Here is a 53,927-nt window from a genome sequence, read left to right as displayed (position 1 = left end):
CCGGCCCCCACCACGAGGCCTAACCTGGGGGGGGTTTGGATTGTTTCGGGGGGGGGGGGGGGGGGGGGGGTGGGGGGGGGGCGGGGCCCCGCCCCGCCCCCCCCCGGGCCCCGCCCACGGCCGTGGGCCCCGGGAGACGTGCTCCCGGGGCCCACGGTTCGAGGCGTGCGACTGCCGATACGTTTCGCCTGTGACGGCGACGGTGCCGGCGACGGCGCGGTCAGCTCCAGCTGGCGTGCAGCGGCTTGCCCTCCGCGTATCCGGCGGCCGACTGGACGCCGACGACGGCCCGCTCGGCGAACTCCTCCAGGTTGCTCGCACCGGCGTAGGTGCAGGACGAGCGGACACCGGCGATGATCGAGTCGATCAGGTCCTCGACACCCGGACGCTGCGGGTCGAGGTACATCCGCGAGGTGGAGATGCCCTCCTCGAACAGCGCCTTGCGGGCCCGGTCGTAGGCCGACTCCTCGCTCGTGCGGTTCTTGACCGCGCGGGCGGAGGCCATGCCGAAGGACTCCTTGTAGGCCCGGCCGTCGGCGTCCTGCTGGAGGTCGCCCGGCGACTCGTACGTACCGGCGAACCAGGAGCCGACCATGACGTTGGACGCGCCGGCGGCCAGCGCCATGGCGACATCGCGCGGGTGCCGGATGCCGCCGTCGGCCCACACGTGCTTGCCGTACTTGCGCGCCTCGGTGGCGCACTCCAGGACGGCGGAGAACTGCGGCCGGCCCACGCCGGTCATCATGCGGGTGGTGCACATGGCGCCGGGGCCGACACCGACCTTGATGATGTCCGCGCCCGCCTCGATGAGGTCCTTGACGCCCTCGGCGGCGACGATGTTGCCGGCCACGATCGGGACGTGCGGGTCGAGCCCCCGGACGATCCGGATCGCGTTGATCATCGATTCCTGGTGGCCGTGCGCGGTGTCGACGACGAGGGTGTCCACGCCCGCGTCGAGCAGCTGCTTGGCCTTGCCCGCCACGTCGCCGTTGATGCCGACGGCCGCGGCGATGCGCAGCTTGCCGTTCTTGTCGACGGCCGGCGTGTAGAGGGTCGCGCGCAGGGCGCCCTTACGGGTCAGGATGCCGACCAGCCGGCCGTCCTGGTCGACGGCCGGGACGTAGCGGCGGTTGGCGGCGTCGAGCGTGTGGAACGCGGCGCGCGGCTCGATGTCGGCGTCCAGCAGGAGCAGGTCCCGGGACATGACCTCGCTGAGCTGGGTGAAGCGGTCCACCCCGGTCAGGTCGGCGTCAGTGACGACACCGATCGGACGGCGGTCCCCGTCGACGACGACACCGGCGTCGTGCGCCCGCTTGGGCAGCAGGGACAGCGCGTCCGCGACGGTCTGGTGGGGCTCCAGGACGATCGGGGTGTCGAGGACCAGGTGCCGGGCCTTGACCCAGGAGACCACCTCGGTGACGACCTCGATCGGGATGTCCTGCGGGATGACGACCATGCCGCCGCGGCGGGCGACGGTCTCGGCCATCCGGCGGCCGGCGATGGCGGTCATGTTGGCTACGACCAGCGGGATCGTCGTTCCGGTGCCGTCCGGCGAGGAGAGGTCCACGGCCTGGCGGGACCCTACGGCCGAGCGGCTCGGCACCATGAACACATCGTCATACGTGAGGTCGTACGGCGGCTTGAGGTCGTTGAGAAAACGCACGTGCTGTCCCAGTCGTTCGGATCGGCCCCTAGGCATTTCAGCCAGGGGAAAAAGCACGTAATTCATTGTCCCACGACCCGACGGGTGTCAGCCCGGGACGAATCATCCGAGGTCGGAGGGGTTCCCTTCGTCGGATCCTCCGAGAAGGACCGGGACATCTCCAAGGGAGAGAAGCACGAAGAGCCGGCCGGGGCGCTCGTCGACGGAGGCGGCGAAGACCTCCTGGGCGGTCCGCCACTCGGCCGGCCGCGCCTCGGCGTACTCCTGCCAGCCGGTGACGACGAGGACGGTGCGGCCGGGCAGGTCGGTCAGGCTGTCGGCGAGGGCGTCCCAGTTGCGGCCGAACCACGAGGGCAACCTCAGGGCGGCAACACAGCGGTCCATGAACGCGGCCTTGTCGGCGACCCCGTGGAGGCCGAGGACGACGGGGCGGCCGAGGGCGGCGAGGCCGTGCGCCGCCGTGCCGGGGTCCCCCGGGGCGCCGGCCTCCTGGGCAGGGTGCTCCCCGGGCTCGTGGGGCCGGTGGGATGCCGGAGCCTCACGGGGCTCCCCGGCTTCGTGCGGCTCACGGGCCTCGCCGGAACTCATTTCGTGATCACCTCGCGGAAGCTCGCGTAGTGGTCGTCCGTGTAGAAGAACTCGTGTTCCTGGCCGGTGACGATCCGCCGGGCCCCACGGTCGCGCGAGCCGGGGGTCTTGACCGTGTACTCGTGGTAGTAGCCGCGCTTGTGCTGGGGCAGGACACGCTCGAAGTTCCCGAAGACGGTGCCGTCCTTGGTGTACGGATAGGGCCCGCCGGCCCGGATGAGCCCCATCGTGTCGCGCGCCTCGCGCGGCAGGTCCGCCTCGCGGACGGTGGGGAGCCCCGAGTGGGCCGTCGGCGCGGCGGTGGCCCGGGCGGACGGCGCGGCGGTGGCCCGGGCGGAGGGCGCGAACGGGAGCGGGGCGGCGGTCGCGGTCGTACGGGCGGGGGCGGGGCTGCCGTCGATCGTGCCGGAACCACCGGCACAGCCCGTCAGAAACAGCGCGAGCCCGGCCAGAAGGCCGAGCCCGAGCCGTGCGTTTCTCATGATCATGCCCTGATGCTGCCATGGCGTGGCCGGGGCCGCCGCCCGGTCCCGCGCGCCCGCCGACGCGCGATGACCGAAACTCCCGGGACGCGCCGGGTGTCCGTCCCCGGCGCGCCGGGTCTCAGTTGCCGTCCGGGTCCGCCCGGTCGAGCGCCGGGCGCGGGCCCGGGCTGAACTCGGTGAGCAGATAGTCGGCGGCCGAGCGGTCCGTCACCAGGCTGGTGACCAGGCCGGAACGGAGCACCGCGCCGATCGCCGCGGCCTTGCGCTGGCCGCCCGCGATGGCGACGACCTCGGGGATCCGGCGCAGCCGGTCCGCCTCGACGGTGATGCACCGCTCCCCCAGGTCGCGGCCGACCCGGCGCCCCTCCGTGTCGAAGAGGTGCGCCGACATCTCGGCGGCGACGCCGAGCGAGGCGTAGTGGGCGCGCTCCGCGTCGGAGAGCATGTCGTGAACGGTCGAGATGCCCGGCTCCCAGGAGCCGATGGACACACAGGCGACCGTCACCTTGTCGAAGTACTCGAAGGCCCGCGCGATACCGGTCTGGCCGCGCAGCGCCGCGGCGGTCGCCGGGTCGGGCAGCAGCATCGGCGCGTAGATGGGGTGCGCCTCGCCGCCGGAGACCTGGGCGGCACGCCGTACCGCCTCGACCGAGCCGCGCTCGGCCGTACCCGCGTCGTAGACGCCCGTGAGCTGGACGACGGTGCAGGGCGGCAGCCGGTCCAGGGCGGCGGCCATGTGGATGGTGGAGCGGCCCCAGGCCAGGCCGAGCACATCGCCCTCGGTGACCAGCTCGCCGAGCAGGTCGGCCGCGACCTCGCCGAGGTTCTCCGGGTCGGGCGATTCGTCCTCGCCCTCCGCCGGGGACTCGACGACGACCGCGTGCCGCAGTCCGTAGCGGGCGCGGAGCGCGTCGGAGCGCTCGGCGTCCAGCTCGGCCGGCACCCGGATCTCGATGCGTACGAGGTCGCGTTCCAGGGCGGTCTCCAGGACCCGGGCCACCTTGAAGCGGCTCACGCCGAACTCCTCGGCGATCTGGATCTTGGACTTGCCCTCCAGGTAGAAGCGGCGGGCCATGGCCGCCGCCTGTACGAGCTCCGCGGGGCCCATCCGCAGGGCTGACCGTCCCGCCGGCATTCCCGCCACCGCGATCTCCTCACTGCCGTTCACGTACCGCTGCCGCGCTTCAGTTGCTGCTGTGGTGCTGGTGTGTGCTGTCTGTCTGTGTCTACTGCTGTGGTGCTGGTGTGCTTCCGTGCGCCGGGGTGCTGCCGGGTCCCGCCGCGGGTGCGGCCCGCCGGCCGGCGTCCGCTCGTCCGCGGGTGCCGCCGGAGGGTGCCCGCCGTCCGTCCCCGATGACGGGGGCGCCAGTGGTGACGGGGCCGGCCCGGCCACCGGTCACCGCGGACCCTGTGTTCATCCTGTCAGATCCGGCAGGCCCGGAACGGACGTGTCGGTGGTCCGACCTTCCCCGTTCACGTGCCCGTGGCGTACGGGGAGCTCAGTGGCCACACGCCCAGCCCGCCGCGGCGGTGGCGTCCTCGGCCCTGGCCCGCAGCGAACGGATCGCGGCGGCCGGGTCGGCTGCCCCATAGACGGCGGAACCGGCCACGAAGACGTCCGCGCCCGCCTCGGCGCAGCGCTCGATGGTGGACTCGGAGACGCCACCGTCGACCTGGAGCCAGAGTTCCAGGCCGTGCTTGGAGATCAGCTCACGGGTGCGGCGGATCTTCGGCAGCATGATGTCCAGGAACGCCTGGCCGCCGAAGCCGGGCTCGACCGTCATGATCAGGAGCATGTCCAGCTCCGGCAGCAGGTCCTCGTACGGCTCGATGGGCGTGGCCGGCTTGAGCGCCATGGAGGCGCGGGCGCCCTGGGCGCGGATCTCCCGGGCCAGCCGTACGGGCGCGGCGGCGGCCTCCACGTGGAAGGTGACGGAGCCCGCCCCGGCCTCCACGTACCGCGGCGCCCAGCGGTCCGGGTCCTCGATCATGAGGTGCAGATCGAGGGGGGTGTCGGTGGCCCGGCTGAGCGACTCGACGACCGGCACGCCCAGCGTGAGGTTGGGCACGAAGTGGTTGTCCATCACGTCGACATGCAGCCAGTCGGCACCGTCGACCGCCCTCGCCTCTTCGGCGAGCCGGGCGAAGTCCGCGGAGAGAATGCTGGGATTGATCTGCGCCATGGGCCAAGCCTGCCATGTTCTCGGGGACTTCTTGGCCGCGCGGTCCAGTGCGGCCAAGTGAGAAGGGGACCCAGAGGGGACTTATTGGTACAGACCAGTCCGAAATTCCGCCCCCGATGTCAGACGGATGTCAGGCGGTACGGCGAATCAGCGCCAGGTACATGGCATCCGTACCGTGCAGATGCGGCCACAGCTGTACGTCCGGGCCCTCGCCGAGCTCCGGGACACCGGGCAGCAGCGGGCGGGCGTCGATCAGCTCGGCGCCGCCCACCTTCTTCAGGACGTCGTCGACGACCACCCGGGTCTCGGCCAGATGCGGCGAGCAGGTCGCGTAGCCGACCACGCCGCCCACCCGGACCGCCCGCAGCGCCTCGGTGAGCAGCCCGCGCTGGAGCGGGGCGAAGCCGTCGAGGTCGGAGGGGCGGCGGCGCCAGCGGGCCTCGGGGCGGCGGCGCAGGGCACCGAGCCCGGAACACGGCACGTCCATGAGGACCCGGTCGAAGACCCCCTCGCCCCACGGCGGGCGGGTGCCGTCGGCGGCGATGACCTGGTACGGGCCGGGGTTGCCGGCCAGGGCACGCTCGACCAGGCGGGCGCGGTGCGGCTGCTTCTCGGAGGCGAGCAGGGCGGCGCCGCGGCCGGCGGCGAGGGCGCCGAGAAGGGCCGCCTTGCCGCCGGGGCCGGCGCAGCCGTCGAGCCAGCGGCGGTCGGGGCCGTCCAGGGGCGCGTTGGCCAGCGCGATCGCGACGAGCTGGCTGCCCTCGTCCTGGACGCCGGCCCGGCCCTCGCGCACGGCCTCGAGGGCACCGGGCTCGCCGCCCTCGGCGAGCCGGACGGCGTAAGGCGACCAGCGGCCCGGCTCGGTCTCGGCGGCCTCGGCCAGCTCCGCGACGGTGGCCCGGCCGGGGCGGGCGACGAGGGTGACCTCGGGCCGCGCGTTGTCGGCCGCCAGCAGCTCCTCGATGCCGGCCCGGCCGCCGCCGAGCGCGTCCCACAGCGCGGAGACGACCCAGCGGGGGTGTGAGTGGACGACCGCGAGGTGGTCCTCGGCGTCGTCCTCGTAGGGCGGCGCGACCCGCTCCACCCAGGTGTCGAGGTCGTCCCGGGCGATCTTGCGCAGAACGGCGTTCACGAACTTGGCCCGCCCGTCGCCGAGCACCACCCGGGCCAGTTCGACGGTCGCGGAGACGGCGGCGTGGCTCGGGATCCGGGTCCCGAGGAGCTGGTGGGCGCCGAGCGACAGCACGTCGAGCACCGGCGGGTCGACCTCGCGCAGCGGGCGGTCGACACAGGCGGAGATGATCGCGTCGTACGTCCCCTGGCGGCGCAGCGTCCCGTAGACGAGCTCGGTCGCGAGCGCGGCGTCCCGCCCGTCGAAGCCCTCGTTCTTCTCCCGGGCCTTCTTCAGCAGGGGCGGCAGGACGAGGTTGGCGTAAGCGTCGCGCTCGTCCACGGCCCGCAGCGCCTCGAAGGCGAGGATCCGCACCGGGTCCTTCTGGGGCCGGCGGTGCGGCCGGGGGGCCTTGCCGCTCCGGGGGGACGAGGTCGTGGGCGTGGCGCGACGTGCCTGCTCGCTCAAAGGTGCTCCGCGTGAGAAATGAGGTTCGTGAGAGGGCCGGACACAAGGCGCCCGGCCCTCTCAGCCTAGCTCCACGGCGCCCGTGACCGGCAGCTCAGGGGTGGGCCGTCCACCCTGCGGCGTCCCTCCGGCAGCCGGCCGGCGCGAGCGGGGCGAGGCCGGGCGTGGGTCGGGCGCCGGGGGTCGGGCCCTGCGGGGTCAGGCCCTGCGGGGCCGGGCCGAGCGGGGCCGGGCCGAGCGGGGCCGGGCCGAGCGGGGCGCGGTACCGTCCGTGCGGGCCGCGCCGCGTCTCAGCGCGGGACGTGCCCCTGCCGTACCGCCCACGCCCCGGCGGCCAGCAGACAGGAGACCGGCTCCGTACCGCCGCCGTCCGCCTCGAAGGCGACGAGCACGGGCGGCTCCAGGCCGGTGAGCCGGACGGCCTCCGCCCGCTCTGTGGCGGTCGGCTGCCGGAAGACGGGATCGGAGAAGGCCGTCGGGCAGCGGACGTAGGAGGTGTCCGTGAGGATCACTTCCAGGCCGTGGTGGTACGTCAGGTCGTGGCCGGCGACCAGAGTGAGGCGGCTGCCGTCGTAGTGCCGTATCTCCCAGTCCCACCAGGACCCTTCGGGCAGGACAAGGGCCGGTCCGGACCCTGCGGACCCCGGTCCGGCCGCCGCCCCGTCCGAAAGGCCTTCGGCCGTCAGGCCCCCACCCGCTCGCCGGGCGCGATCCGGACGCCGCGCGCCCAGTCCGCCGCCTTCATCGGCTTCTTGCCCTGGGGCTGGACCCACAGCAGCTCGACGGCGTGCGAGCCGGTGCCCGCGTACACGTTGTTCTTGCCGACGGCCAGCTCGCCCGGGGCGAGGTCGGTGCGGTCGGCGACCGGGGCGACCTGGACGAGCTTCAGCCGCTCGCCGCGGAAGACGGTCCACGCGCCCGGCGCGGGGGTGCAGCCCCGGACGACCCGGTCGACCCGCAGGGCCGGGGCCGCGAAGTCCACCTGCGCGTCCTCGACCTGGATCTTCGGGGCGAGCGTGATGCCGTCGGCGGGCTGCGGCACGGCCTTGAGGGAGCCGTCCTCGATGCCGTCCATGGTCGCGGCGAGCAGTCCGGCACCCGCGAACGCGAGCCGGGTGAGCAGGTCGCCGCTGGTGTCGGTGGGGCGGACGTCCTCGGTGACGACCCCGTACACCGGGCCGGAGTCCAGCCCCTCCTCGATCTGGAAGGTGGAGGCGCCGGTCACCTCGTCACCGGCCATCAGCGCGTGCTGCACGGGCGCGGCACCGCGCCACGCGGGCAGCAGCGAGAAGTGCAGGTTGACCCAGCCGTGGGTGGGGATGTCGAGGGCGACGCGCGGCAGCAGCGCGCCGTACGCGACGACCGGGCAGCAGTCCGGCGCGATCTCGCGCAGCCGCGCGAGGAAGTCCTCGTCGCGCGGCCGGTGCGGCTTCAGGACCTCGATACCGGCTTCCTCGGCCCGCTCGGCGACGGGGCTGGCGACGAGCCGGCGCCCGCGCCCGGCCGGGGCGTCGGGGCGGGTGATCACAGCGGCCACCTCGTGCCGCCCGGAGGCGAGCAGGGCGTCCAGGGCGGGTACGGCGACCTCGGGGGTGCCGGCGAAGACGAGCTTCACGCGGGAAAACCTCGCATCTTGGGGCGTGAACGGGCAGCGCACCAGTCTATGTCCCTTCCGGTCCGCATGGCCTGGCCGGGAGCGATCGGGGGGCGTACGCGCAGACGAGCGCTCCGCGCATGTGTCTGCACGCCCCCGCAGCGTGACCCAACTCCGGGCGGCGCGTTGGTCAAGAGAGATTGACCACAACGGGTCGCCTCTCCTCCAGCGGCCCGTCCCCATTTCCACGCCGGTTCGAGAGGCTCATCCATGGCCGACCACGCAACCCATGACGCCCAGGCCCGGGCAAGTCTGCACCTGCTCGTGCGGGACATCGAGCGCGTCCGGCGGCAGGTGGACGCATTGCGCACGCTCACGGCCCAGTTGGGCAATGTCTACCGCCCTCGCCGCTCCGCCCCGTCGACGGGCTTCGTCGTCTACGGGCGCGCGCCCGCCCCGACCGTACGTCTCGCGCAGGAGCTGCGCGACAGCGTCGAGACCCTGGTGACCGCGGCGGTGGACTTCGACCGCTCGCTCGGATTCTCGTGGGACGCGGTGGGCTCCGCGCTCGGCGTCACCAAGCAGGCGGTGCACCGCCGTTACGGGTCGCGGCGCACCCCGCAGCCGGGGGCCCCGCTGGACCAGACCCGGCCGCCGGAGCCGGGGGTGGTGCCCGCCCGTCCGCTGCCGGTGGTGCCGTCGGCGCGCCCCATGCCGCCGCAGCCGGCGCCGGGCGGCCACCTCCTGCGCGAGGAGCAGCGCCCGCCGGCCTTCCCGTCCCCGCGCAACGGCTGACGTTCTTTCACGAAGCGCCGGAGGCCGCCCGGGTGGGTGGGCGGCCCGGGGCGCGCGGGCACGGCGCGACCGGGCGCGACCGGGCGCGAGCGTGCGGACCCCGACGGGGCGCGCGGCAGACACGGCGGGCACCGAACCGCGCCGACCGAAGCGGGCGGATGCCGGGTACACGTACGACGCGCGAGCGCCGGGGCACACGCCGGGCGCCGCCCCGCCACAGGACCACACCTCCGCCTTCTCCCGGACGGACGACCCGCTACCCGATGTCGGGCGGGTCGACCCGCACCCGTACCGGTTCCCCGCCGCCCCGCGCGAGGCGGGACGCCTGAGCCCGTTTCAGCGCGGTGGCCAGCGCGGCACCGCTGCCCGGCGGGACGCGGACGAGCGCGCGGTCCCACTGTTCGCCCGGTGGGGTGTCGCCGGGCCGGCGCGGGCCGCCGGGCCGGGTGACGGGCAGCGGGACGGGGCCCAGGATCTCGGCGTCGGGCGGCAGTTCCGCGCCGTCGAGAAAGGCCGTGAGCGCCTCGGGCGGCCCGGCCACGGACGCCATCCGGGACACGGGCGGGAAGCCCAGCTCGGCGCGTTCGGCGAGTTCGCGCTGGGCGTGGCCGACGGGGTCCCAGCGGACCAGCGCCTGGACGGGCCGCAGCGTCGGTTCGGCGACGACCACCACGGTGCCACCGTCCGCCTGTCCCCGGACCAGCGAGGCCGCGTCGATCCAGCGGCGCAGCGCCTCCTCGCCGGCCCGCAGGTCGGGACGGCCGAGCATGGCCCAGCCGTCGAGGAGCAGGGCCGCCGCGTAGCCGCCGTCGGCGACGGGCTCGGCGCCGGGCGTGCTCACCACCAGCGCGGGACGGCCCGGCACCCGGTCCAGCACATGGTCGCGGCCGGAGGTCCGTACGGGCACGGCGGGGAAGGCCCGCCCCAGCTCCTCGGCGGTCCGCCGGGCGCCCACGACCTGGGCGCGCAGCCGGGTCGCCCCGCAGGCCTCGCAATGCCAGTGCGGGGCGCCCCGGCCGCACCACCCGCAGCGCAGCTCCTGCTGCTCCGGCGCCTCCAGCGGACCGGAGCAGTGCCGGCAGCGGGCGGGCGTCCGGCAGCGCTCGCAGGCCAGCCTCGGCACGTATCCCCGGCGCGGCACCTGGACGAGCACCGGCCCCGTCTTCAGTCCTTCCCGGACCACCTGCCAGGCCACGGTGGGCAGCCGCGCGGCGCGGGCCGCCTCGTCGCGCGCGAGGTCGGTGTCGCCGACGGTACGGACGAGGGGCGCGGCGGCGCGGACCTGGTCGCGGCCGGGCAGCAGGGGCCGTGCCCAGCCGGACTCGACGAGCTGGGCGGCCTCGACGGTGCAGCCGGTGGCGCCGAGCAGGAAGGCGCAGTGGTCGTGGGCGGCGCGCAGCAGCAGCACCTCGCGGGCGTGCGGCTGGGGGGCGTGCGGTTCGCTGTGGCTGGAGTCGCCGTCGTCCCACACGACGACGAGGCCGAGGTCCCGTACGGGCGCGAACATGGCGGCACGGGTGCCGACGACGGCCCGAACGGCGCCCCGGCTCACGGCGAGCCACTGCGCGTACCGCTTCTCGGGGCCCGCCTCGGCGGTCAGCAGGGCGTGCCGTCCCTCGCCGAGCAGCGTGGTCAGGGCCGCGTCGACGCGGGTGGCGGCACGGCCGTCGGGGACGACGACGAGGGCGCCGCGTCCGGAGGCGAGGGTGGCCGCGACGGCGCGGGCGGTCTCCTCGGCCCAGTACGGTCCGGGCAGCGCGTTCCACACGGCCCGGGGCGCGCCGCCGTGCGCCAGCGACTCCAGGAACGCGGGCCCCTGCTCGTACCGCGCCCAGCTGCCCGGCTCGGGCGCGGGGGGCGGTGGCAGCGGCGCGGGCGAGGGCCGGCGCTCGGCGCTCGCGTTGCGGGGCGGGACGGCGAGCTGGAGTACGTCGGCGAGGCTGCCCGCGTAGCGGTCGGCGACCGCCCGGGCGAGGCCGAGCAGCTCGGGCCCGAGCACCGGCTCCGGCGAGACGACGCCGGCGAGCGCGGCGAGCGGCCCGGAGTAGTCGGACTCGGCGCGCCGCTCGATCAGGAACCCGTCGATGAGCCGGCCGCCCTCACGCCGCCCGCCCCGCACCTGGCGCGACCCGGCCCCGAACCGCACCCGCACCCGCACACCGGGCTGCGCGGCCTCGTCCAGTTCCTCGGGCACGGCGTAGTCGAAGAACTGGTCGAGGTGGAGCACCCCCTTGTTCACGACGACGCGGGCGACCGGAAGCTCCTTCGCGAGCGCGGCATCGCGCCAGGTGCGCGGCTTGGCGCGGGGCGGCTTCGTCTTGCGGACGGTCTCGCGGATGAGCGCGAGCTGCTCGGGGCCCGCCGACGGCTCCCCGGGGTCTCGCTCGTTCTCGCTGCTCACACGGGAAGTATTACCAGACGGCACCGACAGCGGTCGCGGGCCGGTGAACGGCCCGCGACCGCCGGACGGACGGCTGCCTTCCCGTCGGCGGCCCGCTCAGACGCCCGGCGCGGTGCAGACCGTTTTGGTGCCGTCGGTCACACAGGCGCGGACCGCGGGACTCGGCACACCGGCCATGCCGGTGGCGCCGCTGGTGGTGCGCTCGGCGATGGTGCGGTAGACGCCGTCGGCGCCCTTGTCCTCGATCCAGATCCGTGCCCCGGCGGCGGCGGGCACGGTGCCGTCGGCCCAGGCGTAGACACCGGTGCGGGACCAGCGCGGATCACCGGTCTTCAGGGCGACCGAGGCGCCGCCGCTCAAAGTGACGCGCTGCCCCTCGGTGGGGTCGTGCAACCAGGTGGTGATCGTGGCCGGGTCGAGCCCGGTGCAGGGCTCGGCGCAGGGGCCGTCGGGGCCCTGGAGGTAGCTCGGCCGGAAGCCGCCTTCGCAACCCCATTGCTTGCCGTCGTCGAAGCAGGCCCGGATCCGCCGCCTGCTGTCCCCGTTCTGGACGAACATCCCGGTGTGGCCGGTGGTGACGCGGGAGGCCGCGGGGTGGCCGAGCGGGGTGAACGTGTTGCGTTCCTCGGTTCCCGACTGGTCCTGGTACTCGAGCCAGGCGCGCGCCTTGGTGCTGTTCGGCGGCAGCTCGGCCTCGGCCCAGCGGTACTCGTGCTCGGGGTCCCAGGCGGGCCTGCCCGCGTAGACGGTGACCTTGCCGCCCTGGTAGGCCGAGACCACGGCGACCTGGTCCGGTTCGTGGCCCTCCAGCCAGGCGCCGACGGTCGAGGGGTCGACGCCCTCGCACGGCACCTCGACGCAGGGCGCCTGGGTGGGCACGACGCCCGCGGTGCCGTCCTCGCTGGTGCAGTGCGTCTCGGTGCCGTCGGTGACGCAGGCCCGCACCTCGGCGGCGGTCGCGAAGGCAGAGGTACGGCCGGAGCCGGTGCGGCGGCCGCCGTCCCCGCCGAACGGGCCCCATACGTTGCCCCAGCGGCCCATGCCCCGGTACTGCTCCAGCCACATACGGGAGCCGGGGGTGGGCAGGCCGGTCTCGGCCCAGGTGTACCGGTAGGGATACGAGCCGTAGGGGTACATGCCGTAGGCGCCCTGCCCGGTGACGATCTGGACCCAGGCACCACTGGCCAGCTGGACCTTCTTGGCCGGGTCGCGCACCGGGCCGGTCGACCACGCGGTGATGATGTCCGGGTCGACTTCTCGGCAGTGGTCCCCGCACGGGGGAACCAGGGCGATCACCCGGCTGTTGCTGGTGGTGGCGACGCCGTAGCCGCCGGTGCAGCCCTGCTGGACGCCGTCGTCGATACAGGCCCGGACGAAATCGCCCTTGTCGAACATGGCCGTGATGCCCGAGACGGTGCGGAACGCCGCCGGGTGCTCGATCAGAGCGGGTTCCACGCTCATGCCGTTGTCGACCATGTCGAACAGCCACGCCTTGACGCCCGGCTTCGCGGGCAGGACCACCTCCGCCCAGGCGTAGGTGTCGGAGGCGGCCCAGCCCGGCTTGCCCCGGTAGAGCTTCAGGCTCGCGCCGCCGGCCAGGGTGAACTGGTCGAGGACGGCCGGGGCCGTCCCCCAGGAGGTCACGGCCTTCGGGTCGGCGCCGTCACAGCCACCGGACGCGCACGGTCTGGGCTGCGCCGGCGCTTTTGCGGCCGGCGCCGCGGTGGCCGGCACCGCCACGAGCCCGGACAGTGCGATACCGAACACGGCCGTGGCGGCCGTCAGGAACCGTCGTAACTTTCCCTGCGCTCTTCTCATGTGTTCTCGGATCTCCGCATGGTGGGCTCTGGATGGTGACGATCACCATCAACCCGCACAGACCTCTCGCCCCCCTCTCGGGGGCCTCCCTTCCGCCTCCACCAGGGCATACGCGTTGACCTGCGTACGGGCACGCACGCACGAGGGCCCCGGACCGTCATGCGGTCCGGGGCCCTCGCGGGGGTGCTGGTGCCGATTACAGGCCCGCGGCCTGCTTCAGGGCGTCCACGCGGTCCGTGCGCTCCCAGGTGAAGTCCGGCAGCTCGCGGCCGAAGTGGCCGTAGGCGGCGGTCTGGGCGTAGATCGGGCGGAGCAGGTCGAGGTCGCGGATGATCGCGGCCGGGCGGAGGTCGAAGACCTCGCCGATGGCGTGCTCGATCTTCTCGGTGTCGATGGTGTTCGTGCCGAAGGTCTCGACGAACAGACCCACCGGCTCGGCCTTGCCGATCGCGTACGCGACCTGGACCTCGCAGCGCGAGGCGAGGCCCGCGGCGACGACGTTCTTGGCGACCCAGCGCATGGCGTAGGCGGCCGAGCGGTCGACCTTCGACGGGTCCTTGCCGGAGAAGGCGCCGCCACCGTGGCGGGCCATGCCGCCGTAGGTGTCGATGATGATCTTGCGGCCGGTGAGGCCGGCGTCGCCCATCGGGCCGCCGATCTCGAAGCGGCCGGTCGGGTTGACCAGCAGGCGGTAGCCGTCGGTGTCGAGCTTGATGCCGTCCTCGACGAGCTGCTTCAGCACGTGCTCGACGACGAACTCGCGGATGTCGGGCGCGAGCAGCGACTCGAGGTCGATGTCGGAGGCGTGCTGCGAGGAGACGACGACCGTGTCGAGACGGACGGCCTTGTCACCGTCGTACTCGATGGTGACCTGGGTCTTGCCGTCGGGACGCAGGTACGGGATGGTGCCGTTCTTGCGGACCTCGGTCAGGCGGCGCGACAGACGGTGCGCCAGGTGGATCGGGAGCGGCATCAGCTCGGGGGTCTCGTCCGACGCGTAGCCGAACATCAGGCCCTGGTCGCCGGCGCCCTGCTTGTCGAGCTCGTCCTCGTCACCCTCGACGCGGGACTCGTAGGCGGTGTCGACGCCCTGCGCGATGTCCGCGGACTGCGAGCCGATGGAGACCGAGACGCCGCAGGAAGCGCCGTCGAAGCCCTTCTTCGAGGAGTCGTACCCGATCTCGAGGATCTTGCCGCGCACGAGGGTGGGGATGTCCGCCCAGGCCTTCGTGGTGACCTCGCCGGCGACGTGGACCAGGCCGGTGGTGATCAGCGTCTCGACGGCGACACGGGAGGTGGGGTCCTCCTTGAGCAGCGCGTCGAGAATGGTGTCGCTGATCTGGTCAGCGATCTTGTCGGGGTGACCCTCGGTCACGGACTCCGAGGTGAACAGACGACGGGACACAACGCTCCCTGGGGTTGCAGCGGCTGCTGGCTACTCGATTCGCGGACCGGCAGGGGGCTGCGCCCCGCGACGTTCCGAGAACAGTCTATCGGGCAGCCTCCGCCAAGTGGCCAGGTCTGGGACGTGCCTCGGCGTGATCTATGCGGTATTCACCGGTGATCCATCCGGTTTTCAGTCCGGAAACCTCAACTTTTGTCCAGGTTTGTTGATTTTTGTTCCGAGGAGCCCTGAGGGGTGAGGTGGCGCTTTTCGTCTCACCCCTCGGACAGAATTCACCCGGACGCGCCACGCAGACGCGGCACCACGAGGTCCCAGACCGTCTCCGCGAGAGCTTCCTTCGGCCCGTACGGCACGGGGGTCTCGGTGCCGTCGGCGGCGAGGACCACGGCCTCGTTCTCCTCCGAGCCGAAGGTCTTGCGCTCCCCCACCTCATTGACGACGAGCAGATCGCAGCCCTTGCGCCGGAGCTTGACGCGCCCGTTGGCGAGCACGTCGTCCGTCTCGGCGGCGAAGCCCACAACGACCTGGCCCGGCAGGGCGCGCTCCGCGGAGATCTCCGCGAGGATGTCGGGGTTGCGGACCAGCTCGACGGTGGGTGCGCCGCCGTCGTCGGTCTTCTTGATCTTGCCGGTGGCGTACGCGGCCGGGCGGAAGTCGGCCACGGCCGCGGCCATCACCACCGCGTCGGCGTCGGCGGCCGCCTTGACCACGGCCTCGCGCAGCTGGACGGCGGTGCCGACGCGGACGATGTCCACGCCCGCCGGGTCGGGCAGTCCGGTGTTGGCCTCGATCAGGGTGACCCGGGCGCCCCGGGCGGCGGCGGCCCTGGCGAGGGCGTAGCCCTGCTTGCCGGAGGAGCGGTTGCCCAGGTAGCGGACCGGGTCCAGGGGCTCGCGGGTGCCGCCGGCGCTGACCACGACATGGCGGCCGGCCAGGTCGGGAGTGGCGACCCCGCGCGCGAGCACCCGTCGGCAGACCTCGAAGATCTCGGTGGGGTCGGGCAGCCGGCCCTTGCCGGTGTCGACGCCGGTCAGCCGGCCGACGGCGGGCTCGATGACGACGGCGCCGCGGCGGCGCAGGGTGGCCACGTTCTCCTGGGTGGCCGGGTGCTCCCACATCTCGGTGTGCATGGCCGGGGCGAAGACGACCGGACAGCGGGCGGTGAGCAGGGTGTTGGTGAGCAGGTCGCCGGCGAGCCCGTGGGCCGCCTTGGCCAGCAGGTCGGCGGTGGCGGGGGCGACCACGACGAGGTCCGCCTCCTGGCCGATGCGGACGTGCGGGACCTCGTGGACGGACTCCCAGACCTCGGTGGAGACGGGGTGGCCGGAGAGCGCGGACCAGGTGGCGGCGCCCACGAAGTGCAGAGCGGAATCGGTCGGTACGACCCGGACGTCGTGTCCGGACTCGGTGAGACGGCGCAGCAGTTCGCACGCCTTGTAGGCGGCGATGCCGCCGCTCACGCCCAGGACCACCTTCGGCTTTGCCACGATGTGCCACTCCCCGCACTCGGATACGTACGCGGACGCGTACGTACGTCTTCATGAGACACCACAGGCCCGGCGGTTGTTCCGCCGGGCCTGTGGTGACAGATTTCTCTGGTTTTCCGTGTTACGTCGCTCTACTGAGCCGGGCCCTCGATGGCCTCGGAGGTCAGCAGACCCGCGTTGATCTCGCGCAGGGCGATCGAGAGCGGCTTCTCGTGGACGTGGGTGTCGACGAGCGGACCGACGTACTCGAGCAGACCCTCGCCGAGCTGCGAGTAGTACGCGTTGATCTGACGCGCGCGCTTGGCGGCGTAGATCACGAGGCTGTACTTGGAGTCCGTCGCCTCGAGCAGCTCGTCGATCGGCGGGTTGATGATGCCCTCGGGCGCGGTGATGGAAGAGGACACGCTCTACCTTCCGAAGATGGGGTATCGATATCCGGTGACGGATGGAAATCCGATGACGGACAAAAGATCAGACAACGTTCATCAACGTTAGCAGCTCACGCGCGACGTCCTCGACCGAGGTGTTGACGAGCGTGGTGTCGAACTCCGCCTCCGCGGCCAGTTCGATCTTGGCCGCCGCCAGACGGCGCTCGATCACCTCGGGCGACTCGGTGCCGCGGCCGGTGAGCCGGCGGACCAGCTCGTCCCAGTCCGGCGGGGCCAGGAAGACCAGCTGGGCGTCGTCCATGGACTCCTTGACCTGCCGGGCGCCCTGGAGGTCGATCTCCAGGAGTACCGGCTCGCCGGCCTCCAGCCGGTCGAGGACCGCGCGGCGCGGCGTGCCGTAGCGGTTGCCCGCGAACTCGGCCCACTCCAGCAGCTCGCCGTTGGCGATCAGCTTGTCGAACTCGTCGTCCGTGACGAAGAAGTACTGGACACCGTGCTGCTCGCCGGGCCGGGGCTTCCGTGTCGTGGCCGACACCGAGAGCCAGACCTCGGGGTGGACCTTGCGCATATGCGCGACGACCGTGCTCTTCCCTACCCCAGAGGGCCCGGAGAGCACGGTCAGCCGCGGACGTACTTCTGCTGCCATGCAGCGATTATTCCAGGGCTTCACCCCCACTTGCGCCGGGGTGGAGACCATATGTCGGATATGACCGAAAGGTCAGGCTCCGGTGCTGCCGAACTCGCGCTCCAGGGAGGCGATCTGGTTGGAGCCGAGACCGCGGACACGGCGGCTCTCGGAGATGCCGAGACGCTCCATGATCTGCTTGGCGCGGACCTTGCCCACGCCCGGCAGCGACTCGAGCAGCGCGGAGACCTTCATCTTGCCGATGACGTCGTTCTCCCGGCCCTGCTTGATGACCTCGTGCAGGGAGGCGCCGGAGTGCTTGAGTCGATTCTTGACCTCGGCCCGCTCCCGGCGAGCCGCGGCGGCCTTTTCGAGCGCGGCTGCGCGCTGTTCAGGGGTAAGGGGCGGAAGAGCCACGCCTACGTCACCTCGGATGTCGAACTGTCGGATACGGACCGGTGAGAAGCAGGGTGCCCCACACCAGTGGAGCAGCGAACGACACAGGGAGTGCCGATCGCCGACTCTGCCCCGGAGACTAGCGGCCGAGGCCGCTCCAGTCAGCGAGAACAGACGAAAAGTCCTGGTCAGCATCGACCGACCAGGACTTTCCGGGCATATCACCCCAGTTTTGGGGCAACCTTTGTCAAGTGCCGGGACGGCCGAGGACACACCGCCCCACCTGCGGATTGGCGCAAGAGGACCAAAAACGGCCGACCGGGCGGATCAGCCGCCGACGGCCGCGCGGATCTCGTTCGCGTAACGTTCCGCGGCGTCGCGCAGCGCTCCCGCGTCCGGACCGGCCTTGAGGACGCCCCGGCTGACGTTCGGGACGACGTTGCCCACCGCCGCGCCGAAGACCTTCGGCAGATCGGCAGGGGTCGCGCCCTGGGCGCCGATGCCGGGGGCGAGCAGCGGGCCGTTGATCCCGAGGTCGAAGGCGGACAGATCGCCGAGCGTCGCGCCCACGACCGCGCCGAAGGAGCCCATCGGGGTCTCCCCCGCGTTCTCCTCGGCCAGGTGCGCCAGCATCGTCGCGCCGATGGTCCGCCGCTCCGGGCCGTCGCCGCGCACGGCGCGCTGTACCTCGGCGCCCTCCGGGTTGGAGGTGAGGGCCAGCACGAACAGTCCGGCGCCAAAGGCGCGGGCCAGGTCGACGGCCGGCTTCAGCGAGCCGTAGCCCAGGTACGGGGAGACGGTCAGCGCGTCGGAGAAGAGCGGGGCGCCGGGGCGCAGGAAGGCCTCCGCGTAGGCGGCCATGGTGGAGCCGATGTCGCCGCGCTTGGCGTCCATGACGACCAGACCGCCGGCTGCCCGCAGATCGGCGGTGGCGCGCTCCAGCACGGCGACGCCGCGCGAGCCGAAGCGCTCGAAGAAGGCGGCCTGCGGTTTGAAGACGGCGACCGTGCCGGCCAGCGCCTCGACGACCGTGTACGTGAAGCGCTCCAGGCCCGCGATGTCGTCGGCCAGGCCCCAGGACTCCAGGAGGGCGGCGTGCGGGTCGATGCCGACGCACAGCGGACCGCGCTCGTCCATGGCGCGGCGCAGCCGGGCGCCGAAGGGCTCCGGCGCGGCGTCCTTCGCCATGGCGTTCGTCACGTCGTTCGTGTCGTTCGTCGGGGCGTCCATCGGTGCGTTCTTCGCTTCGTTCGTCACTTCGCGGCCTCTCGGGCTCGGGTGTCGGCGCCGACGGCCTCGGCGAGGGTGGCGTACGGGGAGGCGGCGAGCCGGGCAGCGAGCCCCTGGTGGATCGCGCGGGCGTAGAACGGCCCCTCGTAGATGAAGGCGCTGTAGCCCTGGATCAGGGTGGCGCCGGCGAGGATCCGCTGCCAGGCGTCCTCGGCGTTCTCGATGCCGCCGACGCCGACGAGGACGATCCGGTCGCCCACGCGCGCGTAGAGGCGGCGCAGCACCTCCAGGGAGCGCTGCTTGACGGGCGCGCCGGACAGTCCGCCGGTCTCCCGGACCAGGGCGGGGTCGGACTTCAGGCCGAGGCCGTCGCGGGCGATCGTCGTGTTGGTGGCGATGATGCCGTCCAGGCCCAGCTCCAGGGCGAGGTCGGCGACCGCGTCCACGTCCTCGTCGGCGAGGTCGGGGGCGATCTTCACCAGGAGCGGCACGCGGCGGCCCTCGACCGAGCGGTCCGCGGCCTCGCGCACGGCGGTGAGCAGCGGGCGCAGCGACTCGGTGGCCTGGAGGTTGCGCAGGCCGGGGGTGTTCGGCGAGGAGACGTTGACGACCAGGTAGTCCGCGTGCCGGGCGAGCCGCTCGGTGGACTTCACGTAGTCGGCGGCGGCGTCGGCCTCGGGCACGACCTTGGTCTTGCCGATATTGACGCCGACGACCGTCTTGAAGACGGGCTCGCGGGCGGCCAGCCGGGCGGCGACGGCGGCGGAGCCGTCGTTGTTGAAGCCCATGCGGTTGATCAGGGCGCGGTCCGGGACCAGCCGGAAGAGCCGCTTCTTGGGGTTGCCGGGCTGGGCCTCGCCCGTCACCGTGCCGATCTCGACGTGGTCGAAGCCGAGCATGCTCATGCCGTCGATGGCGACGGCGTTCTTGTCGAAGCCGGCGGCGAGCCCGAAGGGGCCGTGCATCCGCAGGCCCAGGGCCTCGGTGCGCAGCGCCCGGTGGCGGGGGGCGAGAACGGCGGCGGCGAAGGTGCGCAGGACCGGGACGCGGGCGGCGAGCCGGATCCAGCGGAAGGCCAGGTGGTGGGCCTGCTCCGGGTCCATGCGCTTGAAGACCAGGTTGAAGAAGAGTTTGTACATCGTCCGGGGTGTCCCTCGTGCGGAGTGGGTGCTCGTGCGGAGTGCGCCCGGGCACGGTGGGCGCTCATGACGAGGGGGACACCGCGGGTCGTTCCGGTGTCCCCCTCGTTTCGCGAACCGCTAGTCGCGGGCCGCGGTCAGCTTCTCCGCGTGCTCCTGGAGCGAGCTGACGCTCACGTCGCCCCGGCCGAGGGCGTCGATGCCCTGGACGGCCGCCGCGAGGGCCTGGACCGTGGTCAGGCACGGGACGGAGCGGGCCACCGCCGCCGTACGGATGTCGTAGCCGTCGAGGCGGCCACCGGTGCCGTACGGGGTGTTGACGATCAGGTCGACCTGGCCGTCGTGGATGAGCTGGACGATGGTCTTCTCGCCGTCCGGGCCCTCGCCCTCGGAGTGCTTGCGCACGACCGTGGCGTTGATGCCGTTGCGCTTGAGCACCTCGGCGGTGCCGGAGGTGGCCAGCAGCTCGAAGCCGTGGGCGACCAGCTCGCGGGCCGGGAAGATCATCGAGCGCTTGTCGCGGTTGGCGACCGAGATGAACGCGCGGCCCTTGGTGGGCAGCGGGCCGTAGGCGCCGGCCTGCGACTTGGCGTAGGCCGTGCCGAAGACCGAGTCGATGCCCATGACCTCGCCGGTGGAGCGCATCTCCGGGCCGAGGATGGTGTCGACGCCGCGGCCGTGGATGTCGCGGAAGCGGCTCCAGGGCAGCACGGCCTCCTTGACGGAGATCGGCGCGTCGAGCGGCAGGGTGCCGCCGTCGCCGTTCTTCGGCAGCAGGCCCTCGGCGCGCAGCTCGGCGATGGTGGCGCCGAGCGAGATGCGCGCGGCGGCCTTGGCGAGGGGTACCGCGGTCGCCTTCGAGGTGAAGGGGACGGTGCGCGAGGCGCGCGGGTTGGCTTCGAGGACGTAGAGGATGTCCCCGGCCATCGCGAACTGGATGTTGATCAGACCGCGTACGCCGACGCCCTTGGCGATGGCCTCGGTGGAGGCGCGCAGCCGCTTGATGTCGAAGCCGCCGAGGGTGATCGGGGGCAGCGCGCAGGCCGAGTCGCCGGAGTGGATGCCGGCTTCCTCGATGTGCTCCATGACACCGCCGAGGTAGAGCTCGTGGCCGTCGTAGAGCGCGTCGACGTCGATCTCGATGGCGTCGTCGAGGAAGCGGTCGACGAGGACCGGGCGGGTCGGGGAGATCTCGGTCGACTCGGCGATGTACGACTCGAGGCGGGTCTCGTCGTAGACGATCTCCATGCCCCGGCCGCCGAGCACGTACGACGGGCGGACGAGGACCGGGTAGCCGATCTCGTCGGCGATGGCCTTGGCCTCGGCGAAGGTGGTGGCGGTGCCGTGCTTGGGGGCGGGCAGGCCCGCCTCGGCGAGCACGCGGCCGAAGGCGCCGCGGTCCTCGGCGGCGTGGATGGCCTCCGGCGGGGTGCCGACGACCGGCACGCCGTTGTCCTTGAGGGCCTGGGCGAGACCGAGCGGGGTCTGGCCGCCGAGCTGGACGACGACACCGGCGATCGGGCCGGCCTGGGCCTCGGCGTGGACGATCTCCAGGACGTCCTCCAGGGTGAGCGGCTCGAAGTAGAGCCGGTCGGAGGTGTCGTAGTCGGTGGAGACGGTCTCCGGGTTGCAGTTGACCATCACGGTCTCGAAGCCCGCGTCGCTGAGCGCGAAGGAGGCGTGGACACAGGAGTAGTCGAACTCGATGCCCTGGCCGATGCGGTTCGGGCCGGAGCCCAGGATGATCACCGCGGGCTTCTCGCGGGGCGCGACCTCGGTCTCCTCGTCGTAGGACGAGTAGAAGTACGGGGTCTTCGCGGCGAACTCGGCGGCGCAGGTGTCGACGGTCTTGTAGACCGGGCGGACGCCGAGCGCGTGGCGGACCTCGCGGACGACGTCCTCGCGCAGGCCGCGGATGCCGGCGATCTGGGCGTCGGAGAAGCCGTGCCGCTTGGCCTCGGCGAGCAGCTCGGGGTCGAGCTTCTCGGCCGCGGCGAGCTCGTCGGCGATCTCCTTGATCAGGAAGAGCTGGTCGACGAACCAGGGGTCGATCCGGGTGGCCTCGAAGACCTCCTCGGGCGTGGCGCCCGCGCGGATGGCCCGCATGACGGTGTTGATCCGGCCGTCGGTCGGGCGGACCGCCTCGCGCAGCAGCTCGTCCTTGGCGCCGAGGTCGCCGGGCTCGCCGGTGAAGTCGAACTGGCTGCCCTTCTTCTCCAGGGAGCGCAGGGCCTTTTGGAGCGCCTCGGTGAAGTTGCGGCCGATGGCCATGGCCTCGCCGACCGACTTCATCGTGGTGGTCAGCGAGGAGTCGGCGGACGGGAACTTCTCGAAGGCGAAACGCGGGGCCTTGACGACGACGTAGTCGAGGGTCGGCTCGAAGGAGGCCGGGGTCTTCTCGGTGATGTCGTTCGGGATCTCGTCCAGCGTGTAGCCGACGGCGAGCCGGGCGGCGATCTTGGCGATCGGGAAGCCGGTGGCCTTGGAGGCGAGCGCGGAGGAGCGGGAGACGCGCGGGTTCATCTCGATGACGATGATGCGGCCGTCGTCCGGGTTCACGGCGAACTGGATGTTGCAGCCGCCGGTGTCGACGCCGACCTCGCGGATGATCGCGATGCCGATGTCGCGCAGCCGCTGGTACTCGCGGTCGGTCAGGGTCATCGCCGGGGCGACGGTGATCGAGTCGCCGGTGTGGACGCCCATCGGGTCGAAGTTCTCGATGGAGCAGACGACCACGACGTTGTCGTTCTTGTCGCGCATCAGCTCCAGCTCGTACTCCTTCCAGCCGAGGATGGACTCCTCCAGGAGCACCTCGGTGGTCGGGGAGAGCGTGAGGCCCTGGCCGGCGATGCGGCGCAGCTCCTCCTCGTCGTGGGCGAAGCCGGAGCCGGCGCCGCCCATGGTGAAGGAGGGGCGGACGACGACGGGGTAGCCGCCGAGGGTGTCGACGCCCGCGAGGACCTCGTCCATGGTGTGGCAGATGACCGAGCGGGCGGACTCGCCGTATCCGATCTTCGCCTTGACGGCCTCGACGACGCCCTTGAACAGGTCGCGGTCCTCGCCCTTGTGGATGGCCTCGACGTTGGCGCCGATCAGCTCGACGCCGTACTTCTCGAGGACGCCCTGCTCGTGCATGGAGATCGCGGTGTTGAGCGCGGTCTGGCCGCCGAGGGTGGGCAGCAGCGCGTCGGGGCGCTCCTTGGCGATGATCTTCTCGACGAACTCGGGGGTGATCGGCTCGACGTAGGTGGCGTCGGCGATCTCCGGGTCGGTCATGATCGTGGCCGGGTTGGAGTTGACCAGGATGACGCGCAGACCCTCGGACTTGAGGACGCGGCAGGCCTGGGTGCCGGAGTAGTCGAACTCGGCGGCCTGTCCGATGACGATCGGGCCGGAGCCGATGACGAGGACGGACTGGATGTCGGTGCGCTTAGGCACGCTCGGCCTCCATGAGGGTCACGAAGCGGTCGAAGAGGTACGCGGCGTCGTGCGGGCCCGCGGCCGCCTCGGGGTGGTACTGGACGGAGAAGGCCGGCTGGTCGAGCAGCTGGAGGCCTTCCACGACGTTGTCGTTCAGGCACACGTGGGAGACCTCGGCGCGCCCGAAGGGGGTGTCGGAGACCTTGTCGAGGGGCGCGTCGACGGCGAAGCCGTGGTTGTGCGCGGTGACCTCGACCTTGCCGGTGGTGCGGTCCTGGACGGGCTGGTTGATGCCCCGGTGGCCGTACTTCAGCTTGTAGGTGCCGAAGCCGAGGGCGCGGCCGAGGATCTGGTTGCCGAAGCAGATGCCGAAGAGCGGGGTCTTGCGGCTCAGGACCTCGCGCATGACGGCGACGGGGCCGTCGGCGGTGGCCGGGTCGCCCGGGCCGTTGGAGAAGAAGACGCCGTCGGGGGCGACGGCGTAGACGTCCTCGGCGGTGGCGGTGGCGGGCAGCACGTGGACCTCGATGCCGCGCTCGGCCATCCGGTGCGGGGTCATGCCCTTGATGCCGAGGTCGACGGCGGCGACGGTGAACTTCTTCTCACCGATCGCGGGGACGACGTACGACTCCTTGGTGGCGACCTCGGCGGAGAGGTCGGCGCCCGTCATCTCGGGCTGCTGGCGGACCTCGGCCAGCAGGGTGCCCTCGTCGGGCAGCGCGCTGCCGGAGAAGATGCCGACGCGCATGGCGCCGCGCTCGCGCAGGTGGCGGGTGAGGGCACGGGTGTCGATGCCCTGGATGCCGACGACGCCCTGGGTGCGCAGCTCCTCGTCGAGGGAGCGCTTGGCGCGCCAGTTGGAGGAGACGCGGGCGGGGTCGCGGACGACGTAGCCGGCCACCCAGATGCGGGAGGACTCGGGGTCCTCGTCGTTCACGCCGGTGTTGCCGACGTGCGGGGCGGTCATGACGACGACCTGGCGGTGGTACGACGGGTCGGTGAGGGTCTCCTGGTAGCCGGTCATGCCGGTGGAGAACACGGCCTCGCCGAAGGTCTCCCCCACGGCCCCGTAGGCACGGCCGCGGAAGATGCGGCCGTCCTCCAGGACGAGTACGGCGGGAACCCTGTCGGTTCCCCGGGTGGAGGTCGTCATCGTGCGGTGCCTTCCGTCGTGCTTGCGTGGTGGTTCGGATTCTGCGTGCTCATGGTGGTGATCGCCTCGACCCAGGCGGCGTGCTCGGCCGCGCGGTCGGAGCGGAAGCCGGAGTCGAGCTCCTTGCCGCCGTGCTCCCAGGTCACGATCAGCAGGCCGCCCTCGGTGAGGACCTTGCCCGCGATGCCCTTGTCGAGGCGGGCTCCGCGCAAGGCGGCGGCCGGGATGAAGAAGTCGTTCGCCCCGGGGCGTACGACGGCGATCCCGGTGTCGTCGAGGGTCAGCTCGGCGCGGCTGCGCAGGCCCAGGCCGTGGGCGACGATGCGGTCGAGCCACTGCCTGGCGGTGGTGGAGCCGTGGTAGCGGCCGTGCAGCGTGAGCCGTGTCGTACCGCCGTCACCGTCACCGGCCGCGCCGACCGTCCGGTCCGGGACCTGGGGCAGAGGCGGGAGGTCGGACTGGAGGCTGCCGCGCCACTTCCATCCCTGGCGCATCAGCCAGTAGACGAAAGTGATGAAGAGCAGCAGTCCGACGACCCAGCCGAGCCGTCCGGCCCAGTCGGTGACCTCGGCCGATTTCGGTTCGGCGGCCGCCATGATGGCGGCTGCCGGGAGTACGTGTGTCACGCCAGCTTCCCGTCGACGAGCGTTGCGCGGCCCCGCAGGAACGTGTGGGTGACGCGTCCCGGCAGCTCACGGCCCTCGTAGGGGGTGTTGCGGCTGCGCGAGGCGAAGTCGGCGGGGTCCACTTCACCACGGTATGCCGGATCGATCAGAGTCAGGTTGGCGGGCTCACCCACCGAGATGGGCCGACCGTGGCCGGCGGCCCGGCCGATGCGGGCGGGCGCGAAGGACATCCGGTCGGCGACGCCGGCCCAGTCGAGCAGTCCGGTCTCGACCATCGTCTGCTGGACCACGGACAGGGCGGTCTCCAGGCCCACCATGCCCATGGCGGCGGCGGCCCACTCGCAGTCCTTGTCCTCGTGCGGGTGCGGGGCGTGGTCGGTGGCGACGATGTCGATCGTGCCGTCGGCCAGGGCCTCGCGCAGCGCCGTGACGTCGCGCTCGGTGCGCAGCGGCGGGTTGACCTTGTAGACCGGGTCGTAGGTGCGGACCAGCTCGTCGGTGAGGAGGAGGTGGTGCGGGGTGACCTCGGCGGTGACGTCGATGCCGCGGGACTTGGCCCAGCGGACGATCTCGACGGAGCCGGCGGTCGACAGGTGGCAGATGTGGACGCGGGAGCCGACGTGCTCGGCGAGCAGCACGTCGCGGGCGATGATCGACTCCTCGGCGACGGCCGGCCAGCCGCCGAGACCCAGCTCGGCGGAGACGACGCCCTCGTTCATCTGGGCGCCCTCGGTGAGGCGGGGCTCCTGGGCGTGCTGGGCGACGACACCGCCGAAGGCCTTCACGTACTCCAGGGCGCGGCGCATGATCACGGCGTCGTGGACGCACTTGCCGTCGTCGGAGAAGACGGTGACGCCGGCGGCGGAGTCGTGCATGGCGCCCAGCTCGGCGAGCTTCTCGCCCTCCAGGCCGACCGTGACGGCGCCGATGGGCTGCACGTCGCAGTAGCCGGCTTCCTTGCCGAGGCGGTAGACCTGCTCGACGACGCCCGCGCTGTCGGCCACCGGGTGGGTGTTCGCCATGGCGAAGACGGCCGTGTAGCCGCCGGAGGCGGCGGCGCGGGTGCCGGTGAGGACGGTCTCGGAGTCCTCGCGGCCGGGCTCGCGCAGATGGGTGTGCAGGTCGACCAGGCCGGGCAGCAGGATCCGGCCCTCGGCCTCCACCACCTGGGCACCGCCGACCGGAAGGTCCGTACCGATCTCGGCGATGACCTCGCCGTCGATCAGGACGTCCCGCACCTCGCCGCCGAGCACCTTCGCACCACGGATCAGGATCTTGCTCATGGGGGGTCTCAGCTCTCTTCGGTGGTACGGGGGGAGGCGGGGGTGGCGGGGGCGGCCGGGGCCGCGAACTCGGCGCCGCCGAGCAGCAGGTAGAGGACGGCCATCCGGGTGGAGACACCGTTGGCGACCTGCTCGACGACCGTGCAGCGGTCGGAGTCGGCGACCTCGGCGGTGATCTCCATGCCGCGGACCATGGGGCCGGGGTGCATGACGATGGCGTGCTCGGGCATCATCGCCATCCGCCGGCCGTCGAGGCCGTAGCGGCGCGAGTACTCCCGCTCGGTGGGGAAGAAGGCCGCGTTCATCCGTTCGCGCTGCACCCGCAGCATCATCACCGCGTCGGACTTCGCCAGCACCCGGTCGAGGTCGTAGGAGATCTCGCAGGGCCAGGTCTCGACGCCGACGGGGAGCAGGGTGGGCGGGGCCACCAGGGTGACCTCGGCGCCGAGGGTGTGCAGCAGGTCGACGTTGGAGCGGGCGACCCGGCTGTGCAGGACGTCGCCGACCAGGGTGATCCGCTTGCCTTCGAGGTCCCGGCCGAGTCCGGTGTCGCGGCCGACCAGGCGGCGGCGCATGGTGAAGGCGTCGAGCAGGGCCTGGGTGGGGTGCTGGTGGGTGCCGTCGCCGGCGTTGATGACGGGGGCGTCGATCCAGCCGGAGGTGGCCAGGCGGTACGGGGCGCCGGAGGCGCCGTGCCGGATGACGACGGCGTCGACGCCCATCGCCTCCAGGGTCTGGGCGGTGTCCTTGAGGGATTCGCCCTTGGAGACGCTGGAGCCCTTCGCGGCGAAGTTGATCACGTCCGCGGACAGCCGCTTCTCGGCGGCCTCGAAGGAGATCCGGGTCCGGGTGGAGTCCTCGAAGAACAGGTTGCAGACGGTGCGTCCGCGCAGGGTCGGGAGCTTCTTGATGGGCCGGTCGGCGACCCGGGCCATCTCCTCGGCGGTGTCGAGGATCAGGACGGCGTCGTCGCGGGTGAGGTCGGCGGCCGAGATGAGGTGACGCATCATCGGGGTGTGACTCCGTGGTGGGGAGAGTGCGGGCGTACGGGCGCAGGGCTGTGCCCCGGACCCGTCGGGGGGAGGGCCGGTCCTTGGGTCAGGAAGCGGGGCGGCTGCCGAGCAGGACGGTGTCGCGACCGTCTTCCTCGGCGAGCAGGACCTTGACCGTCTCCCGCAGCGACGTGGGGAGGTTCTTGCCGACGTAGTCGGCGCGGATGGGCAGCTCGCGGTGGCCCCGGTCGACGAGGACGGCGAGCTGCACGGCGCGGGGGCGGCCGATGTCGCCGAGTGCGTCGAGGGCGGCGCGGATGGTGCGGCCGGAGAAGAGGACGTCGTCGACGAGGACGACGAGGCGGCCGTCGATGCCGTCGCCGGGGATCTCGGTGCGGCCGATGGCGCGGGCCGGCTTCAGGCGCAGGTCGTCCCGGTACATGGTGATGTCGAGGGAGCCGACCGGGATCTTGGTGCCGGTGATGGTTTCGAGCTTGTCGGCGAGCCGGCGGGCGAGATGGACGCCGCGGGTCGGGATGCCGAGGAGGACCACGTCGTCGGCGCCCTTGGCGCGCTCGACGATCTCGTGGGCGATACGGGTCGTGACCCGTGCGATGTCGGGGGCCTCGAGAACGGGCCGCGCCGCATCGGTGTACTGCTGCTGGGTGTCCATGGGAAACGGACCTCCTTCTCCGCCTCACGGGACGGACCTTAAAGGACGTCGGATTTGCGCCATTCACTCTACCAGGGGCGGACAGCACCCCTTCGCACCACCCGTCCGGCGCTCCGGGCGCCGTCCCTCGGAAGGGGCCGGTATGGACCATTCGGCTTGACGGAAGAGCGTCACGCTGCGTAACCTCACAGTGAGTTACCAGCCGCGAGCGGCACTGCCGCCCGTCGTCTCAGCGTCCGGGAGCGTTATGTCAAGCGAGTACGCAAAGCAGCTCGGGGCCAAACTGCGTGCGATCCGCACCCAGCAGGGCCTTTCCCTCCACGGCGTGGAGGAGAAGTCCCAGGGCCGCTGGAAGGCGGTCGTGGTCGGTTCCTACGAGCGCGGCGACCGCGCCGTGACCGTGCAGCGTCTGGCCGAGCTGGCCGACTTCTACGGGGTTCCGGTGCAGGAGCTGCTGCCGGGCACCACGCCCGGCGGGGCCGCCGAGCCGCCGCCGAAGCTGGTCCTGGACCTGGAGCGGCTCGCCCACGTCCCCGCGGAGAAGGCCGGCCCCCTCCAGCGCTACGCCGCGACCATCCAGTCGCAGCGCGGCGACTACAACGGCAAGGTGCTGTCGATCCGCCAGGACGACCTGCGCACCCTCGCCGTGATCTACGACCAGTCCCCCTCGGTCCTCACCGAGCAGCTGATCAGCTGGGGCGTCCTGGACGCGGAAGCGCGTCGCGCGGTCGCCCACGAGGAGAACTGACCCGTACGGTCGGCCTTTCGGGGCCACCTCGCGCAGAAACGTGCCGCCGGGCCGCGGGAGTCACTCGACTCCGGTGGCCCGGCGTTTCGTTTTTCCGGCGCCTTTCGCCGTTCCCGGGCCTGGTTCCCGGGCCTGCCAGGCCTGCCCGGGGACGGCGCCGAGCCCCTCCCTGGGCACCGATCCGGCTCTGAAGGCCCTGGGCGCCCCGAAGCTCCCCCGGGCGCTCCTGAAGCCCTCCCCAAGGCTTTCTGAGCCGCCAGGGGCCTCTTGGGGCTCCTGGGACTCATGAGGTCTCTCAAGGCAGCTCCCGGGGCCGCTCTGTCCGTCTCCGGAAACACTGAAAGGGGCCCGCAGCACCCTGGAAGTGCTGCGGGCCCCTTTCGGCTGCCCCGACGGACGTACGACGCCTAGGCGTCCGCGTCCCGGCGCAGCCGCGGCTTCAGGTCCTTGAAGCGTGCGAGCAGGCCGTTGACGAAGGCCGGGGAGTCGTCCGTGGAGAACTCCTTGGCGAGCTGCACCGCCTCGTCGATCGCCACGGCGTCCGGCGTGCCGTCCTCCCAGATCAGCTCGTACGCGGCGAGGCGCACGATGTTCCGGTCGGTGGCCGGCATCCGGTCGAGGTCCCAGTCCACCGCGTAGGTCGCGATCAGCTCGTCGATCCGGGCCACGTGGTTCGCGTAGCCCTCGACCAGCTGCATGGTGAAGTCGCTGACCGCCGGCTGGCGCTCGTCCGACCGGTGCAGCCGGACCTGGTCCGCGAGCACCTCATGGACCGAGGTATCGCGCTGGTCGGCCTCGAACACGATCTGGAAGGCTCGTTTGCGGGCCTTGCTCCGGGCAGCCACGGTTAGCTGTTCACCCGGCCGAGGTAGTCGCTGGTGCGGGTGTCGACCTTGACCTTCTCGCCGGTGGTGACGAAGAGCGGGACCTGGATCTCGTGGCCGGTCTCCAGCGTGGCGGGCTTGGTGCCACCGGTGGAGCGGTCGCCCTGGACGCCCGGGTCGGTGTGCTTGATCTCCAGCACGACGGCGGCGGGCAGCTCGACGTAGAGCACCTCGCCCTCGTGCCGCGCGACCGTGGCCGTGAAGCCCTCGATCAGGAAGTTGGCGGCGTCGCCGACGGCCTTGCGGTCGACGTGCAGCTGGTCGTACGTCTCCTCGTCCATGAAGACGAAGTAGTCGCCGTCCATGTAGGAGAACTGCATGTCGCGGCGGTCGATGGTGGCCGTGTCGACCTTCACGCCCGCGTTGAAGGTCTTGTCGACGACCTTGCCCGACATGACGTTCTTGAGCTTGGTACGCACGAAGGCCGGGCCCTTGCCGGGCTTGACGTGCTGGAACTCGACGACGGACCAGAGCTGGCCGCCTTCGAGCTTGAGCACCATGCCGTTCTTGAGGTCGTTCGTGGAAGCCACGGTTGCGGAATCTCCTGGACTGACGTGGACCAAAAGGCGTGGCCCGCGCCTACAGCGCGAGCAGCTCCTTGGTCGTGATGGTGAGTAGCTCGGGTCCGCCGTCCGCCTCCTGGCGTACGACGAGCGTGTCATCGATCCGGACTCCGCCCCGGCCCGGGAGGTGGACCCCCGGTTCGACGGTGACCGGCACACAAGCGTCCAGTTTACCCATGGCCGCGGGTGCGAGCTGCGGGTCCTCGTCGATTTCCAGGCCCACCCCGTGCCCGGTGGGGGCTGCGGGGACGTCCTGGTGGCCCGCCGCGACGAGCACCTGCCGGGCCGCCCGGTCCACGTCCCGGTACGCGGCGCCGGGGGCGAGGGCCTGCCGGCCGGCCCGCTGAGCGGCGAAGACGAGCTCGTACAGTTCGATTTGCCAGTCGGCCGGGGAGGTCCCGATGACGAAGGTCCGGCCGATCTCGCAACGATAACCGTGGTAGCTGGCGCCCAGGCAGACGGAGAGAAAATCGCCTTCCTCGACACGGCGGTCGGTGGGCTTGTGACCGGCCAGACCGGAATTCGGGCCGGTGGCGACGGAGGTGGGGAACGCGGGGCCGTCGGCGCCGTGGTCGACCAGCCGGCGTTCCAGCTCCAGGGCGAGATGCCGTTCGGTCCGGCCGACCAGGATCGACTCCAGGAGTTCACCGAGGGCCTGGTCGGCGATCTCGGCGGCGATCCGCAGGGAGCCGATCTCCTCCTCGTCCTTGACGATCCGGAGCTGTTCGACCGCCGAGGAGAGGTCCGCGAGGCGCAGTCCGGGCGCGGCGGCGCCCATGGCCCGGTGCCGGGCCACGGTCAGATGGTGTTCCTCGACGGCGAGGGCGTCTGCGCCGGCCGTCCGGGCGAGGCCGACGGCGACGACCGCCGGATCGGCGCCGTCGGTGGGTGGCAGGCGGTACAGGGCCTCGTCGAGACGCCCGTCGGCCGGATCGGGGCCCGGCGCGGCCGGACAGAGCAGCACGTCCTCGCCGGGGCCGATCAGCAGGACGGAGCCGGCGGGCGACCCGCCCGCGAGATAGCGGACGTTGGCGGGGCGGGAGACCAGGGCGGCCGGGCTGCCCGCGGCCACGCAGCGGTCGCGCAGCCGGGTCCGGCGTTCCGCATACACCTCTGACATGGTCCGAGCGTACGAGCGGCACGGCGCCCCGGCCTGTTGGGCGCCGCCGACCGGGCCGCGCGCGGGACCCTCACGGGCCGGAGCCGGGTGCCGCGCCCGGGGTACGGGCGACCGGACCCCGCGGCCCCGCGCGGGTCACGCCGTCGGATGCTGCCCGGAAATCGCGCGGGCGAGGACGTCGTCGAGGACGCGGGCGGTGGTCTCCACGTCGTACGTCGAGTTGTCGATGATCGGCAGCCCGGAGCCGTACCAGCCGGCCATACGGCCGTGGATCGCGGCGACCTCCTCGTCGGAGAGCCGCCGGTTGCCGCTGCGTTCGGCGTTGCGCTCCAGGACGACGTCGAGGCCGGGCAGCAGGACCACGGGCAGCAGACCGGGGCCGACATGGCGCTTCCAGCCGCCGAGGCCGACGACCGGCCAGTCCGGGAAGACGGCGTCGTCGAGGATGCAGGAGATCCCGTTGGCAAGGAAGTTGCGGGCGGCGAAGCCGCAGGTGCGGCGGGCGAGCCGGTACTGGGCCTCGGAGTGCTCGTTCCAGCCCGACTGGGGGTCGGCGAAACCGGAGCAGACCCATTCGCGGACGTCGTCGAGGCTGATGTGGGCGGTCGGGACGCGCCGGCGGGTGGCCCAGTGGCGGGCCACGGTGGTCTTTCCGGCGCCGGCCGGGCCGATGAGCAAAACGGCGATGGTTGCGGTTCCGGTGCCGGTGCCGCCCGTCGCCGGGGGCGGCAGGGTGAGGTGTCCGGTGGCCTGGCCGCTCGCGGCCCACGCACCGGGCGCAACCGCGGGGGCGGGCGCCGCCGAGGGAGCCGGGGGCACGGGCGGTGCGGGCGGGTGCGGCGCGGCCGGCGGGCCCTGCGGGGCCGGGGCGGGGCCCGCGGCAGGCATCGGGGCGGGGCCGGGGCCCGGGTAGGGCCGGTGGCCGGGCGCGGGCGGCACCGGGGGCGCGGCGGGCGCCGCCGGTACGGGCGGGTGCGCCCCGCCCTGAACCGGTGCGCCGGGTGCGCCGGGTACCCCCGCCGGTCCCGCGGGTGCCTGCGGCCGGCCCGGCGGTTCGTGCGGAGGCAACGGAGCCCTCATCGCGTACTGCATCCGGTGCCCCACTCCGTCCCGTCGCGCCGAAACTTCCGCTGTTGCCGGAACGTTACCGCCCCCGGCTCCCTCTGGGGAAACGGCCGGGGGCACTCCGACGTGCCCGGATGCGCGGCCGACGGGGCGGCCGCGCGTCCCGGTCAGCCGTCGAGTTCCTCGGCGAGCGCGCGCAGCGCGAGCCGGTAGGAACCGATGCCGAAGCCCGCGACCGTCCCGGTGGCCACCCCGGCGACGACCGAGGTGTGCCGGAACTCCTCGCGGGTGTACGGGTTGGAGATGTGCACCTCGATCAGCGGCGCGGTGCGCTGGGCGGCCGCGTCGCGCATCCCGTACGAGTAGTGGGTGAAGGCGCCCGGGTTGAGGACGACCGGGAGGTGGCCGTCGGCGGCCTCGTGCAGCCAGCGGATCAGTTCGCCCTCGTCGTTGGTCTCGCGGACCTCGACGTCGAAGCCCAACTGCTCGCCGAGGTCCCGGCAGGCGGCGACGAGGCCCTCGTAGGAGGTGGCGCCGTAGACGTCGGGCTCGCGCGAGCCGAGCCGGCCCAGGTTCGGGCCGTTCAGTACGAGCACCCGGCGGGGCCCGCTCACGCGGACACCTCGCCGTACGCCGCGACGAGGACGGCCGGGTCGGGGCCCTCCAGGACGGTCGGCTTGCCGAGCCCGTCGAGGACGATGAAGCGCAGGAGGTCGCCGCGCGACTTCTTGTCGACCTTCATGGTCTCCAGGAGCTTCGGCCACTGGTCGCCGCGGTAGGTGAGCGGCAGGCCGACGGACTCCAGGACGGTGCGGTGCCGGTCGGCGGTGGCGTCGTCGAGGCGGCCGGCGAGCCGGCCGAGTTCGGCGGCGAAGACCATGCCGACGGAGACGGCGGCGCCGTGCCGCCACTTGTACCGCTCGTTCTTCTCGATGGCGTGCGCGAGGGTGTGGCCGTAGTTGAGGATCTCGCGCCGGCCGGCCTCCTTGAGGTCGCCGGAGACGACATCGGCCTTGACCCGGATCGACCGCTCCAGGAGTTCGGCGGTGTGCGGGCCGTCCGGGGTGCGGGCGGCGGCCGGGTCGGCCTCGATCAGGTCGAGGATGACCGGGTCGGCGATGAAACCGGCCTTGATGATCTCGGCGAGACCGCTGACGTAGTCGTGCACCGGCAGCGAGTCCAGCGCGGCCAGGTCGCACAGCACCCCGGCGGGCGGGTGGAAGGCGCCGACGAGGTTCTTGCCCTCGGCGGTGTTGATGCCGGTCTTGCCGCCGACGGCGGCGTCGACCATGCCGAGCACGGTGGTCGGCACGGCGATCCAGCGCACCCCGCGCAGCCAGGTCGCGGCGACGAAGCCGGCCAGGTCGGTGGTGGCCCCGCCGCCGACGCCGACGATCACGTCGCTGCGGGTGAAGCCGGTCTGGCCGAGCGCCTTCCAGCAGTAGGCGGCGACCTCGACGGTCTTCGCCTCCTCGGCGTTCGGCACCTGGATGGCGACCGCCTCGCAACCCTGGTCGGCGAGGTCGGCGCGCAGCGCCTCGCCGGTCTCCGCCAGCGCCTCGGGGTGGATCACGGCCACCCGCTTGGCGCCGGAACCGATCAGGCCGCCGAGTTCGCCGAGCAGCTGCCGGCCGACCAGCACCTCGTACGGGTCGGTGCCCGCGGAACCCGCGATGGTGATCCGGGTGATGTCCTGGTCCGTCATACGTCCTTCAGCTCCAGTGCGTCGAGGACCGCTTGGGCGACCTCTTCGGGCGTGCGGTCGTCGGTGGCGACGACGGCGCTCGCGACTTCTTCGTACAGATGGCGGCGTGCGTCCATCAGTTCGCGCCACTGGCGGCGCGGGTTGACGGCGAGCAGGGGCCGGGCGGCGCCGAGGCCGGAGCGGCGGACCGCGGCCTCGACGTCCATGGAGAGATAGGCGACCGGCAGCGACGCGAGCAGGGCACGGGTGCCCGCGTCGAGCACGGCGCCACCGCCGAGCGCGAGCACACCCCGGTGCCCGGCGACGGCCGCGCGCACGGCGGCGCGCTCCAGGTCGCGGAAGTGGTCCTCGCCGTCCTCGACGAAGATGTCCGCGATCTCGCGTCCCTCGGCGGCGACGATGTCCGCGTCGGTGTCCCGGAAGGGGACGCCGAGCCGTTCGGCGAGCAGGGCGCCCACCGTCGACTTGCCGGAGCCCATGGGCCCGACCAGGACGACGACCGGCCGGCCCGGGCCGCCGCTGTCCGGGGCCGTCACCGGATGCGGAGGTTGTCGAGGTAGGAACGCACGTTGCGGCGGGTCTCGGGGACGCTGTCGCCGCCGAACTTCTCCACGACGGCGTCCGCGAGGACGAGCGCGACCATGGCCTCGGCCACGATGCCGGCGGCCGGGACGGCGCAGACGTCGGAGCGCTGGTGGTGGGCGGCGGCGGCCTCGCCGGTGGCGACGTCGACGGTGGCCAGAGCGCGCGGGACGGTCGCGATCGGCTTCATCGCGGCGCGGACGCGCAGCAGTTCGCCAGTGGAAAGACCGCCCTCGGTGCCGCCGGCCCGGCCGGTGGACCGGGTGATGCCGTCGGGGCCCTGGACGATCTCGTCGTGGGCCTGGGAACCCGGCACCCGGGCGAGGTCGAAGCCGTCGCCGACCTCGACGCCCTTGATGGCCTGGATGCCCATGAGCGCGGCGGCGAGCCTGGCGTCGAGCCGGCGGTCCCAGTGCACATGCGAACCGAGACCGACGGGAACGCCGTACGCGAGGACCTCGACGACACCGCCGAGGGTGTCGCCGTCCTTGTGGGCCTGGTCGATCTCGGCGACCATCGCCTTCGACGCCTCGGCGTCGAGGCAGCGCACCGGGTCGGCGTCGAGCTTCTCGACGTCGGCGGGGGTCGGGAGGACCCCGTAGGGGGCCTTCGCGGCGGCCAGCTCGACCACGTGCGACACGATCTCGATGCCGGCCGCCTCCTTCAGGAAGGAGCGGGCCACGGCGCCGAGGGCGACCCGGGCCGCGGTCTCCCGGGCGCTGGCGCGCTCCAGGATCGGCCGGGCCTCGTCGAAGCCGTACTTCTGCATGCCCGCCAGGTCGGCGTGGCCGGGGCGCGGACGGGTCAGCGGCGCGTTGCGCGCGGACCCCGCCAGCTCGTCCGGGTCGACCGGGTCGGCCGACATGACCTTCTCCCACTTGGGCCACTCGGTGTTGCCGACCATGACCGCGATCGGAGAGCCGAGCGAGAGACCGTGGCGGACACCGCCGAGGAAGGTGACCTCGTCCCGCTCGAACTTCATCCGCGCGCCGCGCCCGTAGCCGAGCCGGCGCCGGGCGAGATGGTCCGCCACCAGTCCGGTGGTGACCGGAACGGCTGCCGGAAGTCCTTCAAGAGTCGCGACCAGCGCGGGGCCGTGCGACTCCCCCGCCGTCAGCCAACGCAACCTGCTCAACGATGCTCCTCATGCTCGCGCCTGGCACTGGGGCGCGACCTGGGTGCGCGGTCCCGGTCCGCCAGGGACGATCCTCCCATGCCCGGCCGACCGGTCGATCTCCGGTCCACAGGACGGGACGGCCGTCTCAGGTGTCGAGTGAGGTCTCGGCTCCCTCGCGAACGGTCTCCGGCGGCTTGCGTTCCTCGCCCCGGTCGCGCCGTTCCCGCCGCTCGCGCAGCCTGTCCCGACAGGTGGTCGCGCCGATCCAGGCGGCCCCGGCGACGATCAGCACGAGCAGCGGATAGCGGGCCCAGTCCGGCAGATGCCCGAACGCGACCCGCAGGCCGCTCACCAGCAGGCGCAGCAGGTCCACCGCCGGCTCCCACCGGGACGCGAGCAGCACATCTCCCCCCCATGTCTCCCCCTTGTTCCCCGGTTGCCGTTCCCCCGTTGCCGCGGTTTCCCGCCGGTCCCCGGCTTCCCCGGTTCCCCGCTGTGCCCCTCGGCTCTCGGCTCCCGGCCCCCGCGTCAGCGCTGGGCGAGCGCGCTCTCCCCCGCCGCCCGCATCGCCGCGAGCGGCCCGGGCGCCCGCCCGGTCATCTGCTCGACCTGGAGGACGGCCTGGTGGACGAGCAGGTCGAGCCCCCCCACCACCTTGCCGCCGCGCGCCGACCAGGCGGCGGCGACCCGGGTGGGCCAGGGGTCGTACAGGACATCGAAGAGTGTGCCCGGGGCGTCGGGGACCGCCGCCGCGAGCGCGTCGGTGGTCCCGGCCGGCGTGGTGGCCACGACCAGCGGCGCGGCGAACGCCTCCGCCGCGTCGTCCCAGGCCGAGGTGCGGACGTCGACGCCGAGGCGCTCGCCCCAGCCGCGCATCTCCGCGGCGCGCGCCTCGCCGCGGACGTACGCGGTGACGGGGCCCGAGCAGATCCGGGCGAGGGCGGCCAGCGCCGAGGACGCGGTGGCGCCCGCGCCGAGGACCGCCGCCGCCTCCACCTTCTCGACACCCCGCTCGCGCAGGGCGGCGACCATGCCGGGGATGTCGGTGTTGTCGCCGGTCAGACGGCCGTCCTCGGTACGGACGAGGGTGTTGACCGCCTCGACGGCGGCGGCGGTGTCCGTGATCTCGTCGAGCAGCGGGATGACCGCCCGCTTGAGCGGCATCGTGAGCGAGAGCCCCGCCCACGACGCGTCGAGCCCGCCCACGAAACCGGGCAGCGCGAGCTCGTCGACGTCGAAGCGGTCGTACGACCAGGTGTCGAGCCCGAGCTCCCGGTACGCGGCCCGGTGCAGGACCGGGGAGAGCGAGTGGGCGATGGGCGAGCCGAGGACGGCCGCCCGCCGCCGCTCAGTTGCCGGCATTGAACTTGTCCTTCAGTGTCAGGAACTCGTCGTGCGTCTTGGCGAACTCGGTCTTGTTCTTGCCGTCCGTCGCGACGAAGTACTTCCAGCCGTCGTGGGTCGGGTCGAGCATGGCGGCCAGGGCCTTGTCGCCCGGGTTGCCGATCGGGCCCGGCGGCAGCCCCGGGTGCTTGTACGTGTTGTACGGGTCCTGCTCGTTCTTGACCTCCTGCTCGGAGATCTTGATCTCGCTCTGGCCCTTCAGATAGTTGTACGTCGAGTCGAACTGGAGGAAGTAGTACGTCTCCTTGGGGTCGGAGAGACGGTTGTAGAGGACCTCCGCCATCTTGCGGAAGTCGTCGTCCGTCTTGCCCTCCGCCTGGACCATGCTCGCGATCGTCAGGAGCTCCCAGGGACCCTTGACGCCCAGCGCGGTCGCCTTGTGGTCGAGGTCGAGCTTGGTGTACTCGCCGTTCGCGTGCCCGACCATCCTGCGCAGCACGTCCTCCGGCTTGGCGTCCTTGGCCACCGGATAGCTCGACGGGAAGAGGAAGCCCTCCAGCGGGTCCTTGGTCTTGGGACGGTTCTTGGCCCAGTCGGGCAGACCGAGCTTGTTCGCGTCCTTGAAGGCGATGTTCTTGGTGGTGCCGGGTTCGAGGTCGAGGCGCTTGTCGATCTGGGCGTACACCCAGGAGTTGCGCTTGCCCTCGGGGATGATGAAGTTGCTCTGGCTCGCCGGGTCGAGCATGAGCGCGACCGCGCTCTGCGCCGACATCTCCTTCTTCATCGTGTAGACGCCGGCCTGGATCGAGATGCCCCGGGGGTTCTTCGTCTGGGCGGCGACGAAGGCGTCGACGCTCTTGACGACACCGGCCTTCTTGAGGATGTTGCCGATCTGGGAGCCGCTCGCCTGGCCCGGGATCTCGACCTGGACGGTGCCGCTGCCCTCGCCCACGTAGTCGGGCGCCGCGGCGAACCGGCCCTGGTAGAACTTGTAGCCGAAGTAGCCGATGCCTCCGACGCCGCCGAGAATCACCACGGCGACGACCATGCAGGCCATTCCGTTTTTGGCCTTGCGGTTCTTGCCGCCCTTGCCGCCGCGCCCCGAACGGGAGCCCCGGCCTCGGCCCGGCTCCTCGTCGAGGTCCTCGTCCTCGTCGTACTCGTCCTCGGATCCGCCCTGGTCGTCCCGGTCGGCCCGGCCGTCCCCGCGGCCTCGGCGGTCGCCGCGCCGCGCGCGGCCGTCCCGGCCGTCCTCGCCGTCGCCGTCCTCCCCGCCGGTGAAGAAAGGATGCTTCTCGTCCTCGGGGTCGGATTCCGCTTCCCACTCGGCGGCCTGCTCCTGGGGAGCCCGGCGCCGGCCGGGGGGCTCGGGCGGGGGGTACGCCTCGGGCGTCCCGTAGAGGTCGGGCTGCCCGCCGCCGTACGGATCGGCGGGAGCGGCGTTGTACGGCATCGCCGCCTGGCCCGTCTCCCAGTGACCGTCGTACTGCTGTGCGGGATACCCGTTCGCGTCGTAGCCGCTCTGCTCCCCGTAGCCCTGCTGCCCGCCGTAGGTCTGCGCCTGCGGATACTGCTGCTGCGGGTGCTGTCCCTGCTGCGGGTGCTGTCCCTGCTGTGGATGCTGAGGCTGCCCCGGGTGCTGGGGCTGCTGTCCCTGCTGCCCGTGCTGTGCCTGCTGCGGGTACTGCTGCTCCGGCTGATGCTGCGGATACTGCTGCTGTTGCGCGTACTGCTGATGCTGCTGGTCCTGCTGCGGGTACTGCTGATGCTGCGGGTGCTGATACCCGCCGCCCGCGTACGGATCCGTCTGGCCGTACGTCGCCTGCTGCGGGTACTGCTGCTGTTGCTGGCCCTCCCACCCCTGGTCCCCGTACAGGGGATCCTCGGGGTGCCACGGTTCGGAGCCGGGGCTCCGGCCATACTCAGTCATCGTTCCCCAAACAGCCGCGAGGCTTCCGGACGTTCAGCCTCTACGTCGTGCGGCGGTGTTCGAACACCGCCGCAACGCGCGGAACGTTACCGTATCGCGATCAGAGCACCGCCTCGACGCCCTCGCCGGGAGGATTACCTGATACCCGTTCGGACTCAAGAGCGTTCTGAAGGATGATCACAGCGGCGGCCTGATCGATGACGGAGCGGCCCTTCTTGGCCTTGACGCCCGAGGCCCGCAGCCCGTGGGTGGCCGACACCGTCGTCATCCGTTCGTCGACGAGCCGCACCGGAATCGGGGCGATGCCCTTGGCCAGCTCCCGGGCGAAGGCCCGGACCTTGGTCGCGGCCGGACCCTCCCGCCCGCTGAGCGAGCGGGGCAGACCCACGACGACCTCGATGGGCTCGTATTCCTCGACGATCCCGCGCAGCCGCCGGTGGGCGGCCGGGACGTCACGTCCCGGCACGGTCTCCACCGGCGTGGCCAGGACCCCGTCGGGGTCGCACGAGGCGACCCCGATCCGGGCGTCCCCGACGTCGACGGCGATCCGACGTCCTCGGCGCATCGTCACGCCGTCTCCGTCACCAGGTGCTCGACGGCGGCCATGGCCTCGCCGATCGCCTGCGGGTTCTGGCCGCCGCCCTGGGCGACGTCCGGCTTGCCGCCGCCACCGCCGCCAAGGGTCTTGGCGGCGGTACGGACCAGCTCACCGGCCTTGAAGCCGCGCTCACGGGCGGCCTCGTTGGTGGCGATGACCGTCAGCGGCTTGCCGCCGACGGTGGTGAACAGGGCGACGACGGCCGGACGGTCCGAAGGAATGCGGCCGCGGACGTCGAGGACGAGGCGGCGCAGGTCGTCGGCACCCGTGCCGTCCGGCACCTGGCCGGTGACCAGGGCGACGCCCCGGATGTCCCGGGCGGAGTCGACCAGACCGGCGGCGGCCTGGAGGACCTTCTCCGCGCGGAACTTCTCGATCTCCTTCTCGGCGTCCTTCAGCTTGCCGAGCATCGAGGAGATCTTCTCCGGCAGCTCCTCCGGACGGCCCTTGACCAGCTCCTGGAGCTGGGCGACGACCGTGTGCTCACGGGCCAGGAAGTTGTACGCGTCGACGCCGACGAGGGCCTCGATACGGCGCACGCCCGAGCCGATGGAGGACTCGCCGAGCAGCTTCACCAGACCCAGCTGGGCGGTGTTGTGCACGTGCGTACCGCCGCACAGCTCCTTGGAGAAGTCGCCGATGGTGACGACCCGGACCTGCTCGCCGTACTTCTCGCCGAACTCGGCGATGGCGCCCTGACGCTTGGCCTCGTCGATCGGCATGACCTCGGCGTGCACGTCCAGCTCGCGCGAGAGCACCTCGTTGATCTTCTGCTCGACGTCCGTGAGGACGGTGCCGGGGACGGCGTTCGGCGAGCCGAAGTCGAAGCGGAAGCGGCCCGGGGAGTTCTCCGAACCGGCCTGGGCGGCGGTCGGGCCGAGGGCGTCGCGCAGCGCCTGGTGGGTCAGGTGGGTGGCGCTGTGGGCGCGGGCGATGGCCCGGCGGCGGCGCACGTCGATGGCGGCGTAGGCGGAGGCGCCCACGGTCACCTCGCCGACCTGCACCGATCCCTTGTGCACATAGACGCCGGGGACCGGCTGCTGGACGTCGCGGATCTCGATGACCGCGCCGGAGTGCAGCTTGATCCGGCCCTGGTCGGCGAGCTGGCCGCCGCCCTCGGCGTAGAACGGGGTGCGGTCGAGGACGACCTCGACCTCGTCGCCCTCGGAGGCGGCCGGGGACGGGGCGCCGTTGGCGATGAGGCCGACGACCGTGGTCTCGCCCTCGGTGTTGGTGTAGCCGGTGAACCGCGTGGCGCCGGAGGCGTCGGCGATCTCGCGGTACGAGCTGAGGTCGGCGTGGCCGGTCTTCTTGGCCATGGCGTCGGCCTTGGCCCGGTCCCGCTGCTCCTTCATCAGGCGGCGGAAGCCGGCCTCGTCCACGGACAGGCCCTGCTCGGCGGCCATCTCCAGGGTGAGGTCGATCGGGAAGCCCCAGGTGTCGTGGAGCAGGAACGCCTTCTCGCCGGCGAGGACCGTGCCGCCGGCGGCCTTGGTCTCGGTGACGGCGGTGTCGAGGATGTTGGTGCCGCCCTTGATGGCCTTGAGGAACGCGGCCTCCTCGGCGAGGGCGACCGTCTCGATGCGCTTGCGGTCGGTCTCCAGCTCCGGGTACTGCTCGCCCATGGTCTTGATGACCGTGTCGACCAGCTCACCGACGACCGGGCCGGTGGCACCGAGCAGGCGCATGTTGCGGACGGCGCGGCGCATGATGCGGCGCAGCACGTAGCCGCGGCCCTCGTTGCCGGGGGTGACGCCGTCGCCGATGAGCATGACGGAGGTACGCATGTGGTCGGCGACCACGCGCAGCGAGACGTCGCTGTCGTGGGTCTTGCCGTAGGCGACGCCGGTGAGCTCGGTGGCCTTGTCGATGACGACCTTGAGGGTGTCCGTCTCGTACATGTTCTGGACGCCCTGGAGGATCATCGCCAGGCGCTCCAGTCCGAGGCCCGTGTCGATGTTCTTCGACGGCAGGTCGCCCAGGATCTCGAAGTCGTCCTTGCCGGTGCCCTCGCCCCGCTCGTACTGCATGAAGACGAGGTTCCAGATCTCGACGTACCGCTCGTCGTTGACGGCGGGGCCGCCCTCGACGCCGAACTCGGGGCCGCGGTCGTAGTTGATCTCGGAGCAGGGGCCGCAGGGGCCGGGGACGCCCATCGACCAGAAGTTGTCCTTCTTGCCGAGGCGCTGGATGCGCTCGGCGGGGACGCCTACGACGTCGCGCCAGATGGCCTCGGCCTCGTCGTCGTCCTGGTAGACGGTGATCCAGAGCTTCTCCGGCTCCAGCCCGTAGCCGCCGTGCTCCACCGGGGTGGTCAGCAGCTCCCAGGCGAGCTTGATGGCGCCTTCCTTGAAGTAGTCGCCGAAGGAGAAGTTGCCGCACATCTGGAAGAACGTGCCGTGGCGGGTGGTCTTGCCGACCTCTTCGATGTCGGGCGTGCGCACGCACTTCTGCACGCTGGAAGCGCGCGAGAACGGCGGCTTGACCTCACCCAGGAAGTAGGGCTTGAACGGCACCATGCCGGCCGGGACGAGCAGCAGAGTCGGGTCGTCCGCGATGAGCGACGCCGAAGGGACGACGGTGTGCCCGCGCTCCTCGAAGAAGCTCAGCCAGCGGCGGCGGATTTCAGCCGACTCCATCAGTGGTCCTCATTCCGGTTGTACGAGATCGAATACGGGGTGGTACGGGGGGTGGCGGAGCGCGGTCCGGGCTCCGCCGGGGAGTGCGTGGCCGGCAGCTCGCGGGCGGAGTCCGGGGGCGCCGGCGCGTCCAGGCCGAGTGCCTCGCCGAGTTCGGCCTCCCGCTGCCGCATGTTCGCCCGCACGTCGAGGGCGAAGTCCTTCAGCCGGTGGCCCGCCTCGACGGCCTTGTCGGCCGCCTGCGCGGCCAGGCTCTCCGGGGTCAGCTGCTTGAGCTTGCGGTTGACCTTGGTGGTGGCCCAGACGCCGGCGGCCGCGCCGGCGGTGAACCAGAACGTACGGCGGAACATCTGTTCAGCCCTTCTGCTTCCGGCGCCGTGCGGTCGGCACGGTGCGGCCGACGAGTACGGTGCGCCGCGCGGGCCCGGGCGCCGGATCGGACCGGTCGCGGCCCAGCGCCCGGCGCACTCCGTAACCGAAGGCGGCGACCTTGACGAGCGGGCCGCCGAAGGTGGAGGCGACGGTGGAGGACAGCGCGGAGGCGTTGGAGGTGACTTCCTGGACGTCCGTGGCGATGGCGTCGACCCGGTCGAGCTGGGTCTGCGCCGAGCGCACGGCCGTGGAGGCGTCCGCGAGCAGCGGGACGGCCTGCTCGGTCACGTCCGCCACGAGCCGGGTGGTCGCCTTGAGCGTCTGCGCCAGCCTCACCAGCACCACGGCGAGGAAGGAGACGAGAATCGCCCAGAACACGGCCACCAGGATCCCGGCAACCTCACCACCGGTCACTGTGCACCGCTCTCTGCTGTCGTCGGGCGTGTGGACTGGCGTCCTCGCCCGGGTGGATAAGCGTGTTCCGACCCTATCGCGCCGGAGGTCCCCGCCCGTACCGGATTCCGGCCCGTCGCGGGGTGTACGGACACCCGGTGCCGGGAGCGGGTGAACGAGACAGACCAGGTGGACCGGGCGGACCGGCGGAGCGATCGCGCCGGCCGGACCGGCCGGGCCCGGGGGTGCCGCAGACGCGGAAGCCCGCCGCTCCCCCGCCACGATGGGCGGGGAAGCGGCGGGCTGTGCACCGCGGAGGTGAGTACGGCGGCCGGCTGGATCAGCGGGCGTAGTACTCGACGACCAGCTGCTCGTCGCAGATGACCGGGATTTCCTTGCGGTTCGGGTCGCGGTCCAGGCGGAAGGCCAGGGCCTTCAGGTTCACCTGGAGGTAGCGCGGGGTCTCGCCGTCGGGGGCGAAGCCACCCTCACGGGAGACCTGGAAGAGGGTCTTGTTGCGCGACTTCTCGCGGACCATCACGACGTCGTCGGGACGGACGCGGAAGGACGGCTTGTCGACCTTCTGACCGTTGACCTGGATGTGGCCGTGGACGACCATCTGGCGGGCCTGGTAGATGGTGCGGGCGATGCCCGAACGCAGGACCAGGGCGTCGAGGCGACGCTCGAGCTCGACGACCAGCGCCTCGCCCGTCTTGCCCTCGGCCTTCTTCGCGCGGTCGTAGGCGCGGGCCATCTGGCGCTCGCTGATGTCGTACTGGGCGCGCAGACGCTGCTTCTCGAGCAGACGGACCTTGTAGTCCGAGTTCTGCTTGCGGCCACGACCGTGCTCACCCGGCGGGTACGGGCGGGCCTCGAAGTACTTGACGGCCTTCGGGGTCAGCGCGATGCCGAGGGCACGCGACTTCTTGACCTTGGGACGGGACTGGTTCGGCATGAACCAACCTCTCTATCTCTTTCGAATACGGCTTCACCAGGGTTTAGGGAGGTCGCAATCCGCAGCCGGGAAGACCCGTCGGGTCCGATTGAGGACCCGTTGGGCAGCCGCTCCCTGGTCTGGGCACATACGTGCAGCACGCGAACGACCCACCGCCGCTCCGGGGAATCCCGGTGGTGGTGGGTTGCCCGCGACACCTTCGAAGGTGCGCGACGCTCCTGGAGACCTGGCCCGAGGGCCGGTGCTCCGGCTGCCTGTCCCGTTCTGGTGATGCCGGCCGAAGCCGGACACGGGACGCAGCACTGTCGGTCAGTGTACCGGGTCCGCGGGACGCTCCGTGCACCGAGACCCCGTGCACCGAGACTCCGGGGCCCGCGCGCGTACGTCCCCGGAAGCGTCCGGGGTCAGGACTCGCCCCGCAGCCGCTCGCGCACCATGTCCACCACGTCCGCGTACCGCGCCTCGGCGCCGTAGCGGGTCGGCTCGTAGTACCGCCGGCCGTGCACCGGGTCCGGGGCGTACTGCTGGGCGGCGATGGCGCCCGGCACATCGTGCGGGTAGACGTACCCCTGGGCGTGGCCCAGCTTGGCGGCGCCCTTGTAGTGGCCGTCGCGCAGATGGGCCGGAACCGGGCCGGCGAGACCGTTCCGTACATCCGCGCGGGCCGCGAAGATCGCGTTCGTCGCCGCGTTCGACTTCGGGGCGAGTGCCAGGGCGATGGTGGCGTGGCTCAGGGTGAGCGCCGCCTCCGGGAAGCCGATCAGGGCGACGGCCTGGGCGGCGGCCACGGCCAGCGGCAGCGCGTTCGGGTCGGCGAGGCCGATGTCCTCGCTCGCGGAGATCATCAGCCGCCGGGCGATGAACCGGGGGTCCTCCCCCGCCTCGATCATCCGCGCCAGATAGTGCAGCGCCGCGTCGACGTCCGAGCCGCGGATGGACTTGATGAGGGCGCTGGCCACGTCGTAGTGCTGGTCGCCGTCGCGGTCGTACTTCACGGCGGCCCGGTCGACGGTCTCCTCGACCGTCTCCAGGGTGATCTCCGGCTCCTTCTTGGCGAGGGCCGCGCCGGCCGCCGCCTCCAGGGCCGTCAGGGCGCGCCGGGCGTCGCCGCCGGCGATCCGCAGCAGATGCGTCTCGGCGTCCTCGGCGAGGGTCACCGCGCCGCCGAGCCCGCGTTCCTCCTCCAGCGCCCGGCGCAGCAGTCCGCGCAGGTCGTCGTCGGTGAGCGGCTCCAGGGTGAGCAGCAGCGAGCGGGACAGCAGCGGGGAGATCACCGAGAAGTACGGGTTCTCGGTGGTGGCGGCGATCAGCGTGACCCAGCGGTTCTCCACGGCGGGCAGCAGCGAGTCCTGCTGGGCCTTGGAGAAGCGGTGGATCTCGTCGAGGAAGAGGACGGTCTCCTTGCCGTAGCCGCCGACGGCCCGGCGGGCCCCGTCGATGACGGCGCGGACCTCCTTGACGCCCGCGGTGATCGCGGACAGCTCCACGAAGCGCTTGTTGGTGGCCTTGGAGACCACGTACGCGAGGGTCGTCTTGCCGATGCCGGGCGGGCCCCAGAGGATCACCGAGGAGGCGCCGGCCGGGCCGCCCGCGCCGTCGCCGACCAGCCGGCGCAGCGGCGAGCCCGGCTTGAGGAGATGGCGCTGGCCCACGACCTCGTCGAGGGTGCGCGGACGCATCCGGACGGCCAGCGGACTGCCGGCCGGGTCCTTCTCCTGGCGTTCTTCGGCTGCTGCGGTGAAAAGGTCGGGCTCCACGGTCATGAAGCCTAAGGCAGGTCACCGACAACGCGGTAAGGCCGGTCCGAGGTGCCTCGGACCGGCCTTACCGGTGTCCATGTGACCGAATACCCCCGGTCAGCTGGTCCAGAAGTCCCACCAGCGGGTCAGGATCAGCATGCCGATGACCCCGATGTGCAGGGCCGGCAGCAGCCAGGTGAACTCGTCGAAGAAGGTGCGCAGGGCGCCGGGTGCCGGGATCGTGCCGTTGCGGACGTTGAACGAGGTCGTGTACCAGAACATGATGATCGTGGCGATCCAGGCCAGGACGCACCACAGGCACAGGGCGTTGATCTCGTACAGCGCCTGGATCATGAGCCAGGTGCAGAAGGCGACGCCGAGGAGCATGCCGGCGTTGAGGCCGAGCCAGTACCAGCGGCGGTAGCGGGCGCCCGCGAGGACGCCGACGCCGATGGCGATCACCACGGAGTACGCCGCGAGGCCCGCCATCGGGTTCGGGAAGCCGAACACCGAGGCCTGCGCGCTCTGCATCACGCTGCCGCAGGACACCACCGGGTTGAGGCTGCACCCGGGGACGAAGTCCGGGTCCTCCAGCAGCTTGAACTTGTCGATCGTGATCACCCAGGACGCCAGCAGCCCCGCGGCTCCGGTGATCACCAGAAGCCAGGCGAAGCCCCGGCCGGCCCCGAGCGTGCGGGAGTCCCCCCGCTCCGTGCTGTCGTGCGCGGCCGCTGTGTTCGTCATGTCGCCACCAGCTCTTCCTCGGTCTGCTGACCGAGCCCGGCGGTACCGGACCGGTCGTCTCTCCCCCCGGACAGGGTGACATGGACCACGTCCGGAGATGCGGGCAGGGGCCCGGCCCGCGCTCTTGGCGGTCCGGGCCCCTGTCTTCCGTGCGTACGCCGGCTCGGCTCAGCCGAGCTTGGCGCGCACCGCGTCGACCAGCTCGTCCAGGGCGACGGCCTGCTGCTCGCCGGACTCCATGTCCTTGAGCTGGACCAGGCCCTCGGCGAGGTCGCGCTCGCCGGCGACCAGCGCGAGGCGGGCGCCGGAACGGTTGGCGTCCTTCATGGCGCCCTTCAGGCCCTTGCCGCCGAAGGAGAAGTCCGCGGCGACACCGGCCTTGCGCAGCTCGGTGATCTTGCCGAACAGCACCCTGCGGGCCTCCTCGCCGAGCGCGACGGCGAAGACGCTGGTGGCGGCCGGGAGGTCGAGGGTGATGCCCTCGGCCTCCAGGGCCAGGACCGTGCGGTCCACGCCGAGCGCCCAGCCGACGGACGGCAGCGCGGGGCCGCCGATCATCTCGGACAGACCGTCGTACCGGCCGCCGCCGCCGACCGCGGACTGCGAGCCCAGACCGTCGTGGACGAACTCGAAAGTGGTCCGGGTGTAGTAGTCCAGGCCGCGCACCAGCTTCGGGTCGTCCTCGAAGACCACGCCCGCCGCGGTGATCAGCGCGCGCACCTCCTCGTGGTACGCCTTGCACGCGTCGCACAGGTAGTCGCGCAGCAGCGGAGCGCCGGTGAGCTGCCCCTGCACCGACTCGCGCTTGTCGTCGAGGACGCGCAGCGGGTTGATCTCGGCGCGGCGCAGGGTGTCCTCGTCCAGGTCGAGACCGCGCAGGAAGGTCTGCAGGGCCTCGCGGTAGACGGGGCGGCACTCCTTGTCGCCGAGCGAGTTCAGCAGGATGCGGAAGTTCCGCAGCCCGAGCGAGCGGTAGGCCTGGTCGGCCAGGATGATCAGCTCGGCGTCGAGCGCCGGGTCCTCGGAGCCGATGGCCTCGGCGCCGACCTGCGAGAAGTGGCGGTAGCGGCCCTTCTGCGGGCGCTCGTAGCGGTAGTACGAGCCCGAGTACCAGAGCTTGACCGGGAGGTTGCCCTGCTTGTGCAGGTTGGCCTCCAGGGCCGCGCGCAGCACGGAGGCGGTGCCCTCCGGACGCAGGGCGAGCTGGTCGCCGCCCTTCGTGGTGAGGGTGTACATCTCCTTGGTGACGATGTCTGTGGACTCTCCGACACCGCGGGCGAACAGGTTGACGTCCTCGAAGCCGGGGGTCTCGACGTAGCCGTAGCCGGACGTACGCAGCGGCGCGGCGATGGCCTCGCGCACGGCCAGGTAGGTCGCGGAGTTCGACGGCAGCAGGTCGTACGTGCCCTTGGGGGCCTTGAAGGTGCTCACGTGGATTCTCGTCACATTCCTCGTCGGGGAGCCCGGGTGGCGCTCCCGAGGCCGGAGGCCACCTGCCGTACGTACGGGTTGGTGGCGCGCTCCTGGCCGATGGTCGTCTGGGGACCGTGTCCCGACAGCACCACGGTCGAGTCGTCGAGCGGCAGGACCACGCGGGTCAGCGATTCGAGCATCTCGTCCATGTCACCGCCGGGCAGGTCGGTGCGTCCGATGGAGCCGGCGAAGAGCAGGTCTCCGGAGAAGAAGACGGAAGGGATCTCCGTGGTCTCCGGGGTCCTGAAGGTCACCGACCCCTTGGTATGCCCGGGCGCGTGCGCGACGGAGAAGTCGAGGCCCGCCAGCTTCACGGTGGCGCCGTCGGTGAGCTCGCGCACATCGTCGGGCTCGCCCACGGTCAGTTCGCCCATGAGGGGCATCCCGATGGAGCGGCCGAGGGCCTTCTCCGGGTCGCTCATCATGTACCGGTCGGCGGGGTGGATCCACGCGGGTACGTCATGGGCGCCGCAGACCGGGACGACGGAGGCGACGTGGTCGATGTGTCCATGAGTGAGGATCACCGCGACGGGCTTGAGCCGATGCTTCCTCAGCGTCTCCTCGACTCCCTGGGCGGCCTGGTGGCCCGGGTCGATGACGACGCACTCCTCGCCTGCGGCGGGGGCGACCACGTAACAGTTGGTGCCCCAGGCCCCGGCGGGGAACCCGGCAATCAGCACGATCGTCCTTCTCGTCTCGTCCGGTGATGGCTGCGGCCGTGTGACATGCAGCGGATCAGAGTTTACTGGCGGTGTCTGTTCCACAGCCAACCCGTATACGGTACGGGCACACCCGGCCAGGACTGGACTGGCGATCGACGAAGGAGCGGAACCGGTGGTCAGCAGCGATCAGCGGCGGCGGCAGCTCGCCAGGGAGAAGTACCTGCGGCAGCAGCAGCGGCGCGCCGAGGCACGGCAGAAGGCACGGCGGAACACCGTCATCGCCTCCGCGCTCGCGGTGGTGCTCGCCGCCGGCGGAGCGGTCTGGGCCTCGGTGGCCCTGTCCGGGGACGACTCCCCGGCCGCCGACGCCGCACCGGCCGCCGGGTCGGCCACGCCGACCCCGGAGAAGAGCGAGTCCGCCGAGCCCAAGCAGCCCGAGCCGGCGATGGCGATCGACAAGAAGGCCTCGTACACCATGGCGCTGAAGACCAGCGCCGGTGACATCACGGTCACGATGGACGCGGCGAAGGCCCCGCACACCGTGAACTCTTTCAAGCACCTCGCCGACAAGAAGTACTTCGACGGCACGAAGTGCCACCGGCTGACGACGGCGGGCATCTACGTCCTGCAGTGCGGAGACCCGAAGGGCGACGGCACCGGCGGCCCCGGCTACGCGATCCCGGACGAGAACCTGACCGGCCTCGGCAAGCCCGGGAAGGACGGCTCGGTCACCTTCCCGAAGGGCACCGTGGCGATGGCCAACGCGGGCCCGGGAACCGGTGGCAGCCAGTTCTTCCTGGTCTACAAGGAGACCCATCTGCCGCCGAACTACACGCCGTTCGGCACCTTCGACGCCGAGGGCGTCAAGGCCGTCGAGGACGTGGCGAAGGCCGGTGTGCAGGGCGGGGCGGACGACGGGGCGCCGAAGAAGGCGGTCACGATCGAGAAGGCCACCGTCACGAAGAAGTGAGACCGCGTGTCGCGGCGAGAAGCGGCCCGGGAACCGTACGCGTGCGAGGCCGTGGAATTCGGTCGCGCTGAGTGCGGACAGCCGGGCCGCCGGTCGCCTAGATTGGCGTTGTACAGCGCCGGCCGTCGGCCGGGCTGTGGAGGGCGGGCGAGACCCGCCGGGAATCCGTGGACGATGCCAGGGGGCGGGTCCCCCGTGACGGCATCATGGTGAGGAGGCGCTGTGAGCAGCGACCCGTGGGGCCGCGTCGACGAGACGGGCACCGTGTACGTGCGGACGGCCGAGGGCGAGAAGGTCGTCGGATCGTGGCAGGCCGGCAGCCCTGAGGAGGCGCTGGCCTACTTCGAGCGCAAGTACGAGGGCCTGGTGGTCGAGATCGGCCTCCTCGAGAAGCGTGTGAGGACCACCGACCTCTCGGCGAAGGACGCCACGACGGCGATCGAGCACATCCGCACCCAGGTCGACGAGCACCACGCGGTGGGCGACCTGGCGGCGCTGGCGGCCCGGCTCGACAAGCTGGTCAAGACGGTCGATTCGCGCCGCGAGGAACGCAAGGCCGAGAAGGCGAAGCAGGCCGACGAGGCGCGGGTCGCCAAGGAGGGCCTGGTCGCCGAGGCCGAGGAGCTGGCGCAGAGCGAGCAGTGGCGCGCGGCGGGCGAGCGGCTGCGGGCGCTCGTGGACATCTGGAAGGGCCTGCCGCGGCTCGACCGGAAGTCCGACGACGAGCTGTGGCACCGCTTCTCGCACGCCCGCTCGGCGTTCAGCAAGCGCCGCAAGGCCCACTTCGCCGCCCTGGACGCGCAGCGCGAGGACGCCCGCAAGGTCAAGGAGCGGCTGGTCGCCGAGGCCGAGTCGCTGGCGAACTCGACGGACTGGGGTGGCACGGCCGCCCGCTACCGCGAGCTGATGTCGGAGTGGAAGGCGGCGGGCCGGGCCCAGCGCGAGCACGAGGACGACCTGTGGAACCGCTTCCGCGGCGCCCAGGACGTGTTCTTCGCGGCGCGTGGCGAGGTGTTCGCCGAGCGCGACGCCGAGTTCGGCGAGAACCTCAAGCTGAAGGAGGAGCTGGCCACCGAGGCGGAGAAGCTGGTGCCGGTGACGGATCTGAAGGCGGCCCGTGCCGCGTTCCGTGCCCTCAACGAGCGCTGGGAGGCCATCGGCCACGTCCCGCGTGACGCCCGTCCCCGTATCGAGGGCCGGATGCACGCGGTGGAGCGCGCGATCCAGGAGGCCGAAGAGGCCGAGTGGCGTCGCACCAACCCGGAGGCGCGGGCGCGTGCCGCGGGTCTGACGGGTCAGCTCCAGGACGCGGTCGACAAGCTGCGCGGCCAGATCGACACGGCCCGCGCGGCGGGCAACGACGCCAGGGCCGACAAGCTCTCCAAGGAGCTCGAGGGCCGTCAGGCGCTGCTCGACCAGGCGCTGAAGGGTCTGCAGGAGTTCGGCGGCTGACCCGCTGACCTCACGGACACAAGGGAAGGGCCCCGGCACGTGCCGGGGCCCTTTTCTCGTTGTCCGGATACCGGGGTGCTACGGCCTGCGGGCGCTGGTCACCCGGTAGACGTCGTACACGCCCTCCACGCTGCGGACCGCCTTCAGGACGTGTCCCAGGTGCTTGGGGTCGCCCATCTCGAAGGTGAAGCGCGAGGTGGCCACCCGGTCGCGGGAGGTCTGGACGGCCGCGGACAGGATGTTGACGTGCTGGTCGGACAGGACGCGGGTGACGTCCGACAGGAGCCGCGACCGGTCCAGGGCCTCGACCTGGATGGCGACGAGGAAGACCGAGGACTGGGTGGGCGCCCACTCGACCTCCAGGATCCGCTCGGGCTCCCGGGACAGTGAGTCCACGTTGACGCAGTCGTTGCGGTGCACGGAGACGCCGCTGCCCCGCGTCACGAAGCCGATGATCGGGTCGCCGGGCACCGGGGTGCAGCAGCGGGCCAGCTTCACCCACACGTCGTCGACGCCCTTGACCACGACACCCGGGTCGGAGCTGGAGCGCCGCTTGGAGCGGCCGCGGGTGGGCGGGGCGGTCTCGGCGATGTCCTCGGTCGCGGCCTCCTCGCCGCCGAGGGCCTGGACCAGCTTCTGGACGATGGACTGGGCGGTGACATGGCCTTCGCCGATCGCCGCGTACAGCGAGGAGATGTCGCTGTAGCGCAGCTCGTGGGCGAGGGTGACCAGCGAGTCGCCGGTGAGGATGCGCTGGATCGGCAGGTTCTGCTTGCGCATGGCCCGCGCGATGGCGTCCTTGCCCTGCTCGATGGCCTCGTCGCGGCGCTCCTTGGAGAACCATGCGCGGATCTTGTTGCGGGCGCGCGGTGACTTGACGAAGCCGAGCCAGTCGCGGGAGGGTCCGGCGCCGGCCGCCTTGGAGGTGAAGACCTCGACCAGGTCGCCGTTGTCGAGGGTGGACTCCAGCGGCACGAGGCGGCCGTTGACGCGGGCGCCTATCGTGCGGTGGCCGACCTCCGTGTGCACGGCGTACGCGAAGTCGACCGGGGTGGCGCCGGCGGGCAGCGCTATGACGTCGCCCTTCGGGGTGAAGACGAAGACCTCGTTGCGGGACAGGTCGAAGCGCAGCGACTCCAGGAACTCCGAGGGGTCCTCGGTCTCCTTCTGCCAGTCGAGCAGCTGGCGCAGCCAGGCCATGTCGTTGACATGGTCGTCCTTGCCGGCCTTCTTCGGCACGTCGGTACGCACCTTGGAGGCGCCGGCGACGGCCTCCTGCTTGTACTTCCAGTGCGCGGCGATGCCGTACTCGGCGCGGCGGTGCATGTCGAACGTACGGATCTGGAGTTCGACCGGCTTGCCGCTGGGCCCGATGACCGTCGTGTGCAGCGACTGGTACATGTTGAACTTCGGCATCGCGATGTAGTCCTTGAACCGGCCGGGGACCGGGTTCCAGCGCGCGTGGACGGTGCCGAGGGCCGCGTAGCAGTCCCGGACGGTGTCCACGAGGACACGGATGCCGACCAGGTCGTAGATCTCCGCGAAGTCCCGGCCGCGGACGATCATCTTCTGGTAGACGCTGTAGTAGTGCTTGGGTCGGCCGGTGACGGTGGCCTTGATCCGGGCGGCCCGCAGGTCGGCCTGCACCTCGTCGGTCACGACGGCCAGGTACTCGTCGCGCTTGGGGGCGCGCTCGGCGACGAGGCGGACGATCTCGTCGTACATCTTGGGGTAGAGGATCGCGAAGGCGAGGTCCTCCAGCTCCCACTTGATGGTGTTCATGCCCAGCCGGTGCGCCAGCGGGGCGTAGATCTCCAGGGTCTCGCGGGCCTTCTTCTCCTGCTTCTCCCGCTTGAGGTAGCGCATGGTGCGCATGTTGTGCAGGCGGTCGGCGAGCTTGATGACCAGGACCCGGGGGTCCTTGGCCATGGCGACGACCATCTTGCGGACGGTCTCGGCCTGCGCGGCCTCGCCGAACTTGACCTTGTCGAGCTTGGTGACGCCGTCGACGAGCAGGGCGACCTGGTCGCCGAAGTCGCGGCGCAGGTCGTCGAGGCCGTACTCGGTGTCCTCGACGGTGTCGTGCAGCAGCCCGGCCATCAGCGTCGCCGGGTCCATGCCCAGCTCGGCGAGGATGGTGGTGACGGCGAGCGGGTGCGTGATGTACGGGTCGCCGCTCTTGCGCTTCTGGCCCCGGTGCCAGCGCTCGGCGACCTGGTAGGCGCGCTCGATCTGGCGCAGGGTGGCCGTCTCGATCTTCGGGTCGTTGGAGCGGACGATCCGCAGCAGCGGTTCGAGAACCGGGTTGTACGGGGAGGAGCGCTGGACGCCCAGACGCGCGAGGCGGGCCCGGACGCGGCTGGAGGAGCCGCCCGAGCGGGCCGGCGACGCCGCGGCGGGCGCGGGCCGCGCGGGCTCGGTGCGGCCCTGCTCGGTCCTCGCGGGGGCGGGCCGGGCGGCGGAGGCGGGCGCGGGTGTCGCGGATCGGGGCCGGTTCTCCGCGGGCTCGTTACGGTGCGCGGCGGCCTCGGGCGCGGCCTGCTGGGCCTGCTTGTCGGGCTGCGCGGCGGAGAGTGACTGGGCCTCGTCTGGCAAGAGCGCTCCTCGGGAGTCCCCCCGGACGGAGTCTGGGGGTGGTTCCGGGTCCCCGGTCAAGGCCCGGAAAGGCCATCGTATCGACCCGGAAGCGGCGGTGCTCGCGCGCCCGGGGCGGGAGGACGGCGACCGCTCCGCGCGGTGCGTGGGGGGACCGCTCCTCACGGTGCGCGAGGGCCTCGCCCGGAACGTTCCGGGATGTTCCCGGGTCTGTGGGAACAACGACGGGGGCGGTCCGGGGGAATACCCCGGCCCCCCCCCGGCCCGGCCGCACCACCCGCAGACGGGGGTAACCCCCCGGAGCCGAGCCTCGCCCACGGCGGGCGCCCCACCGGCGCGGGCCGGCCGGAAGC

Annotated in this window: 48 protein-coding genes; 4 read left to right on the top strand and 44 right to left on the bottom strand. The window is 72.1% G+C overall.

What is annotated here, in order from left to right; all coding sequences use genetic code 11:
• Positions 1-220 precede the first annotated feature (220 nt).
• The 8 genes from ACGFRB_RS27560 to fmt form a co-directional block, all read right to left on the bottom strand.
• Positions 221-1,699 (bottom strand): GuaB1 family IMP dehydrogenase-related protein, encoded by a 1,479-nt coding sequence (locus ACGFRB_RS27560; RefSeq protein ID WP_393246819.1) that lies wholly within the window; start codon positions 1,697-1,699, stop codon positions 221-223.
• Between the two features lie 66 nt (positions 1,700-1,765).
• Positions 1,766-2,251, bottom strand: coding sequence for a barstar family protein (locus ACGFRB_RS27555; RefSeq protein ID WP_393246817.1), 486 nt, complete (start codon positions 2,249-2,251; stop codon positions 1,766-1,768).
• Positions 2,248-2,739, bottom strand: coding sequence for a ribonuclease domain-containing protein (locus ACGFRB_RS27550; protein WP_363009990.1), 492 nt, complete (start codon positions 2,737-2,739; stop codon positions 2,248-2,250). Before ACGFRB_RS27550 ends, ACGFRB_RS27555 begins: the two co-directional genes overlap by 4 nt.
• Positions 2,740-2,854: 115 nt before the next feature.
• Positions 2,855-3,904 carry a sugar-binding domain-containing protein gene (locus tag ACGFRB_RS27545; protein WP_363009988.1) on the bottom strand — a complete coding sequence of 350 codons (1,050 nt, stop codon included), beginning with the start codon at positions 3,902-3,904 and terminating at the stop codon, positions 2,855-2,857.
• 331 nt (positions 3,905-4,235) lie between these two features.
• Positions 4,236-4,919: a ribulose-phosphate 3-epimerase gene (rpe, locus tag ACGFRB_RS27540; protein WP_363009986.1), complete on the bottom strand. Its 684-nt coding sequence runs from the start codon at positions 4,917-4,919 to the stop codon at positions 4,236-4,238.
• Between the two features lie 130 nt (positions 4,920-5,049).
• Positions 5,050-6,498, bottom strand: coding sequence for an RsmB/NOP family class I SAM-dependent RNA methyltransferase (locus ACGFRB_RS27535; protein WP_393246815.1), 1,449 nt, complete (start codon positions 6,496-6,498; stop codon positions 5,050-5,052).
• Positions 6,499-6,788: 290 nt separating this feature from the next.
• Positions 6,789-7,010, bottom strand: a complete 222-nt coding sequence (locus tag ACGFRB_RS27530) for a hypothetical protein (RefSeq protein ID WP_393246813.1) — start codon at positions 7,008-7,010, stop codon at positions 6,789-6,791.
• A 170-nt stretch (positions 7,011-7,180) separates the two neighbouring features.
• On the bottom strand, positions 7,181-8,113 hold the full coding sequence (gene fmt / locus ACGFRB_RS27525) for a methionyl-tRNA formyltransferase (protein ID WP_363009982.1): 933 nt from the start codon (positions 8,111-8,113) through the stop codon (positions 7,181-7,183).
• Positions 8,114-8,362: 249 nt separating this feature from the next.
• On the opposite strand from fmt, the gene ACGFRB_RS27520 reads away from it, so the two are divergent.
• The gene (locus ACGFRB_RS27520) at positions 8,363-8,887 is read left to right on the top strand and encodes a hypothetical protein (RefSeq protein ID WP_363009980.1); all 525 of its coding nucleotides are present in this window, start codon (positions 8,363-8,365) and stop codon (positions 8,885-8,887) included.
• A gap of 256 nt (positions 8,888-9,143) precedes the next feature.
• Here the strand turns inward: ACGFRB_RS27520 and ACGFRB_RS27515 are convergent, their stop codons facing one another.
• The 15 genes from ACGFRB_RS27515 to pyrR form a co-directional block, all read right to left on the bottom strand.
• Positions 9,144-11,288: a primosomal protein N' gene (locus ACGFRB_RS27515; RefSeq protein ID WP_393246811.1), complete on the bottom strand. Its 2,145-nt coding sequence runs from the start codon at positions 11,286-11,288 to the stop codon at positions 9,144-9,146.
• 96 nt (positions 11,289-11,384) lie between these two features.
• Positions 11,385-12,932, bottom strand: a complete 1,548-nt coding sequence (locus ACGFRB_RS27510; RefSeq protein ID WP_393246810.1) for a hypothetical protein — start codon at positions 12,930-12,932, stop codon at positions 11,385-11,387.
• Positions 12,933-13,302: 370 nt separating this feature from the next.
• Positions 13,303-14,511 carry a methionine adenosyltransferase gene (gene metK / locus ACGFRB_RS27505; RefSeq protein ID WP_393246808.1) on the bottom strand — a complete coding sequence of 403 codons (1,209 nt, stop codon included), beginning with the start codon at positions 14,509-14,511 and terminating at the stop codon, positions 13,303-13,305.
• A 272-nt stretch (positions 14,512-14,783) separates the two neighbouring features.
• Positions 14,784-15,998: a bifunctional phosphopantothenoylcysteine decarboxylase/phosphopantothenate--cysteine ligase CoaBC gene (coaBC, locus tag ACGFRB_RS27500; protein WP_363009972.1), complete on the bottom strand. Its 1,215-nt coding sequence runs from the start codon at positions 15,996-15,998 to the stop codon at positions 14,784-14,786.
• Between the two features lie 131 nt (positions 15,999-16,129).
• Complete coding sequence (rpoZ, locus tag ACGFRB_RS27495; protein WP_005319902.1) at positions 16,130-16,402, bottom strand: DNA-directed RNA polymerase subunit omega; 273 nt, start codon at positions 16,400-16,402, stop codon at positions 16,130-16,132.
• Positions 16,403-16,469: 67 nt separating this feature from the next.
• Complete coding sequence (gene gmk / locus ACGFRB_RS27490; protein ID WP_363009970.1) at positions 16,470-17,033, bottom strand: guanylate kinase; 564 nt, start codon at positions 17,031-17,033, stop codon at positions 16,470-16,472.
• A 72-nt stretch (positions 17,034-17,105) separates the two neighbouring features.
• A complete protein-coding gene (locus ACGFRB_RS27485; protein WP_359875331.1) occupies positions 17,106-17,429 on the bottom strand; it encodes an integration host factor in 324 nt (107 codons plus the stop codon).
• A 306-nt stretch (positions 17,430-17,735) separates the two neighbouring features.
• A complete protein-coding gene (gene pyrF, locus ACGFRB_RS27480) occupies positions 17,736-18,596 on the bottom strand; it encodes an orotidine-5'-phosphate decarboxylase (RefSeq protein WP_363010099.1) in 861 nt (286 codons plus the stop codon).
• Positions 18,597-18,661: 65 nt separating this feature from the next.
• Complete coding sequence (locus ACGFRB_RS27475) at positions 18,662-19,777, bottom strand: quinone-dependent dihydroorotate dehydrogenase (RefSeq protein ID WP_393246805.1); 1,116 nt, start codon at positions 19,775-19,777, stop codon at positions 18,662-18,664.
• A gap of 120 nt (positions 19,778-19,897) precedes the next feature.
• The gene (carB, locus tag ACGFRB_RS27470; protein WP_393246803.1) at positions 19,898-23,215 is read right to left on the bottom strand and encodes a carbamoyl-phosphate synthase large subunit; all 3,318 of its coding nucleotides are present in this window, start codon (positions 23,213-23,215) and stop codon (positions 19,898-19,900) included.
• Positions 23,208-24,350, bottom strand: coding sequence for a glutamine-hydrolyzing carbamoyl-phosphate synthase small subunit (carA, locus tag ACGFRB_RS27465; RefSeq protein ID WP_393246802.1), 1,143 nt, complete (start codon positions 24,348-24,350; stop codon positions 23,208-23,210). The genes carB and carA overlap by 8 nt, the downstream gene beginning before the upstream one ends.
• Positions 24,347-24,946: a hypothetical protein gene (locus ACGFRB_RS27460; RefSeq protein ID WP_393246845.1), complete on the bottom strand. Its 600-nt coding sequence runs from the start codon at positions 24,944-24,946 to the stop codon at positions 24,347-24,349. Before ACGFRB_RS27460 ends, carA begins: the two co-directional genes overlap by 4 nt.
• 26 nt (positions 24,947-24,972) lie before the next feature.
• Positions 24,973-26,259, bottom strand: a complete 1,287-nt coding sequence (locus ACGFRB_RS27455) for a dihydroorotase (RefSeq protein WP_393246800.1) — start codon at positions 26,257-26,259, stop codon at positions 24,973-24,975.
• Positions 26,260-26,267: 8 nt separating this feature from the next.
• Positions 26,268-27,269: an aspartate carbamoyltransferase catalytic subunit gene (locus ACGFRB_RS27450; RefSeq protein ID WP_393246798.1), complete on the bottom strand. Its 1,002-nt coding sequence runs from the start codon at positions 27,267-27,269 to the stop codon at positions 26,268-26,270.
• Positions 27,270-27,357: 88 nt separating this feature from the next.
• On the bottom strand, positions 27,358-27,924 hold the full coding sequence (pyrR, locus tag ACGFRB_RS27445; RefSeq protein ID WP_363009957.1) for a bifunctional pyr operon transcriptional regulator/uracil phosphoribosyltransferase PyrR: 567 nt from the start codon (positions 27,922-27,924) through the stop codon (positions 27,358-27,360).
• 247 nt (positions 27,925-28,171) lie between these two features.
• On the opposite strand from pyrR, the gene bldD reads away from it, so the two are divergent.
• On the top strand, positions 28,172-28,672 hold the full coding sequence (gene bldD / locus ACGFRB_RS27440; RefSeq protein ID WP_359875339.1) for a transcriptional regulator BldD: 501 nt from the start codon (positions 28,172-28,174) through the stop codon (positions 28,670-28,672).
• A gap of 407 nt (positions 28,673-29,079) precedes the next feature.
• Here the strand turns inward: bldD and nusB are convergent, their stop codons facing one another.
• From nusB to ACGFRB_RS27340, 20 genes are all read right to left on the bottom strand, one after another.
• Positions 29,080-29,517, bottom strand: a complete 438-nt coding sequence (nusB, locus tag ACGFRB_RS27435; protein WP_363009955.1) for a transcription antitermination factor NusB — start codon at positions 29,515-29,517, stop codon at positions 29,080-29,082.
• Between the two features lie 2 nt (positions 29,518-29,519).
• A complete protein-coding gene (gene efp, locus ACGFRB_RS27430; protein ID WP_363009953.1) occupies positions 29,520-30,086 on the bottom strand; it encodes an elongation factor P in 567 nt (188 codons plus the stop codon).
• Positions 30,087-30,135: 49 nt separating this feature from the next.
• Positions 30,136-31,239, bottom strand: coding sequence for an aminopeptidase P family protein (locus tag ACGFRB_RS27425; RefSeq protein WP_393246795.1), 1,104 nt, complete (start codon positions 31,237-31,239; stop codon positions 30,136-30,138).
• A gap of 135 nt (positions 31,240-31,374) precedes the next feature.
• Positions 31,375-32,331, bottom strand: a complete 957-nt coding sequence (locus ACGFRB_RS27420; protein ID WP_393246793.1) for an AAA family ATPase — start codon at positions 32,329-32,331, stop codon at positions 31,375-31,377.
• Positions 32,332-32,471: 140 nt separating this feature from the next.
• The gene (gene aroQ / locus ACGFRB_RS27415; RefSeq protein WP_363009947.1) at positions 32,472-32,918 is read right to left on the bottom strand and encodes a type II 3-dehydroquinate dehydratase; all 447 of its coding nucleotides are present in this window, start codon (positions 32,916-32,918) and stop codon (positions 32,472-32,474) included.
• On the bottom strand, positions 32,915-34,009 hold the full coding sequence (gene aroB, locus ACGFRB_RS27410) for a 3-dehydroquinate synthase (RefSeq protein ID WP_393246792.1): 1,095 nt from the start codon (positions 34,007-34,009) through the stop codon (positions 32,915-32,917). Before aroB ends, aroQ begins: the two co-directional genes overlap by 4 nt.
• On the bottom strand, positions 34,006-34,488 hold the full coding sequence (locus ACGFRB_RS27405; RefSeq protein WP_363010095.1) for a shikimate kinase: 483 nt from the start codon (positions 34,486-34,488) through the stop codon (positions 34,006-34,008). Before ACGFRB_RS27405 ends, aroB begins: the two co-directional genes overlap by 4 nt.
• Before the next feature lie 53 nt (positions 34,489-34,541).
• Positions 34,542-35,726, bottom strand: a complete 1,185-nt coding sequence (gene aroC, locus ACGFRB_RS27400) for a chorismate synthase (RefSeq protein ID WP_393246790.1) — start codon at positions 35,724-35,726, stop codon at positions 34,542-34,544.
• Positions 35,727-35,853: 127 nt separating this feature from the next.
• A complete protein-coding gene (locus ACGFRB_RS27395; RefSeq protein ID WP_393246789.1) occupies positions 35,854-36,111 on the bottom strand; it encodes a hypothetical protein in 258 nt (85 codons plus the stop codon).
• Between the two features lie 125 nt (positions 36,112-36,236).
• The gene (locus ACGFRB_RS27390; protein ID WP_393246787.1) at positions 36,237-37,070 is read right to left on the bottom strand and encodes a shikimate dehydrogenase; all 834 of its coding nucleotides are present in this window, start codon (positions 37,068-37,070) and stop codon (positions 36,237-36,239) included.
• Positions 37,057-38,982 carry an endolytic transglycosylase MltG gene (gene mltG, locus ACGFRB_RS27385; RefSeq protein WP_393246785.1) on the bottom strand — a complete coding sequence of 642 codons (1,926 nt, stop codon included), beginning with the start codon at positions 38,980-38,982 and terminating at the stop codon, positions 37,057-37,059. The genes ACGFRB_RS27390 and mltG overlap by 14 nt, the downstream gene beginning before the upstream one ends.
• A 100-nt stretch (positions 38,983-39,082) precedes the next feature.
• Complete coding sequence (gene ruvX / locus ACGFRB_RS27380) at positions 39,083-39,547, bottom strand: Holliday junction resolvase RuvX (RefSeq protein WP_393246784.1); 465 nt, start codon at positions 39,545-39,547, stop codon at positions 39,083-39,085.
• 2 nt (positions 39,548-39,549) lie between these two features.
• The gene (gene alaS, locus ACGFRB_RS27375) at positions 39,550-42,219 is read right to left on the bottom strand and encodes an alanine--tRNA ligase (RefSeq protein WP_363009933.1); all 2,670 of its coding nucleotides are present in this window, start codon (positions 42,217-42,219) and stop codon (positions 39,550-39,552) included.
• Positions 42,219-42,569, bottom strand: a complete 351-nt coding sequence (locus ACGFRB_RS27370) for a DUF6167 family protein (RefSeq protein WP_393246782.1) — start codon at positions 42,567-42,569, stop codon at positions 42,219-42,221. The genes alaS and ACGFRB_RS27370 overlap by 1 nt, the downstream gene beginning before the upstream one ends.
• Positions 42,570-42,573: 4 nt before the next feature.
• Positions 42,574-43,005: a DUF948 domain-containing protein gene (locus tag ACGFRB_RS27365; RefSeq protein WP_393246780.1), complete on the bottom strand. Its 432-nt coding sequence runs from the start codon at positions 43,003-43,005 to the stop codon at positions 42,574-42,576.
• Positions 43,006-43,324: 319 nt separating this feature from the next.
• Positions 43,325-43,939 carry a 30S ribosomal protein S4 gene (rpsD, locus tag ACGFRB_RS27360; RefSeq protein WP_359875353.1) on the bottom strand — a complete coding sequence of 205 codons (615 nt, stop codon included), beginning with the start codon at positions 43,937-43,939 and terminating at the stop codon, positions 43,325-43,327.
• A 404-nt stretch (positions 43,940-44,343) separates the two neighbouring features.
• On the bottom strand, positions 44,344-45,696 hold the full coding sequence (locus tag ACGFRB_RS27355) for a replication-associated recombination protein A (RefSeq protein ID WP_363010093.1): 1,353 nt from the start codon (positions 45,694-45,696) through the stop codon (positions 44,344-44,346).
• A 99-nt stretch (positions 45,697-45,795) separates the two neighbouring features.
• Positions 45,796-46,422, bottom strand: a complete 627-nt coding sequence (locus tag ACGFRB_RS27350) for a vitamin K epoxide reductase family protein (protein WP_393246778.1) — start codon at positions 46,420-46,422, stop codon at positions 45,796-45,798.
• Between the two features lie 168 nt (positions 46,423-46,590).
• A complete protein-coding gene (gene hisS, locus ACGFRB_RS27345; protein ID WP_393246776.1) occupies positions 46,591-47,853 on the bottom strand; it encodes a histidine--tRNA ligase in 1,263 nt (420 codons plus the stop codon).
• Positions 47,854-47,864: 11 nt separating this feature from the next.
• A complete protein-coding gene (locus tag ACGFRB_RS27340; RefSeq protein ID WP_361236854.1) occupies positions 47,865-48,575 on the bottom strand; it encodes an MBL fold metallo-hydrolase in 711 nt (236 codons plus the stop codon).
• A gap of 154 nt (positions 48,576-48,729) precedes the next feature.
• Between ACGFRB_RS27340 and ACGFRB_RS27335 the strand changes: the two genes are divergently transcribed.
• Together ACGFRB_RS27335 and ACGFRB_RS27330 are read left to right on the top strand one after the other, a co-directional pair.
• The gene (locus ACGFRB_RS27335) at positions 48,730-49,527 is read left to right on the top strand and encodes a peptidylprolyl isomerase (protein ID WP_393246775.1); all 798 of its coding nucleotides are present in this window, start codon (positions 48,730-48,732) and stop codon (positions 49,525-49,527) included.
• 222 nt (positions 49,528-49,749) lie between these two features.
• The gene (locus tag ACGFRB_RS27330; protein WP_393246773.1) at positions 49,750-50,979 is read left to right on the top strand and encodes a DUF349 domain-containing protein; all 1,230 of its coding nucleotides are present in this window, start codon (positions 49,750-49,752) and stop codon (positions 50,977-50,979) included.
• Positions 50,980-51,057: 78 nt separating this feature from the next.
• Here ACGFRB_RS27330 and ACGFRB_RS27325 read toward each other — a convergent pair whose 3' ends face one another.
• Positions 51,058-53,574 (bottom strand): RelA/SpoT family protein, encoded by a 2,517-nt coding sequence (locus tag ACGFRB_RS27325; protein WP_393246771.1) that lies wholly within the window; start codon positions 53,572-53,574, stop codon positions 51,058-51,060.
• Between the last annotated feature and the right edge of the window lie 353 nt (positions 53,575-53,927).

This window comes from Streptomyces sp. NPDC048718 (genome assembly GCF_043198875.1).
Taxonomy (GTDB): domain Bacteria; phylum Actinomycetota; class Actinomycetes; order Streptomycetales; family Streptomycetaceae; genus Streptomyces.
Note: the sequence above shows the minus strand (reverse complement) of the source record. Positions and strands in the feature narration are given on the sequence as shown.

Excerpts from the sequence above, each read along its gene's own strand:
- ACGFRB_RS27560 (WP_393246819.1), bottom strand. The coding sequence starts at position 1,699 with ATGCCTAGGGGCCGATCCGAACGACTGGGACAGCACGTGCGTTTTCTC.
- ACGFRB_RS27555 (WP_393246817.1), bottom strand. The coding sequence starts at position 2,251 with ATGAGTTCCGGCGAGGCCCGTGAGCCGCACGAAGCCGGGGAGCCCCGT.
- ACGFRB_RS27550 (WP_363009990.1), bottom strand. The coding sequence starts at position 2,739 with ATGATCATGAGAAACGCACGGCTCGGGCTCGGCCTTCTGGCCGGGCTC.
- rpe (WP_363009986.1), bottom strand. The coding sequence starts at position 4,919 with ATGGCGCAGATCAATCCCAGCATTCTCTCCGCGGACTTCGCCCGGCTC.
- ACGFRB_RS27520 (WP_363009980.1), top strand. The coding sequence starts at position 8,363 with ATGGCCGACCACGCAACCCATGACGCCCAGGCCCGGGCAAGTCTGCAC.
- gmk (WP_363009970.1), bottom strand. The coding sequence starts at position 17,033 with ATGGCAGCAGAAGTACGTCCGCGGCTGACCGTGCTCTCCGGGCCCTCT.
- pyrF (WP_363010099.1), bottom strand. The coding sequence starts at position 18,596 with ATGGCGAAGGACGCCGCGCCGGAGCCCTTCGGCGCCCGGCTGCGCCGC.
- ACGFRB_RS27475 (WP_393246805.1), bottom strand. The coding sequence starts at position 19,777 with ATGTACAAACTCTTCTTCAACCTGGTCTTCAAGCGCATGGACCCGGAG.
- carA (WP_393246802.1), bottom strand. The coding sequence starts at position 24,350 with ATGACGACCTCCACCCGGGGAACCGACAGGGTTCCCGCCGTACTCGTC.
- ACGFRB_RS27460 (WP_393246845.1), bottom strand. The coding sequence starts at position 24,946 with ATGGCGGCCGCCGAACCGAAATCGGCCGAGGTCACCGACTGGGCCGGA.
- ACGFRB_RS27455 (WP_393246800.1), bottom strand. The coding sequence starts at position 26,259 with ATGAGCAAGATCCTGATCCGTGGTGCGAAGGTGCTCGGCGGCGAGGTG.
- ACGFRB_RS27450 (WP_393246798.1), bottom strand. The coding sequence starts at position 27,269 with ATGATGCGTCACCTCATCTCGGCCGCCGACCTCACCCGCGACGACGCC.
- pyrR (WP_363009957.1), bottom strand. The coding sequence starts at position 27,924 with ATGGACACCCAGCAGCAGTACACCGATGCGGCGCGGCCCGTTCTCGAG.
- bldD (WP_359875339.1), top strand. The coding sequence starts at position 28,172 with ATGTCAAGCGAGTACGCAAAGCAGCTCGGGGCCAAACTGCGTGCGATC.
- ACGFRB_RS27425 (WP_393246795.1), bottom strand. The coding sequence starts at position 31,239 with ATGTCAGAGGTGTATGCGGAACGCCGGACCCGGCTGCGCGACCGCTGC.
- ACGFRB_RS27420 (WP_393246793.1), bottom strand. The coding sequence starts at position 32,331 with ATGCAGTACGCGATGAGGGCTCCGTTGCCTCCGCACGAACCGCCGGGC.
- aroB (WP_393246792.1), bottom strand. The coding sequence starts at position 34,009 with ATGACGGACCAGGACATCACCCGGATCACCATCGCGGGTTCCGCGGGC.
- ACGFRB_RS27405 (WP_363010095.1), bottom strand. The coding sequence starts at position 34,488 with ATGGGCTCCGGCAAGTCGACGGTGGGCGCCCTGCTCGCCGAACGGCTC.
- ACGFRB_RS27390 (WP_393246787.1), bottom strand. The coding sequence starts at position 37,070 with ATGCCGGCAACTGAGCGGCGGCGGGCGGCCGTCCTCGGCTCGCCCATC.
- mltG (WP_393246785.1), bottom strand. The coding sequence starts at position 38,982 with ATGACTGAGTATGGCCGGAGCCCCGGCTCCGAACCGTGGCACCCCGAG.
- ruvX (WP_393246784.1), bottom strand. The coding sequence starts at position 39,547 with ATGCGCCGAGGACGTCGGATCGCCGTCGACGTCGGGGACGCCCGGATC.
- alaS (WP_363009933.1), bottom strand. The coding sequence starts at position 42,219 with ATGGAGTCGGCTGAAATCCGCCGCCGCTGGCTGAGCTTCTTCGAGGAG.
- ACGFRB_RS27370 (WP_393246782.1), bottom strand. The coding sequence starts at position 42,569 with ATGTTCCGCCGTACGTTCTGGTTCACCGCCGGCGCGGCCGCCGGCGTC.
- rpsD (WP_359875353.1), bottom strand. The coding sequence starts at position 43,939 with ATGCCGAACCAGTCCCGTCCCAAGGTCAAGAAGTCGCGTGCCCTCGGC.
- ACGFRB_RS27350 (WP_393246778.1), bottom strand. The coding sequence starts at position 46,422 with ATGACGAACACAGCGGCCGCGCACGACAGCACGGAGCGGGGGGACTCC.